At 72.2% G+C, this 55,344-nt stretch carries 51 protein-coding genes (2 of these 51 running past the window's edge); 26 read left to right on the top strand and 25 right to left on the bottom strand.

Features of this window, described 5'->3' with window-relative positions; all coding sequences use genetic code 11:
* Together cofD and ACIRQ7_RS27090 are read left to right on the top strand one after the other, a co-directional pair.
* Nucleotides 1-320, top strand: partial view of a 2-phospho-L-lactate transferase gene (gene cofD, locus ACIRQ7_RS27095; RefSeq protein WP_401473129.1) — the 3' end only. 637 nt of this gene lie to the left of the window's left edge; 320 of the gene's 957 nt are visible here — the last part of the coding sequence; the start codon falls outside the window, past its left edge; the stop codon is at nucleotides 318-320.
* On the top strand, nucleotides 317-1,648 hold the full coding sequence (locus ACIRQ7_RS27090) for a coenzyme F420-0:L-glutamate ligase (protein ID WP_404265270.1): 1,332 nt from the start codon (nucleotides 317-319) through the stop codon (nucleotides 1,646-1,648). The genes cofD and ACIRQ7_RS27090 overlap by 4 nt, the downstream gene beginning before the upstream one ends.
* Before the next feature lie 208 nt (nucleotides 1,649-1,856).
* On the opposite strand, the gene ACIRQ7_RS27085 is transcribed toward ACIRQ7_RS27090, so the two are convergent.
* From ACIRQ7_RS27085 to ACIRQ7_RS27075, 3 genes are all read right to left on the bottom strand, one after another.
* Nucleotides 1,857-2,762, bottom strand: a complete 906-nt coding sequence (locus ACIRQ7_RS27085) for a DNA-3-methyladenine glycosylase family protein (RefSeq protein WP_404265269.1) — start codon at nucleotides 2,760-2,762, stop codon at nucleotides 1,857-1,859.
* A gap of 111 nt (nucleotides 2,763-2,873) precedes the next feature.
* On the bottom strand, nucleotides 2,874-3,956 hold the full coding sequence (locus ACIRQ7_RS27080) for a sugar phosphate nucleotidyltransferase (RefSeq protein ID WP_404265268.1): 1,083 nt from the start codon (nucleotides 3,954-3,956) through the stop codon (nucleotides 2,874-2,876).
* Between the two features lie 396 nt (nucleotides 3,957-4,352).
* Nucleotides 4,353-5,600: a peptidoglycan recognition protein gene (locus tag ACIRQ7_RS27075; protein WP_404265267.1), complete on the bottom strand. Its 1,248-nt coding sequence runs from the start codon at nucleotides 5,598-5,600 to the stop codon at nucleotides 4,353-4,355.
* Between the two features lie 127 nt (nucleotides 5,601-5,727).
* On the opposite strand from ACIRQ7_RS27075, the gene ACIRQ7_RS27070 reads away from it, so the two are divergent.
* The 4 genes from ACIRQ7_RS27070 (at nucleotide 5,728) to ACIRQ7_RS27055 (ending at nucleotide 11,764) form a co-directional block, all read left to right on the top strand.
* Nucleotides 5,728-6,489 (top strand): TIGR03089 family protein, encoded by a 762-nt coding sequence (locus tag ACIRQ7_RS27070; RefSeq protein ID WP_404265266.1) that lies wholly within the window; start codon nucleotides 5,728-5,730, stop codon nucleotides 6,487-6,489.
* 196 nt (nucleotides 6,490-6,685) lie between these two features.
* Entirely contained in the window at nucleotides 6,686-8,014 is a 1,329-nt protein-coding gene (locus ACIRQ7_RS27065) for an LCP family protein (RefSeq protein ID WP_404265265.1), read from the top strand.
* A 225-nt stretch (nucleotides 8,015-8,239) separates the two neighbouring features.
* Complete coding sequence (locus ACIRQ7_RS27060; protein ID WP_404265264.1) at nucleotides 8,240-10,006, top strand: LCP family protein; 1,767 nt, start codon at nucleotides 8,240-8,242, stop codon at nucleotides 10,004-10,006.
* Between the two features lie 69 nt (nucleotides 10,007-10,075).
* The gene (locus ACIRQ7_RS27055; protein ID WP_404265263.1) at nucleotides 10,076-11,764 is read left to right on the top strand and encodes an LCP family protein; all 1,689 of its coding nucleotides are present in this window, start codon (nucleotides 10,076-10,078) and stop codon (nucleotides 11,762-11,764) included.
* A gap of 64 nt (nucleotides 11,765-11,828) precedes the next feature.
* Here the strand turns inward: ACIRQ7_RS27055 and ACIRQ7_RS27050 are convergent, their stop codons facing one another.
* Entirely contained in the window at nucleotides 11,829-12,851 is a 1,023-nt protein-coding gene (locus ACIRQ7_RS27050; protein ID WP_404265262.1) for a glycosyltransferase family 2 protein, read from the bottom strand.
* 280 nt (nucleotides 12,852-13,131) lie between these two features.
* Between ACIRQ7_RS27050 and ACIRQ7_RS27045 the strand changes: the two genes are divergently transcribed.
* From ACIRQ7_RS27045 to ACIRQ7_RS27035, 3 genes are read left to right on the top strand one after another with little or no spacing between them, the layout of a single operon-like run.
* On the top strand, nucleotides 13,132-14,628 hold the full coding sequence (locus ACIRQ7_RS27045) for an LCP family protein (protein ID WP_404265261.1): 1,497 nt from the start codon (nucleotides 13,132-13,134) through the stop codon (nucleotides 14,626-14,628).
* Nucleotides 14,625-15,080, top strand: a complete 456-nt coding sequence (locus tag ACIRQ7_RS27040; RefSeq protein WP_404265260.1) for a hypothetical protein — start codon at nucleotides 14,625-14,627, stop codon at nucleotides 15,078-15,080. Before ACIRQ7_RS27045 ends, ACIRQ7_RS27040 begins: the two co-directional genes overlap by 4 nt.
* A 42-nt stretch (nucleotides 15,081-15,122) precedes the next feature.
* Nucleotides 15,123-15,716 carry a VanZ family protein gene (locus ACIRQ7_RS27035; protein WP_403673006.1) on the top strand — a complete coding sequence of 198 codons (594 nt, stop codon included), beginning with the start codon at nucleotides 15,123-15,125 and terminating at the stop codon, nucleotides 15,714-15,716.
* On the opposite strand, the gene ACIRQ7_RS27030 is transcribed toward ACIRQ7_RS27035, so the two are convergent.
* Nucleotides 15,667-16,221, bottom strand: coding sequence for an acyl-CoA thioesterase (locus tag ACIRQ7_RS27030; RefSeq protein ID WP_401473091.1), 555 nt, complete (start codon nucleotides 16,219-16,221; stop codon nucleotides 15,667-15,669). The genes ACIRQ7_RS27035 and ACIRQ7_RS27030 overlap by 50 nt on opposite strands.
* A gap of 238 nt (nucleotides 16,222-16,459) precedes the next feature.
* Between ACIRQ7_RS27030 and ACIRQ7_RS27025 the strand changes: the two genes are divergently transcribed.
* The gene (locus tag ACIRQ7_RS27025; RefSeq protein ID WP_404265259.1) at nucleotides 16,460-17,779 is read left to right on the top strand and encodes an LCP family protein; all 1,320 of its coding nucleotides are present in this window, start codon (nucleotides 16,460-16,462) and stop codon (nucleotides 17,777-17,779) included.
* A gap of 87 nt (nucleotides 17,780-17,866) precedes the next feature.
* Here ACIRQ7_RS27025 and ACIRQ7_RS27020 read toward each other — a convergent pair whose 3' ends face one another.
* Entirely contained in the window at nucleotides 17,867-19,039 is a 1,173-nt protein-coding gene (locus ACIRQ7_RS27020; RefSeq protein WP_403673009.1) for an acyl-CoA dehydrogenase family protein, read from the bottom strand.
* Between the two features lie 209 nt (nucleotides 19,040-19,248).
* Between ACIRQ7_RS27020 and ACIRQ7_RS27015 the strand changes: the two genes are divergently transcribed.
* Nucleotides 19,249-20,589, top strand: a complete 1,341-nt coding sequence (locus ACIRQ7_RS27015) for a UDP-glucose dehydrogenase family protein (protein ID WP_403673011.1) — start codon at nucleotides 19,249-19,251, stop codon at nucleotides 20,587-20,589.
* Between the two features lie 10 nt (nucleotides 20,590-20,599).
* Here ACIRQ7_RS27015 and ACIRQ7_RS27010 read toward each other — a convergent pair whose 3' ends face one another.
* Nucleotides 20,600-21,166: a CGNR zinc finger domain-containing protein gene (locus ACIRQ7_RS27010; protein ID WP_404265258.1), complete on the bottom strand. Its 567-nt coding sequence runs from the start codon at nucleotides 21,164-21,166 to the stop codon at nucleotides 20,600-20,602.
* A gap of 74 nt (nucleotides 21,167-21,240) precedes the next feature.
* Here ACIRQ7_RS27010 and ACIRQ7_RS27005 point away from each other — a divergent pair, with 74 nt between their 5' ends.
* Entirely contained in the window at nucleotides 21,241-21,612 is a 372-nt protein-coding gene (locus ACIRQ7_RS27005; protein WP_401473076.1) for a VOC family protein, read from the top strand.
* A gap of 79 nt (nucleotides 21,613-21,691) precedes the next feature.
* Here ACIRQ7_RS27005 and ACIRQ7_RS27000 read toward each other — a convergent pair whose 3' ends face one another.
* Genes ACIRQ7_RS27000 through ACIRQ7_RS26990 form a run of 3 tightly spaced genes read right to left on the bottom strand, consistent with a single transcriptional unit; the run spans nucleotide 21,692 to nucleotide 24,554 of the window.
* On the bottom strand, nucleotides 21,692-22,876 hold the full coding sequence (locus tag ACIRQ7_RS27000) for a dipeptidase (protein WP_401473073.1): 1,185 nt from the start codon (nucleotides 22,874-22,876) through the stop codon (nucleotides 21,692-21,694).
* Complete coding sequence (purE, locus tag ACIRQ7_RS26995) at nucleotides 22,876-23,427, bottom strand: 5-(carboxyamino)imidazole ribonucleotide mutase (RefSeq protein ID WP_404265257.1); 552 nt, start codon at nucleotides 23,425-23,427, stop codon at nucleotides 22,876-22,878. The genes ACIRQ7_RS27000 and purE overlap by 1 nt, the downstream gene beginning before the upstream one ends.
* Nucleotides 23,424-24,554, bottom strand: coding sequence for a 5-(carboxyamino)imidazole ribonucleotide synthase (locus ACIRQ7_RS26990; RefSeq protein ID WP_404265305.1), 1,131 nt, complete (start codon nucleotides 24,552-24,554; stop codon nucleotides 23,424-23,426). The genes purE and ACIRQ7_RS26990 overlap by 4 nt, the downstream gene beginning before the upstream one ends.
* Before the next feature lie 196 nt (nucleotides 24,555-24,750).
* Between ACIRQ7_RS26990 and ACIRQ7_RS26985 the strand changes: the two genes are divergently transcribed.
* Nucleotides 24,751-25,179, top strand: a complete 429-nt coding sequence (locus ACIRQ7_RS26985; RefSeq protein WP_401473067.1) for a protease inhibitor I42 family protein — start codon at nucleotides 24,751-24,753, stop codon at nucleotides 25,177-25,179.
* A gap of 124 nt (nucleotides 25,180-25,303) precedes the next feature.
* Nucleotides 25,304-25,816: a GtrA family protein gene (locus ACIRQ7_RS26980; RefSeq protein ID WP_401473064.1), complete on the top strand. Its 513-nt coding sequence runs from the start codon at nucleotides 25,304-25,306 to the stop codon at nucleotides 25,814-25,816.
* 22 nt (nucleotides 25,817-25,838) lie between these two features.
* Here ACIRQ7_RS26980 and ACIRQ7_RS26975 read toward each other — a convergent pair whose 3' ends face one another.
* Both ACIRQ7_RS26975 and ACIRQ7_RS26970 read right to left on the bottom strand, forming a co-directional pair.
* Nucleotides 25,839-27,086, bottom strand: coding sequence for an ATP-binding protein (locus tag ACIRQ7_RS26975; protein ID WP_404265256.1), 1,248 nt, complete (start codon nucleotides 27,084-27,086; stop codon nucleotides 25,839-25,841).
* A gap of 60 nt (nucleotides 27,087-27,146) precedes the next feature.
* Nucleotides 27,147-27,827 carry a response regulator transcription factor gene (locus tag ACIRQ7_RS26970; RefSeq protein ID WP_006605209.1) on the bottom strand — a complete coding sequence of 227 codons (681 nt, stop codon included), beginning with the start codon at nucleotides 27,825-27,827 and terminating at the stop codon, nucleotides 27,147-27,149.
* A 487-nt stretch (nucleotides 27,828-28,314) separates the two neighbouring features.
* On the opposite strand from ACIRQ7_RS26970, the gene ACIRQ7_RS26965 reads away from it, so the two are divergent.
* Nucleotides 28,315-29,844: a peptide MFS transporter gene (locus tag ACIRQ7_RS26965; RefSeq protein ID WP_401473058.1), complete on the top strand. Its 1,530-nt coding sequence runs from the start codon at nucleotides 28,315-28,317 to the stop codon at nucleotides 29,842-29,844.
* Between the two features lie 95 nt (nucleotides 29,845-29,939).
* On the opposite strand, the gene ACIRQ7_RS26960 is transcribed toward ACIRQ7_RS26965, so the two are convergent.
* The 6 genes from ACIRQ7_RS26960 to ACIRQ7_RS26935 form a co-directional block, all read right to left on the bottom strand.
* Nucleotides 29,940-31,307, bottom strand: a complete 1,368-nt coding sequence (locus tag ACIRQ7_RS26960; RefSeq protein WP_401473055.1) for a hypothetical protein — start codon at nucleotides 31,305-31,307, stop codon at nucleotides 29,940-29,942.
* 23 nt (nucleotides 31,308-31,330) lie between these two features.
* Nucleotides 31,331-32,533, bottom strand: coding sequence for a hypothetical protein (locus ACIRQ7_RS26955; RefSeq protein WP_404265255.1), 1,203 nt, complete (start codon nucleotides 32,531-32,533; stop codon nucleotides 31,331-31,333).
* Nucleotides 32,530-33,558, bottom strand: coding sequence for a hypothetical protein (locus ACIRQ7_RS26950; protein WP_404265254.1), 1,029 nt, complete (start codon nucleotides 33,556-33,558; stop codon nucleotides 32,530-32,532). The genes ACIRQ7_RS26955 and ACIRQ7_RS26950 overlap by 4 nt, the downstream gene beginning before the upstream one ends.
* Before the next feature lie 69 nt (nucleotides 33,559-33,627).
* A complete protein-coding gene (locus tag ACIRQ7_RS26945) occupies nucleotides 33,628-34,359 on the bottom strand; it encodes an LPXTG cell wall anchor domain-containing protein (RefSeq protein ID WP_404265253.1) in 732 nt (243 codons plus the stop codon).
* Between the two features lie 200 nt (nucleotides 34,360-34,559).
* Nucleotides 34,560-35,096 (bottom strand): ATP-binding protein, encoded by a 537-nt coding sequence (locus ACIRQ7_RS26940; protein WP_401473044.1) that lies wholly within the window; start codon nucleotides 35,094-35,096, stop codon nucleotides 34,560-34,562.
* Nucleotides 35,097-35,268: 172 nt separating this feature from the next.
* On the bottom strand, nucleotides 35,269-35,637 hold the full coding sequence (locus tag ACIRQ7_RS26935) for an STAS domain-containing protein (RefSeq protein WP_404265252.1): 369 nt from the start codon (nucleotides 35,635-35,637) through the stop codon (nucleotides 35,269-35,271).
* A gap of 248 nt (nucleotides 35,638-35,885) precedes the next feature.
* On the opposite strand from ACIRQ7_RS26935, the gene ACIRQ7_RS26930 reads away from it, so the two are divergent.
* Nucleotides 35,886-36,836: an RNA polymerase sigma factor SigF gene (locus ACIRQ7_RS26930; protein ID WP_404265251.1), complete on the top strand. Its 951-nt coding sequence runs from the start codon at nucleotides 35,886-35,888 to the stop codon at nucleotides 36,834-36,836.
* A gap of 540 nt (nucleotides 36,837-37,376) precedes the next feature.
* On the opposite strand, the gene hutI is transcribed toward ACIRQ7_RS26930, so the two are convergent.
* The 4 genes from hutI to hutU form a co-directional block, all read right to left on the bottom strand.
* Nucleotides 37,377-38,558, bottom strand: coding sequence for an imidazolonepropionase (gene hutI, locus ACIRQ7_RS26925; protein ID WP_404265250.1), 1,182 nt, complete (start codon nucleotides 38,556-38,558; stop codon nucleotides 37,377-37,379).
* 71 nt (nucleotides 38,559-38,629) lie between these two features.
* Nucleotides 38,630-40,012: a formimidoylglutamate deiminase gene (locus ACIRQ7_RS26920; protein ID WP_404265249.1), complete on the bottom strand. Its 1,383-nt coding sequence runs from the start codon at nucleotides 40,010-40,012 to the stop codon at nucleotides 38,630-38,632.
* Nucleotides 40,003-41,241: an allantoate amidohydrolase gene (locus ACIRQ7_RS26915; RefSeq protein ID WP_404265248.1), complete on the bottom strand. Its 1,239-nt coding sequence runs from the start codon at nucleotides 41,239-41,241 to the stop codon at nucleotides 40,003-40,005. The genes ACIRQ7_RS26920 and ACIRQ7_RS26915 overlap by 10 nt, the downstream gene beginning before the upstream one ends.
* Complete coding sequence (gene hutU / locus ACIRQ7_RS26910; protein WP_404265247.1) at nucleotides 41,238-42,935, bottom strand: urocanate hydratase; 1,698 nt, start codon at nucleotides 42,933-42,935, stop codon at nucleotides 41,238-41,240. The genes ACIRQ7_RS26915 and hutU overlap by 4 nt, the downstream gene beginning before the upstream one ends.
* A gap of 310 nt (nucleotides 42,936-43,245) precedes the next feature.
* On the opposite strand from hutU, the gene ACIRQ7_RS26905 reads away from it, so the two are divergent.
* The 5 genes from ACIRQ7_RS26905 (at nucleotide 43,246) to ACIRQ7_RS26885 (ending at nucleotide 47,608) form a co-directional block, all read left to right on the top strand.
* Entirely contained in the window at nucleotides 43,246-43,755 is a 510-nt protein-coding gene (locus tag ACIRQ7_RS26905; RefSeq protein WP_404265246.1) for a hypothetical protein, read from the top strand.
* Entirely contained in the window at nucleotides 43,752-44,162 is a 411-nt protein-coding gene (locus ACIRQ7_RS26900; RefSeq protein WP_404265245.1) for a transcriptional regulator, read from the top strand. Before ACIRQ7_RS26905 ends, ACIRQ7_RS26900 begins: the two co-directional genes overlap by 4 nt.
* 122 nt (nucleotides 44,163-44,284) lie before the next feature.
* A complete protein-coding gene (locus tag ACIRQ7_RS26895) occupies nucleotides 44,285-45,229 on the top strand; it encodes an ABC transporter ATP-binding protein (RefSeq protein ID WP_404265304.1) in 945 nt (314 codons plus the stop codon).
* On the top strand, nucleotides 45,226-46,137 hold the full coding sequence (locus ACIRQ7_RS26890) for an ABC transporter permease (RefSeq protein WP_404265244.1): 912 nt from the start codon (nucleotides 45,226-45,228) through the stop codon (nucleotides 46,135-46,137). The genes ACIRQ7_RS26895 and ACIRQ7_RS26890 overlap by 4 nt, the downstream gene beginning before the upstream one ends.
* Nucleotides 46,138-46,279: 142 nt before the next feature.
* Entirely contained in the window at nucleotides 46,280-47,608 is a 1,329-nt protein-coding gene (locus ACIRQ7_RS26885) for a diaminopimelate decarboxylase (RefSeq protein WP_404265243.1), read from the top strand.
* 437 nt (nucleotides 47,609-48,045) lie between these two features.
* On the opposite strand, the gene ACIRQ7_RS26880 is transcribed toward ACIRQ7_RS26885, so the two are convergent.
* Both ACIRQ7_RS26880 and ACIRQ7_RS26875 read right to left on the bottom strand, forming a co-directional pair.
* Complete coding sequence (locus ACIRQ7_RS26880; protein ID WP_404265242.1) at nucleotides 48,046-48,981, bottom strand: MurR/RpiR family transcriptional regulator; 936 nt, start codon at nucleotides 48,979-48,981, stop codon at nucleotides 48,046-48,048.
* Between the two features lie 110 nt (nucleotides 48,982-49,091).
* Complete coding sequence (locus ACIRQ7_RS26875) at nucleotides 49,092-50,576, bottom strand: aromatic amino acid ammonia-lyase (RefSeq protein WP_404265303.1); 1,485 nt, start codon at nucleotides 50,574-50,576, stop codon at nucleotides 49,092-49,094.
* A gap of 173 nt (nucleotides 50,577-50,749) precedes the next feature.
* Here ACIRQ7_RS26875 and ACIRQ7_RS26870 point away from each other — a divergent pair, with 173 nt between their 5' ends.
* The 4 genes from ACIRQ7_RS26870 to ACIRQ7_RS26855 are packed head-to-tail and all read left to right on the top strand — an operon-like array spanning nucleotide 50,750 to nucleotide 54,279.
* The gene (locus ACIRQ7_RS26870; RefSeq protein WP_404265241.1) at nucleotides 50,750-51,943 is read left to right on the top strand and encodes an ABC transporter ATP-binding protein; all 1,194 of its coding nucleotides are present in this window, start codon (nucleotides 50,750-50,752) and stop codon (nucleotides 51,941-51,943) included.
* Complete coding sequence (locus ACIRQ7_RS26865) at nucleotides 51,940-52,614, top strand: ABC transporter permease (RefSeq protein ID WP_404265240.1); 675 nt, start codon at nucleotides 51,940-51,942, stop codon at nucleotides 52,612-52,614. The genes ACIRQ7_RS26870 and ACIRQ7_RS26865 overlap by 4 nt, the downstream gene beginning before the upstream one ends.
* A 7-nt stretch (nucleotides 52,615-52,621) precedes the next feature.
* Nucleotides 52,622-53,293, top strand: a complete 672-nt coding sequence (locus tag ACIRQ7_RS26860) for an ABC transporter permease (RefSeq protein ID WP_404265239.1) — start codon at nucleotides 52,622-52,624, stop codon at nucleotides 53,291-53,293.
* A 59-nt stretch (nucleotides 53,294-53,352) separates the two neighbouring features.
* The gene (locus ACIRQ7_RS26855; protein ID WP_404265238.1) at nucleotides 53,353-54,279 is read left to right on the top strand and encodes an ABC transporter substrate-binding protein; all 927 of its coding nucleotides are present in this window, start codon (nucleotides 53,353-53,355) and stop codon (nucleotides 54,277-54,279) included.
* Between the two features lie 41 nt (nucleotides 54,280-54,320).
* Here ACIRQ7_RS26855 and ACIRQ7_RS26850 read toward each other — a convergent pair whose 3' ends face one another.
* Complete coding sequence (locus tag ACIRQ7_RS26850) at nucleotides 54,321-54,863, bottom strand: dihydrofolate reductase family protein (RefSeq protein ID WP_404265237.1); 543 nt, start codon at nucleotides 54,861-54,863, stop codon at nucleotides 54,321-54,323.
* Nucleotides 54,864-55,098: 235 nt separating this feature from the next.
* Between ACIRQ7_RS26850 and ACIRQ7_RS26845 the strand changes: the two genes are divergently transcribed.
* On the top strand, nucleotides 55,099-55,344 hold the 5' portion of the coding sequence (locus tag ACIRQ7_RS26845) for an STAS domain-containing protein (RefSeq protein WP_404265236.1). The gene runs 117 nt beyond the window's last position; 246 of the gene's 363 nt are visible here — the first part of the coding sequence; the start codon lies at nucleotides 55,099-55,101; its stop codon lies off the right edge, out of view.

The raw sequence follows: 55,344 nt of genomic DNA, 5'->3' as shown, positions 1-55,344 counted from the left end.
GCATCCGCGAGGCGATCGCGGACGCCGGGGTGCCGGTGGTCGGCCTCTCCCCCATCGTCGGGGACGCCCCGGTGCGCGGGATGGCCGACAAGGTGCTGGCGGCGGTGGGCGTGGAGTCCACCGCGTCCGCCGTGGCCCTGCACTACGGCTCGGGGCTGCTGGACGGCTGGCTGGTCGACTCCGTCGACGCGGCGGCCGTGGACGAGATCGAGGAGGCCGGCATCCGCTGCCGCGCCGTACCGCTGATGATGACGGACGTGGACGCCACGGCCGCGATGGTGCGCGAGGCGCTGGCGCTGGCCGAGGAGGTCCGGGCATGACCGGGGCCGCCGAGGCGCCCGGCTACCGGGTGTGGGCGCTGCCGGGGATGCCCGAGGTGCGGCCGGGCGACGATCTGGTGAAGCTGATCGTCGCGGCGGCGACCGGCGACGGACTGCCCGGACTCGCCGACGGCGATGTCCTGTTGGTGACCTCGAAGATCGTCAGCAAGGCCGAGGGCCGGGTGGTCGAGGCCACGGACCGCGAAGCGGCGATCGACGCGGAGACGGTGCGGGTGGTGGCCCGCCGGGGCGCCCTGCGGATCGTGCAGAACCGGCAGGGCCTGGTGATGGCGGCGGCCGGTGTCGACGCCTCCAACACCCCTGCGGGGACGGTGCTGTTGCTGCCCGAGGACGCGGACGCCTCGGCCCGCGCCATCCGGGCGGGCCTCCGTACGGCGCTCGGTGTCGACGTGGGCGTCGTCATCAGCGACACCTTCGGGCGGCCCTGGCGCACCGGCCTCACCGACGTCGCCATCGGGGCGGCCGGTGTGCGGGTGCTGGACGACCTGCGCGGCGGCACCGACGCGTACGGCAATCCGCTCAGCGCGACGGTGGTCGCCACCGCCGACGAACTGGCCTCGGCCGGCGACCTGGTGAAGGGCAAGGCGGCCGGGCTGCCGGTCGCGGTCGTACGCGGCCTCCGGCACATCGTGGACGGGGCGGGCGACGGCGAGGGGGCGCGCGCGATGGTGCGGGTCGCCGACGACGACATGTTCCGGCTCGGCACCTCGGAGGCCGTACGGGAAGCGGTGACGCTGCGGCGTACGGTGCGGGAGTTCACCGACGAGCCGGTGGACGGCGGCGCGGTGCGCCGGGCGGTCGCCGCGGCACTGACCGCGCCCGCCCCGCACCACACCACGCCCTGGCGGTTCGTGCTGGTGGAGTCGGCGGAGGTCCGGCGGCGGCTGCTCGACGCGATGCGGGACGCCTGGGCGGCCGACCTGCGGGCCGACGGCTTCAGCGAGGAGTCCGTCGCCAAGCGGGTACGGCGCGGCGATGTGCTGCGGAACACGCCGTATCTGGCGGTGCCGTGCCTGGTCATGGACGGTTCGCACACCTACCCGGACGCCCGGCGCAACACCGCGGAGCGCGAGATGTTCCTCGTCGCCAACGGCGCGGGCATCCAGAACTTCCTGATCGCACTGGCCGGCGAGCGGCTCGGCTCGGCCTGGGTGTCGTCGACGATGTTCTGCCGGGACGTCGTACGCGACGTGCTCGAACTGCCCGACAACTGGGAGCCGATGGGCGCGGTGGCCGTGGGGCGCCCGGCCGCGCCGCCGAAGGAGCGGCCGGCCCGGGACGGCGCGGACTTCATCGAAGTGCGCTGAGGCGCCCGTCGAGGTGTGCTGAGGCACTGAAACACTGAGGCGTCCGGGGTGTGTCCGCACGCTCCCTTCGGCCGCGCTGAGCGAGCCGTGAGGGGCCGTTCGCGGACGCGCCCCGGCTGCGTCCCGTGCCGTGCAGCCGGGCGACGTCGCCGACTGCCACGTCCGGGCGATGTCGCCGACCGTTACAGGCGGGCGATGTCGCCGACCGTCACAGGCGGGCGATGTCGCCGACCGGGAAGCGCGGGGCGCGGCGCGGCGGGGTACGGCCCGACAGCAGGATCAGCCGGGCCGCGCGGTGCCGCTGGCCCTCGTAGGGGGCGAGAAGTTCGAGCATCTGCGCGTCGGTGGTGCCCCGGCGGCCGGTGAGCGCATAGCCGATGATCTTCGGCAGATGCAGATCGCCGACCGTGATCGCGTCCGGGGCGCCCAGCGCGCGCTGCAGGGTCTCGGCGGCGGTCCAGGGGCCGATACCGGGCAGCGCCGTCAGCCGGCGGGTGGCGTCCGCGAGATCCATCCGCGCGGCCTCCTCCATCCGTCCCGCGACGCGCACCGCGCGCAGGATCGCGGACGACCGCTTCGCGTCGACGCCCGCGCGATGCCACTCCCAGGACGGGATCAGTGGCCAGCCGCGCGGATCGGGCATCACCCGCATCCGCTCCCACGGCCCCGGTGCCGGCTCGCCGTGCCGCGTCAGCAGCAGCCGCCAGGCGCGGTACGCCTCGTCGGCGGTGACCTTCTGCTCCAGGATCGAGGGGATCAGCGACTCCATGACCAGACCCGTACGCGCCAACCGGACGCCGGGGTGGCGGCGGCGCGCCTCATGGACGATGCGGTGCCGGGCGGTCAGCGCCGCCGGGTCGTCGGACTCCCCCAGCAGGTCGGGCAGCCGCTCCAGCAGCCAGTCGGCACCCGGCCCCCACGCCGTGGCCTCGACGCTGCCGGCGGCGGGACGGGCGCTGACACGCAGCGTGCCGGGGCCCTCGGGGGTGCGGCAGGAGCGCCACACGCCGTCGTCGCGCACCGCGAAGGCGGGGTCACCGGGGCCCCTCCGCAGCACGCCGAGCGTGCGCTGCAGGTCGTAGGGGCCGGGCGTGACCCAGGTACGGGCGGGCATGCCGCCAGGTTAGGCGATGCGGGTGACAAGGGGTCGGGCCCGTTTGGGCGGGCCGAGTCGGGTCGGGCCGAGTCGGGTCGGGCCGAGTCGGGTCGGACCGAGCGCCGCCTGCTACTGGTCGGAGGAGAAGCGCACCGATCCGGCCGGGATGTCGGCGCCGCACCAGATGCGGATGCCGTCCCGCAGCTCGTTGTCGGCGCCGATCCGTGCGCCGTCGCCGATGACCGCGCCGTCCAGGACCGTACGGGCGCCGATGTGTGCCCCGGCGCCGATCAGCGAGTCCTTGATCTGGGCGCCCGGCTCGATCACCGCGCCTTCGAGGACGGCGCTGCCGTCGACCCGTGCGCCCGCGCCGATGACCGCGCCGGGCCCGGCGACGGTGCCGCCGGTGAGCTTCGCGTCCGGCGCGACCTCGGCGCCCTCCATGACGAGCCGGTCGCCGCGGCGGCCGGGCACGGCGGGCGAGGGGGCGCGGCCGAGGACGAGGTCGGCGGATCCGCGGACGAAGGCCTGCGGGGTGCCGAGGTCGAGCCAGTAGGTCGAGTCGACCATGCCCTGGAGGTGCGCGCCGTCGGCGAGCAGCCCGGGGAACGTCTCCCGTTCGACGGAGACCGGGCGGCCGGCCGGGATGGTGTCGATGACGGACCGGTTGAAGACGTAGGCGCCCGCGTTGATCTGGTCGGTGACGATCTCCTCGGGAGTCTGCGGCTTCTCCAGGAAGGCGCTGACCCGGCCGGTGCCGTCGGTGGGCACCAGGCCGAAGGCGCGTGGGTCCTCGACCCGGGTGAGGTGCAGCGAGACGTCGGCGCGGGTGGTGCGGTGGGTGTCGACGAGGGCCGCGATGTCCAGGCCGGTGAGGATGTCGCCGTTGAAGATCAGCACCGGGTCACCGGGCGCGGAGTGCAGCCGGGAGGCGACGTTGCGGATGGCGCCGCCGGTGCCGAGCGGCTCTTCCTCGGTGACGTACTCCAGGTGCAGGCCGAGCTCGGATCCGTCGCCGAAGTACGGCTCGAAGACCTCGGCGAGGTAGGAGGTGGCGAGGACGATGTGTTCGACACCCGCGGCGCGGGCGCGCGCCAGCTGATGGGTGAGGAAGGGCACACCGGCGGCCGGGACCATGGGCTTGGGCGTGTGCACCGTCAGCGGGCGCAGCCTGGTGCCCTTGCCGCCGACCAGGAGGATCGCTTCAGTCACTGTGCCCTCTGTTCGCTTCTCCGCCCGCGCAGCGCAGCGGTGCGGCTCTCGTCGTCGACCGCGGCCCGGCGGCTGCACACGCGACGCTCACGGTGTCCTCTGTTCGCTTCCCCGCCCGCGCAGTGCAACGGTGCGGCGGCCTCATCGCCGACCGCGGCCCGGCGGCTGCACACGCGACGCTCACGGTGTCCTCTGCTTCCTGCTGGGGTCGGCCGATCGGCGGACCAGTGTAGGCAGACGGTTTTCCGCTCGTGCCCGGCGGGACGTTCCCGGTGCCGCCTGGCGCCGGGGGCGACAGGGGGGCCGTAGCGGTTAGGACGTGCCGCGCGGTGGATCGGTTCAGTGGTCAGGGTCACGAACCGCGTCGCACATCCGTCCGATGGTCCGGTCGCCCCGTCAGCGGCCCTGGAGACGGGCCGCCGCGGTGCGGGCGGCGCCGAGTTTGGCGTAGAGGCGGGCGCCCGGGCATTCGGTGCGGAAGCCGTCACGGTGGCCGGAGATGACGTTCAGTTGGACGGTGGCGCCCTTCTTGAAGCGGTTGCCGCCGCCGGACCGCAGCTGCGTCGTGGCGGCCGGGTTGATGCCGTTCAAGCCAAGTTTCCAGGCCGTCAGGCCGGCGACGGCGTCGATGGCGGCTTCGGGCGGTTCGGTGCCGGTGAAGGTGCCGAGCACGGCGATGCCGGTGCTGTCGGTGTTGAAGCCGAGGGTGTGGGCGCCCATGACCGGCTTGTCGACGCCGCCCGCGCGGCCCTCGTAGACGGTTCCGCACTTGTCGACGAGGAAGTTGTAGCCGATGTCCCGCCAGCCGCTGCTCTTGACGTGGTAGCGGTACATGGCGCGGATCACCGAAGGTGCCTGAGCGCACGTGTAGTTGTTGCCGGTGGCGCTGTGGTGGACGAAGGCGGCCCGCACGGTGCCGGTGTAGCCGTATCCCGGCTGGCGGATCTTCTCGTCGGCGCCCCAGCCGGCCCGGGTGACGATCCGCGGGCGCGGCCCGGTGAACGGACCGGCCGGGGTGCGCCCGGCCTGGGCCGCCGGGAGGTCGTGCTGCACGCCGCGCTCGGCCTGCGGTGCGGCGCCGGGATCGACGAGTTCCAGCCGAAGTCCGCCGGGGAGAGTGGCCGGTGCGCGGTCGTCGGCCTGCGGGATGACGCGCATCGCCACGGCGTCGGAGTCACCGACCCACAGGGGCGCGCTGCTGCCGCGCACCCGGCCCTGCCGTTCGGGGGAGTCCAGGTCGGGCTGGTCGTCGTTGTGGGCCTGTACGTCCTGCCAGGTGGACCAGTTGCCGGTGCCGGTGGCGCGGGTGCGGACCTGTACCCGGCCGTGGAGCTCGGTCGCCGCGTCGTCCCAGACGACACCGACGAGCGAGAACGGCCGTACGGCGCGTGCGGGCACACCGCGTACGCCGGGCGCCGGCGGAGCGGCCCGGTCGGCTCCCGGCACGGCGGCCGTGTGCCCCGCCTCCGCGACCGGCAGCGACTGGGTGCTCCCCGGTGTGGCCCGTGGCGGCACGGCGGGTGGGGCGAGGTGGTGTGCGGGCCGGGTGGCGGCCGCACCGGCCGGCGCGTCGGGGGGCAGGGTGAGCGCGGCGGTGCCCGCGGCGCCGAGGGTGATCGCGAGGAGGGCGAGGAAGGGGCGCATGGTCGAAATCCTGGGACGGCGGGGCGGGACGCGCCATCGCTGACCTGACGGGGCATCGGCCGATCCGGTGGCCCGAGCCGTCCTGCCCGACTGACCGTCAGTGCGTGCCGCGCGTAATCTGACCGCGATGAACGCCACCGATCGCACCCCCGCCGACCTGCTGCGTTCCGCGCTCGCCGCGGACCCGGCCCGCCCGCTCGTGACCTTCTACGACGACGCCACCGGCGAGCGCGTGGAACTGTCCGTCGCGACCTTCGCCAATTGGGTGGCGAAGACCGCCAACTATCTCCAGGGCGATCTGGCCGCCGCGCCCGGCGACCGGCTCGCACTGCTGCTGCCTGCCCACTGGCAGACCGCCGTCTGGTTGCTGGCGTGTTCGTCGGTGGGGGTGGTGGCCGAGGTGGACGGCGATCCGTCCGCAGCGGACCTGGTCGTGACCGGCCCCGACCGGCTGGAGGAGGCGCGTGCCTGCTCCGGGGAGCGGGTGGCGCTGGCGCTGCGCCCGCTGGGCGGCCGTTTCCCCGCAGCGCCCGCGGGCTTCGCCGACTACGCGGTGGAGGTGCCGGGGCAGGGCGACCGCTTCGCGCCGTTCGCGCCGGTGGACCCGGGCGAGGCGGCGCTGGTCGTCGGCGGTGCGGAGCTGACGGGCACGGAGACCGTGGCCCGTGCGCTGGACGATGCCGCCGCCGGCGGGCTGCCGGATGCGCCCCGGGTGCTGTCGGGCCTGGCGTACGACAGCTGGCGGGGGCTGTCCCTCGGGTTGTACGCGCCGCTGGCGACGGGTGGCTCGGTGGTGCTGTGCCGGCATCTCGATCAGCTGGGCGCGGACGGTCTGGCCGCACGCGAGTCCGACGAGAGGGTCACCTTCCGGGCGTCGGCCGGTTCCTGAGCGGAGGGGTGGGGGCGGCCCGGAGGGGCCGTTCTCCCCCGTCCGGCGGAGAGGACTCCCCTGGGAGCGGGCCGGTCCGCCCGTTCCGGTCCATGATCTTGGGTACGAACCACCCTGCGCGGGGTTCCTCCGTCCGCTGTCCGCACCGGGCCCCGCGTGCGGGCGCGCATGCCGACTCCGTGAGGGATGGACGCACGTGACCGAGAGCCCGGAACCCCCTTCCGACCGCCAGGGCCCCGCCGAGGGCACCGGGCCGACGCCACCGGCGCGGCGGCCGTCGGGGAGGGGCCCGGAGGCGGGCCGACCGCGTCCGGTGACCGGGTGGGGCCTCTGGGCCGAGCGGCCCACCAAGTGGAACCCCGCGGTGGCGGACGGCCCCGGCCCGCCGCGTACCCCGCGCCGTCCCGTGCGCTGGATGCGCTGGGCCGCGCTCGGCCTCGCGGTCCTCGTGCTGGCCACGGGTGGGCTGGGCTGGCTGGCCTACACCAAACTCAACGGCAACATCCACTTCGACAGCGCCACCCTCAGAGAGCTGCTGAAGTACGAGTCGGAGCGGCCGGCGGCGGGCCCGCCGGACACCGAGAACATCCTGCTGATCGGCTCCGACAATCGCGGCGACGGCAATGGCGAGTACGGCGCGGACAGCGGCACCCAGCGTTCGGACACCACGATCCTGCTGCATCTGGCGGCGGACCGGCAAAGCGCCACCGCGGTGAGCATCCCGCGCGATCTGATGGTGCTGACGCCGCACTGCAGGCGTTCCGACGGCAAGGAGATCGAGTCGCAGACGGTGCAGTTCAACTGGGCGTTCCAGTTCGCCGGCGCCGGCTGCACGATCCGTACGGTCGAGAAGATGACCGGGATCCGCATCACCCACCACATGATCATCGACTTCGTCGGTTTCAAGAAGATGGTGGACGCGGTGGACGGTGTCGAGGTCTGCCTGCCGCGGCCCGTCAATGACCATGCGGCACATCTCGTGCTGCCCAAGGGCCGCCAGACGCTGCTGGGTGAGGAAGCGCTCGGCTATGTCCGGGCGCGCAAGAGCCTCGGCAACGGCAGTGACACCCAGCGTATGGAACGGCAGCAGCAGTTTCTTGGCGCTCTGGTGAAGAAAGTGCAGAGCAATGGTGTGCTGCTCAATCCGACGCGGATGTACCCGCTGTTGGACGCCGCGACGAGTTCGCTGACCACCGACAAGGATCTCGCATCGCTCACCGGGCTGTACGAATTGGTCCGCAGCATGCGCAGCATTCCCACCGACCGCGTGCAGTTCCTGACGGTGCCGCGGCGGAAGTACCGCATGGACCCCAATCGCGATGAGCTGGTGCAACCGGGGGCCGGGCAGCTGTTCGGGAAGCTGCGCAAGGATCTTCCGGTGACCGTCGAGCCCACCGAGCAGGCCGCGGGCGGTCCGGCCCGGACGGGGAAGAGCGACGCCTCCGACGGCGAGCGTCCGGCTCCTCGGGGCTCTTCGGACCCCACGTTTCCCGGAACCACCGCAGAACGCGGGATCTGCGAATAAAGATGCCGCAAAGGTACGCTCAACGACTCGAATGGATTGGGCGGATTGCCCAGTTGTAGGGAAGTGGAATTTGTCACGGGCGTCGCTCGGCGCTGAACTGGGCGGATAGTGTGAGCGATCCGGCCCGCACGACCAGCGGGCCGTTGACCTGTAGAGCACTATCGACCGACCCGAGCGCCTTGAGGGGATGGCGCCGCGTGGCACCGACGGAGGACTCAAGGCACCGTGGACGCGCAAGGCCGTGGGCGGGCGGGCGACAACAACGTCGATCCCGCCGATCAGTGGGTGTTCGATCCGGACACCGGAAACTACGAACTGCGGCTTGACCCTGCCGGTCAAGCCGCGGATCGCCCCTCCCCGCGTAGGGCGCCCGGCTCCAGACGTGCCCGGCGCGACCCGGGCGCGGCGGGCGGCGACACCGACACCCGCCCGCTGCCCACCCAGCGCGACCGGCGCGGCGATGGCGACGCGTCGGACGGGGACGAACGTCCCACCGGTCGCCGGGCGGAGCGGCGCGCGGGCAATCGCGCGGCGGCCGCCGCGGCGGGCCCGGCGAGCCGGCGGAAGCGCAAGCCGAAGAAGTCGGGGAAGAAGAAGGCGCTGTACTGGACGGCCGGAGTGGTGGGGTTCGTCCTCGTCGCCGCCGCCGGGGGCGCGTACTTCATCTACCAGCAGCTGGACGGCAACATCGACAAGGTCGATGTCGGCGTCGAGAACGACGCGGTGTCCGAGGGCCCGGTCAATGTCCTGATCATCGGGACCGACTCCCGTTCCGGCAAGGGGAATGCGGGCTACGGCGACGCCGGCAGTGTCGGGCACGCCGACACCACCGTGCTGATGCATGTCTCCAAGGACCGCACCAACGCCACCGCGCTGAGCATCCCGCGCGACATGATGACCGACATCCCCAACTGCCCTACGAAGCAGAAGGACGGGTCGAGCAAGGTCATCCCCGGCGAGCAGAATGTGCGGTTCAACACGAGCCTGGGCCAGGAGGGGCGGGACCCGGGCTGCACCTGGCGCACCGTCGAGAAGCTGACCGGCCTGAAGATCAATCACTTCATGATGGCCGACTTCAACGCGGTCAAGGAGCTGTCCGAAGCGGTGGACGGTGTCGAGGTGTGCGCGGCCAAGCCCATCAACGACCCCAAGTCGCATCTGAAGCTGGCCGCGGGCCGGCACATCGTGAAGGGCGAGCAGGCGCTGGCGTTCGTGCGGACCCGGCACACCATCGGGACCGGCAGTGACCTGAGCCGGATCGAGCTGCAGCAGCAGTTCCTCAGCTCGATGATCCGCAAGATGAAGTCCAGTGCCTTCAGCAGCCCCTCCAAGCTCCTGGACGTCAGCCAGGCGGCGACCAAGGCGCTGACCGTCGACACCGGCATCGGCAGCGCGGGCAAGCTGCTGGACTTCGGCACCGACCTCAAGAAGGTCGACATCGACAAGATCACCTTCGCGACGGTGCCGGTGCTGGACAACCCCGAGGACCCGGCGACCGTCGTCCTGGACAAGCCCAAGGCCGACCCGCTGTTCCAGATGGTGCGGGCCGACCACACCCTGGCCAAGGGCAAGAAGGGCAAGGGCGCCAAGAAGAGCGCGCCGGTCAAGAAGGCCCCGCCGGAGACCGTACGCGTCGACGTCACCAACGGCGGCGGCCCGATCGGCGCGGCCCAGGAGACCGTGGACTGGCTGCAGAACATGAAGGCCGCCAAGCTCTCGACCAACGCCGGCAACGCCCCGGCGAAGCTGTCCGCCACCCGCCTCGAATACGCCCCGAACCAGGCCGACCAGGCCGCCACCCTGGCCGACTGGATGGGCCTGCCCAAGAGCGCGCTCAAGAAGTCGGCGCAGGACGCCGGCGACCGGGTGCCCATGAAGCTCGTCCTCGGCAAGGACTTCACAGCACCGGGTACACCCGTCGAGGCGCCGACCGAAACCCCGGACGGGGTCCAGAACGTCAATGCGGATGACAAGAACATCTGCGCCAAGTGATCTGAGCGGGACCCGGCCGCCCCGCCAGGGCGCCTGGCGCACCACAACTGACAACGGGGAGATGGCCGCATGCGGCAGAGCAGTGTGCGTGGTGAACGATCACGTCGGCGCCGGACCGGCACACAGGAGTTGAGCCGGGACGGCGGCCCGCAGGAGGAGGCGCCCAGCCTGCCGCCGGACTCACCGGGCTGGACGCCGCCGGACGGCGACGTCCCGGTGGACGGTGACGGCGGGGCGGCCGACGGCGGCGGCCACCGCAGAGGGCGGCCGCGCCGCCGCAAGGGCCGCAAGGCACTGCGCTGGACCGCGATCGGTGTCGCGGTGCTGCTGGTCGGCGGAGCGGGCGCCGGGTATCTCTACTACGAGCATCTGAACTCCAAGCTGCGTAAGGCGCCCCGGTCGTTGGGGGGCTCCGGGCTGCAGAAGCCGGACGCCAACGCCTTCGGGCAGACCCCGCTCAACATCCTGCTGTTGGGGTCGGACGGCCGGAACAGCAAGGCGAACATCAAGCTCGGCGGCGCACGGCAGGACGCGGACCGCAAGCCGCTGGCCGACGTCCAGATGCTGCTGCACGTCTCCGCCGACCGCAGCAACATGTCGGTGATCTCGATCCCGCGCGACACCCGGGTGCCGATACCCAAGTGCACCGACCCGAAGAACCACCAGGTCTATCCGCAGACCGAGGCCGCCATCAACCAGTCGCTGCAGCACGGCGGTCCGGGCTGCACCCTGGCCACCTGGCAGGAGCTGACCGGCATCTACATCGACCACTTCATGATGGTCGACTTCTCCGGTGTGGTGGAGATGGCGGACGCCATCGGCGGTGTCCCGGTGTGCGTGGACAACAACGTCTACTCGCACGACAGCAAGGGCCACGGCAGCGGGCTGAAGCTGACCAAGGGCACCCACTCCGTGAAGGGCATCCAGGCGCTGCAGTGGCTGCGTACGCGCTACGGATTCGAGGACAACACCGACATCGGCCGGGCCAAGGCCCAGCACATGTACATGAACTCGATGGTCCGGCAGCTGAAGGCGGGCACCAAGCTCACCGAGCCGGGCAAGCTGCGCGATCTGGCGGAGGCCGCGACCGGCGCGCTGACCGTCGACGAGGGGCTGGACACCGTCAAGAAGCTGTACGACCTGGGCGGTGACCTGCGGCGGGTGCCGACCAAGCGCATCACGATGGTCACCATGCCCTGGCAGTACAGCCCCGACGAGTCGTATGTCATGCCCAAGCCCGGCGAGGCGGAGCAGACGTTCGCGATGCTGCGCAACGACACGGCGCTGGACGGCAAGGACGCCAAGAAGAAGGCGACACCCGATCCGAAGCCGTCAACTCCCAAGGGAGAGCTGGAGGTTGTCGTGCAGAACGGCACCAACAGCAGCGTCTCGGGCCCGGTCTCCGGCCGGGCGAGCGTGATCCAGCAGCGGCTCAGCGGCCTCGGCTACGCCGCCGCCGGCACCGACCCCTCGCTCAGCACCCAGGCCGACACCACCCTCACCTACCGCGACAAGGGCGAGCGGGGTGACGCCCTCGCGCTGGCCAAGGCGCTGGGTCTGCCCAAGGGGGCGGTCAAGGAGTCCCGTTCGGTGCGGGAGATGCGGCTCGTGGTGGGCAACGACTGGCGCAACGGTGCCGACTATCCGAAGCAGCCGGGCGGCGACAAGGCCGCGGACAAGGCCCCGGAGAGCGCGGACGCGCTCAACGGCGAGGACAAGAAGGCCTGCATGAAGGTGAACCCGCAGTACAGCTTCTGACGGCACGGCATATGGGAGGGGGCGGGCCGCTGCGGCCCGCCCCCTCCCATATGCCGTGCGGCGGCTATTCGGCCGCGGCCAGGACCGCCGGGCGTCGGCTGGCGATGACCTTCTTCGCGAGGGAGCGCGGGCTGGTCAGGAAGCCCACACCCCACGCCATGTGCATGGTCGCCAACGCCACCGGGATCTGGGCGCGCGCCTTCAGCGAGAGTCCCTTGCCGGCCGGGATCGAGCCCGCGGCGATGGCCGCGAGATAACCGGCCGGGACGACGAAGCCCCACGGGGTGACGGCGGCGCCGACCACGACGCCCGCAGCGATGGCGCACACCGCGGTCGGCGGCGCGAGATAGCGCAGGTTGATCGAGCCGGAGTGGTAGCGGGCGACGACATGGCGCCACTTGCCGTAGTCCTTGTACTGCTTGGCCAGCGCCTTGATGCTCGGCCGCGGGCGGTACTGGACCTTCAGCTCGGGCGAGAACCAGACCTTGCCGCCGGCCTCACGGATCCGGAAGTTCAGCTCCCAGTCCTGGGCGCGGATGAACTCCTCGTTGTAGCCGTCCTGTTGCTCCAGCGCCTCGCGCCGGAACACCCCGAGGTAGACGGTGTCGGCCTCGGCGGCCTTGCCGCCGGTGTGGAACGCGGCGTTACCCACGCCGATCCTGGAAGTCATCGCGGCGGCGACCGCGTCCTCCCAGGCGCTCTCGCCCTCGGCGTGCATGATGCCGCCGACGTTCTGCGCGCCGGTCTCCTCCAGGAGGCGTACCGCGGTGGCGATGTAGTTCGGCGAGAGCATGCCGTGGCCGTCGACGCGGACCACGATCGGGTGCCGGGACGCCTTGATCGCGGCGTTCAGCGCGGCGGGGGTGCGGCCGGTCGGGTTGGCGACGGTGTGCACCCGCGGGTCCTCGGCCGCGAGCTCGGCGGCGATCTCCTCCGTACGGTCCGCGGACGGGCCGACGGCGATCACCACCTCCATCTCGCCGGCGTACTCCTGCTCCAGGATGTGCCGGACCGCGTTGCGCAGGTGACGTTCCTCGTTGAGCACCGGCATGATCACGGAGACGGCCGGGGGCTGCTGCTGGGGCATGGTTCCTCGGGGTTCGGCCCGCTGCGAGGCCGTCAGCGACGGCAGCGCTCGCCGGGTGACTGCGTGGGGGACTGCGCTCTACGCAACTCACGTTACCGCGAACGGGGGACACGGACCGACGGCAGCCGGGTGGCCGCCGGGCCTGTGCCCGGCGTGTGACGCTTTGCATCCGATCGTATCGGCCTACGGTGTCCCCGCCGGCTTCGTCCCGTCCTGTCCCCCTCCCCGCCCCGCCCCCGCCGGCTGCCGCTCGCATCCGTCCCGCCGCGGAGGAGTCCCCGTGACCGCGTCGTCCCGCTCCCCCCGTCCCGCGCCTCCCGGCGCCCGCCGCCCCGCACAGCGCGAGGCCGACCGGCCCGGCGAGCGGCGGCCGCCGCGCAAGCGCTGGGGGCTGCGGATCGGCGCCTTCGTCTCACTGCTGTTGATGACCGCGAGCGGCGTCGGGCACGCCATGGTCACCGGGGTGCAGAGCGGGATCGGGCGGGTCGACGCCTTCAAGGGCATGAGTAACCGGCCGGGCGGCGGGGACGGCCTGAACTTCCTGGTCGTCGGCACGGACGGCCGCGACAAGCTGACCAAGGAAGAGAAGCAGAAGTACCACCTGGGCGGTGCGCCCTGTCACTGCACGGACACCCTGATGCTGGTGCACCTCTCCGCCGGGCGGGACCGCGCCAGCGTCGTCAGCCTGCCGCGCGACTCGTACGCCGAGGTGCCCGCCCACACGGACGCGACCACCGGCAGGGCCCGGCCCCGGCACGCCATCAAGCTGAACGCGGCGTACGCGGAGGGCGGCCCCAACCTCACCGTGCGGACCGTCGAGCACATGACCGGGGTGCACATCGACCACTACCTGGAGGTCGATTTCACCAGCTTCATGCGGAGCGTGGACGCGGTCGGCGGGGTGGAGATCTGCACCGTACGGCCGCTGCGGGACAGCCATACGGGGCTGGCGCTGCCGGTCGGGAAATCGCAGCTCAACGGCGGTGCGGCGCTCCAGTATGTGCGGTCGCGGCATATCGACGGCACCGCCGACCTGGGCCGGATGCAGCGCCAGCAGCGGTTCCTGGCCGCCCTCATCCACAAGGTCACCTCCTCCGGGGTGCTGATGAACCCGATCCGCTTCAAGGAGGTCGCCGACACGATGCTCCAGTCGGTGCGGGCGGACTCGGGGTTCGACGCCAACGACATGGTCGACCTCGGGCAGGCGATGCGCGGCTTCACGCCCTCATCGTCGGAGTTCACCTCGGTGCCGCTGCGCAGCGGCACCGGGATCAAGGTGCCGGGCGTCGGTTCGACCCTGAGCTGGGAACCGGTGCAGTCGCAGCGGCTGTTCCAGGCCCTGCGCGATGACAAGCCCCTCGCCGTGCACCCGCCGAAGAACGCGCCGAAGAAGCCGCGCGCCACGGTCGTGGACGTCCCGCCGAACCAGATCCGGGTGCAGGTCTACAACGGCAGCACACGACGCGGCCTGGGCACCGCCGCCTCGAAGGCGCTGCACACCGCGGGCTTCGCCACCACCGGCCTCCCGGGCAACGCCGTCGGCGCCCCGGTGGCCCGCACCTTCATCGCCTACGACCCGCGCTGGGACCGCTCGGCCCGCACCCTGGCCGCGGCGCTGCCCGGTGCGCAGTTGCGGCCGGCGGCGAATCTGGGCCCGGTGCTGAAGGTGACGATCGGCGCCGACTACAAGGCGGTGAACCCGGTCCGGGCGGAGGAGACCCCGCAGCTGCCGGGCGGCTACACGGCGGTCACCGGCGACCAGGCGGTGTGCCCGTGACCGTGCCCGCGCCCCGGCGTACCGGGGACTCCCCGCCCCCGGGGCGGCCGGCCTCGCGGGCGTCCGCGCGGCGGGCAGGGGTCGCGCTGGCCTCGCTGTGCCTGGTCGCGGCCACCGTGGCCGCGACTCCGCCGGCCCCCGCCGCGCCGACCGGCTGCGGCGACCTGGTGGGCGGGCAGCTGTGCCTGCGCGGGCCGGTGGGGGCGACGGGAACGTACACCGCGACATACCGGCGCTCGGGGGCGGCGGGCCGCGGTGAGATCGGCGTACGGCTGGGCTATCAGCGCAAGAACGCGAGGATCACCGCGTTCCCGGGGTGGTTCGGGAGCCGGCGCACGGCGCGCGGCGCGGTGACGCTGGGCGGCCGGGTGGAGATGTTCGCCGGCGAATGCGTGCGGGGTGTCATGGAGCACGCCGGGACGGTCTTCGTCACCCGCTGGAGCTGCGCCTGATACTCGCTTCCCCGTACCGGATCTCTTCGAAGGGGCACCCTCGTGTGGCAGGTCGTCCTGGGCATCACCCCCACCACGGTGGCGCTGTTCCTGGCCGCGGCCCTGGCGTCGGCGCTGGCCCTCGCGCTCTGGGGGCAGCTCGCCCCCCGCAGCCGCGCGCCGCGCCGTACGGCCGCGGCGCTGCTGGCCGGCTGGCTGCTGCTGCTCCTGGTGGCGACGCTCACCCCGAGCCAGCCGGTGGGCTCGGCGGACGCCACGGTGTGGTGGCTGCCCGGCGCGGGGCTGCTAGACCCGGGTGCGCAGCTGCCGCCGGAGGAGCTGTCGATGCTGGTCAGGCAGCAGTTCGCGAATGCGGCGCTGTTCGTGCCGGTGCCGTTGCTGCTGCGCTTCGCGGCGCCCCGGGGATCGGCGGCGGGGGCGTTCCTGACGGGGGTGGGGCTGAGTGTGGCCCTGGAGGCGGCTCAGCTGGTGATGCGGGCCGGGCGGATCGCCGATGCCGGCGATGTGCTGTGCGCGGCGGCCGGCACGGTCATCGGTCTGGGGCTGGCGGCGCCGGCGGGCCCGGCGGTGGCGCTCGTGCGGCGCCTCATGCGTCGTCGAGTCCTTCGGCGGCGCGTCGTTCGCGCAGCTCCATGATCGCGCGGCGTCGGGCGAGGCGGTGGGTGCGCCGGATCTGCGCCTCCTGATAGCGGCGCCTGTCCCGCTCGGTCTCGGGCAGCACGGGCGGCACCCGGCGGGTCTTGCCGTGTTCGTCGACGGCGGCGAACACGAGGTAGGCGGAGCCGACCTGCTGGGCCGGGGTGGATTCGTTCCACCGCTCGGCCAGGACGCGTACGCCGACCTCCATCGAGGACCGGCCGGTCCAGTTCACCTGGGCCTTGACGTGGACCAGGTCGCCGACGCGGACCGGTTCCAGGAAGGCCATCTCGTCCATGGAGGCGGTGACCGCGGGTCCGCCGGAGTGCCGGCCGGCCACCGCGCCCGCCGCGTCGTCGACCAGTTTCATGATCACGCCACCGTGCACGGTCCCGAGAAGATTGGTGTCGCCGGCCGTCATGATGTGCGACAACGTGGTGCGGGAGACGGCGGTGGGCTTGCCCTCGGGTTCGCTCTCCGGGCTGATGGTGACGAGATCGGTCATGGTGCCAGCGTAAGCGGCTCGATTTGAGGGCCGCCCCGCACCGGGCGTGACACGGGTCTCCCCGGGCACCCGCCGACCGTCCGGAATGGCTGATTCCACCTGCGCCGCCTGAATGGTCGGGCGCCTTGCGGTATGCGGCGGTAGTGGGCTGTCGCTTTGCATCAGCTCTGCAACAGCAGTGGCCCGATACCGCACCCGCCCTATGGAGCGCCCCCCTTCGGCGGGCACACTTCACCCTATGAATGAGTGGCAAGGGGGCACCCCCCGCCCGGGCGCCGGCAACGGAAGCGGCCGGCCCGGCAACCAGTACGGACGCGGCAGCGGCAGCGCCGAGCCGGAGGGTGCGCGCGCCATGCCGCAGGTGCGGCGCGATGCCGGCCACGGCTCACCGCGGCACGAGCCGCCGCTGCCGCCGTCGATGTCCCCGCGCCGGGGCACCGTGCCGCCGCAGCAGTCCCAGGGCTACGACGACTACGACAGCGGCTACAACACCGGCCAGGTCTACGGCGACGGCGCCGGCCGCGGCGGTGGCCACGGCGGCGGTTACGACGACCAGGCCGGCCGCGGCGCCCGGCCGCGCCCCAACTGGGGCCGCCGCATCAAGTGGACCGTGCTGACCCTGGTCACGGTGCTGCTCATCACCTCGGTCGCCACCTACTTCTGGGCGGACGGCAAGGTGCGCCGCGAGGTGGACCTGAGCAAGGTCATCGACCGCCCCGAGGCCGGCGACGGCACGAACTACCTGATCGTGGGCTCGGACAGCCGCGAGGGCATGTCCGCCGCGGAGAAGCAGAAGCTGCACACCGGCTCGGCCGAGGGCAAGCGGACCGACTCGATGATGATCCTGCACGACGGCAGCAACGGCCCGACCCTGATCTCGCTGCCGCGCGACTCGGACGTCGTCATACCGTCCTTCGTGGGCTCGGACTCCGGCAAGAAGTACCCGGGCACCGGCCGGCACACCAAGCTCAACGCGGCCTACGCCGAGGACGGCCCCGAGCTCCTCGTCCGCACCGTCGAGTCCAACACCAAGCTGCACATCGACCACTACGTCGAGATCGGCTTCGCGGGCTTCGCGGGCATCGTGGATGCCATCGGCGGCGTCGAGATGAACATCCCCAAGGCGTTCAAGGACAAGAACGCCGGCGCCGACTTCCCGGCCGGCAAGCAGACGCTCAACGGCCAGCAGGCGCTGGCCTTCGTCCGCACCCGGCACGCCTTCGCGGGCAGCGACCTGGACCGCACCAAGAACCAGCAGAAGTTCCTGGCCTCCCTGGCGAGCCAGACCGCGACCCCGGGCACGATCCTGAACCCCTTCAAGCTCTATCCGACGATGAGCGCCGGCCTGGACACGGTCATCACCGACAAGGACATGAGCCTGTTCAACCTGGGCGAGATGTTCTTCGCGATGAAGGGCGTCACGGGCGGCGAGGGCAAGTCGATGAACATGCCGATCGCCGGCAGCTCCGGCGGCAACCTCCTGTGGGACAAGGCCAAGCTCCAGCAGCTCGTGCAGCAGCTGAACAACGACGAGAAGGTCACGGTCAGCAGCGACTGACGCAGCCGACCGGAAACGTCCGCAGTACGACCGAGGCCCCGCCGATTCGGCGGGGCCTCGGTCGTACGGAGGGTGCTGCGGGGGCCGTTACGGCAGGTTGCGCGCCATCACTATGCGCTGGACCTGGTTGGTGCCCTCGTAGATCTGGGTGATCTTGGCGTCGCGCATCATCCGCTCGACGGGGTAGTCGCGGGTGTAGCCGTAGCCGCCGAGCAGCTGGACGGCGTCGGTGGTGATCTCCATGGCGGCGTCGGAGGCGTAGCACTTGGCCGCTGCGCCGAAGAAGGTGAGGTCCTCGGCCTTGCCGCCGCCGGAGATGCGCTCGGATTTGGCGGCCGCGGCGTAGGTGAGCTGGCGGGCGGCCTCCAGCTTCATGGCCATGTCGGCGAGCATGAACTGCACGCCCTGGAAGTCGCCGATCGGCTTGCCGAACTGCTTGCGCTCCTGGACGTATCCCTTGGCGTAGTCCAGGGCGCCCTGGGCGATGCCGAGCGCCTGGGCGGCGATGGTGATGCGGGTGTGGTCCAGGGTCTTCATGGCGGTGGCGAAGCCGGTGCCCTCGGCGCCGATCATGCGGTCCGCGGGGATGCGGACGTTGTCGAGGTAGACCTCACGGGTCGGGGAGCCCTTGATGCCGAGCTTCTTCTCCGGCGCGCCGAAGGAGACGCCTTCGTCGCCCTTCTCCACGACGAACGCGGAGATGCCCTTGGAGCGGGCCGTGGGGTCGGTGACCGCCATGACGGTGTAGTACTCGGAGACGCCGGCGTTGGTGATCCAGCGCTTGACGCCGTTGAGGACCCAGAAGTCGCCGTCGCGTACGGCCTTGGTCTTCATCCCGGCCGCGTCCGAGCCGGCGTCCGGCTCGCTCAGGCAGTAGGAGAACATCCCGTCGCCCTTGGCCAGCGGGCCGAGGTACTTCGCCTTGAGCTCCTCGGAGCCGGAGAGGATCACCGGCAGCGAGCCGAGCTTGTTGACCGCCGGGATGAGGGAGGACGAGGCGCAGACGCGGGCGACCTCCTCGATGACGATGACGGTGGCCAGCGCGTCGGCGCCGGCGCCGCCGTAGGCCTCCGGGACGTGGACGGCGTGCAGGTCGCCCGCGACCAGCGCGTCGTGCGCCTCCTGCGGGAAGCGCGCCTCCTCATCCACCGCGGCGGCGAAGGGCGCGATCTTCGCCTCGGCGAGCGAACGCACCGACTCGCGGAGCATGTCGTGCTCCTCCAACGGCCGGTACAGATCGAAATCAGCGGTTCCCGCCAAGGTTTCTCACTCCCCTGAGAGCTGGCTGCTTGTGCTAACTACCGTTAAGTAACCCGATACCCCAGGAGTCTAGGCGCCTGTCCGGCCGCGGGATACGTGAGGTTGCCGACAGTGACCGGGCACCGGGCCCGCCCAGCGGCCTGTGGAGTCCGCCGGGTGCCCGACTATGCTCGGTCAGCGCCTTTTCCCTGTGAGCACCTGGAGCATCCATGGCCCTCAAGATCACCGTGATCGGCACCGGTTACCTCGGTGCCACCCACGCCGCCGCCATGGCCGAGCTGGGCTTCGAGGTGCTGGGTCTGGACGTGGTGCCCGAGAAGATCGAGATGCTGCAGCGGGGCGAGGTCCCGATGTACGAGCCGGGCCTGGAGGAGCTGCTGCGCCGCCATGTCGCCGGGTTCGAGGGCTCCAGTGGCCGGCTGCGCTTCACCACCTCCTACGAGGAGGCCGGTGCCTTCGGCGATGTGCACTTCGTCTGTGTGAACACCCCGCAGAAGCACGGCGAGTACGCCTGCGACATGTCCTACGTGGAGAGCGCCTTCGAGGCGCTGGCACCGCATCTGACCCGGCCGACGCTGGTCGTCGGCAAGTCGACGGTGCCGGTGGGCAGCGCGGCCCGGCTCGCCGAGCGGCTCGCGGAGCTGGCGCCGGCCGGTGCCGAGGCCGAGCTGGCCTGGAACCCGGAGTTCCTGCGCGAGGGCTTCGCCGTCAAGGACACCCTGCACCCGGACCGGATCGTCGTCGGTGTGGCCAGTGAGCGCGCCGAGGCGCTGCTGCGCGAGGTGTACGCCACACCGGTCGGCGAGGGCTCGCCGTTCATCGTCATGGACTACCCGACGTCCGAGCTGGTCAAGACCTCCGCCAACTCGTTCCTGGCCACAAAGATCTCCTTCATCAACGCGATGGCGGAGGTCTGCGAGGCGGCCGACGGCGATGTGGTGAAGCTGGCCGAGGCCATCGGGCACGACGAGCGGATCGGCAAGAAGTTCCTGCGGGCCGGTATCGGCTTCGGCGGCGGCTGCCTGCCCAAGGACATCCGGGCGTTCATGGCCCGCGCCGGTGAGCTGGGCGCCGACCAGGCGCTGACGTTCCTGCGCGAGGTCGACTCGATCAACATGCGGCGCCGCGGCCACATGGTCGAGCTGGCCCGTACCGCGGTCGGCGGCGGCTTCCTCGGCAAGCGGATCGCCGTGCTGGGTGCGACGTTCAAGCCGGACTCGGACGACGTACGCGACTCCCCCGCGCTCAACGTCGCGGGGCAGATCCACCTCCAGGGCGGCCAGGTGACCGTCTACGACCCCAAGGGCATGGAGAACGCCCGCCGGCTCTTCCCGACCCTCGCCTACGCGGACACCGCCCTGGAGGCGGTGCGCGGCGCTGACGCGGTGCTGCATCTGACGGAGTGGCGCGAGTTCCGCGAGCTGGACCCGGCCGCGCTGGGCGAGGCGGTCTCCGTACGCCGCATCCTGGACGGCCGCAACGCGCTGGACCCGGAGCTGTGGCGCAAGGCCGGCTGGACCTACCGGGCGCTGGGCCGCCCGCAGGCGTAGCCCCCAGCAGCTACTGATCGGACTCCGCGCGTCTGGCGCGGTAGGTCCGCATCTTCGCCCGGCTGCCGCAGACCGCCATGGTGCACCAGCGGCTGCGGCCGGCCGGGCTCTTGTCGTAGAACGCCCAACGGCAGTCGTGGGCCTCGCATGCCTTGAGCCGGGTCCAGGTGCCGTCCGCGGCGGCGGTGGCGATGCCCGCGGCTATCAGGGCCGTCAGCCGGTCGGTGCCGTGGAGTGAGGCTGCCGGGCGGAGGGCGGTGGCGCCGTCGGGGGCGACGGCGAGGACGAGAGGTGCCCGGGACAGCAGCCGGTCCAGCGTCCGGGCGGCGGCTTCCGGCAGCTCGGTGCCCGCGGTGTGCGCGAGGCAGACGGCCCGCAGTGCTTCCCGCAGCTCCGCCAGCCCGCGCACGGCCGCCGGCTCTCCGCGCCGCGGGGCGAGTGCGGACAGGCCGTGGTCGTCGAGGAAGGCACCGAGCCCGCCGTCCGCGGTCAGGGTGTCCGCGCCGGTCTCGATGTCGAGGGTGTTCACCAGGTCCTGCACCAGCAGCAGGGACGTCGGCGCTGTACGGTCCGCCACCCTTGCCACGTTACCGGTGAAGGGCCATCATGCAGTAACACGGTTACCTGTTGACTCCATAAGGAGGTAACGCCATGGCTCTGATCGAGCTCGGCGTCGTCGCACTGGACTGTCCCGACCCGCAGGCGCTCGCCGGCTTCTACGCCGAGGTGCTCGGCTGGCAGGTGGAGGGCGAAGGGGACTGGTTCGAGGTCGCCGGGCCGGAGGGCAGGAGGCTCGCGTTCCAGCAGGTGACGGACTACCGGGCGCCGCAGTGGCCGGGACAGGAGCAGCCGCAGCAGCTCCACCTCGACTTCGACGTGCGGCGTGCGGACCTGCCGGAGGCCGAGGCGAAGGTGCTGGGACTCGGCGCGAAGCTGGTCCAGCACGACGACGACCGGCAGGACTTCCGGGTCTACCTCGACCCCGTCGGGCACCCCTTCTGCCTTTGCCTGCGCGACAACTGACCGGACGCGGAACGCGCACCGGCGGGCCCCCTTCGCCAGGGCCCGCCGGTGCGCGTGTGGGGTGCGGTCAGCCGTACGGTCAGCCGTCCAGCTGCTCGATCGTGGCGTTCGACGGGCCGCGAACGGCCTGCTCGGCGCGTGCCACGTCCTCGGCGGCGCGCAGCGTGCGCACGGCGTTCTGCCAGGTGAGCTTGGCGAGGTCGGCGGTGGACCACTTGCGGTCCAGCAGCTCCCCGATCAGGTTCGGGTAGCTCGCCACGTCCGCCAGGTCGGTCGGCGTGAAGGCGGTGCCGTCGTAGTCGCCGCCGAGGCCGAGGTGGTCGATGCCGGCGACCTCCCGCATGTGGTCGAGGTGGTCGGCGACGGTCGCCGAGGTGGCCTCGGGCATCGGGTGCGCCTCCTGGAAGGCCCGCTGCACCCGCATGCCCGCGGGGGTGGTGTCGAGGTGGTGGAAGCCGTGCGCGCGCATGTTCTCGTCCGCCCGCAGCACCCACGCGCCGACCTCGGGGTGCACGAACTTCGGGACGAAGGTGGCCATCGCGACACCGCCGTTGGCCGGCAGCTGCGCCAGGACGTCGTCGGGGATGTTGCGCGGATGGCCGCAGACCGCACGCGACGACGAATGCGAGAAGATCACCGGCGCCCGGCTGACCCGCAGCGCGTCGCGCATGGTGTCCGCGGCGACATGCGAGAGGTCGACGAGCATGCCGAGGCGGTTCATCTCACGGACGACCTCCTCGCCGAAGGCGCTCAGGCCGCCGGCCCGCGGCTCGTCGGTCGCCGAATCCGCCCACGCCAGCGAGTCGTTGTGGGTGAGCGTCATGTAGCGGACGCCCAGCTGGTGCAGGGCGCGCAGGGTGGCGAGCGAGTTGTCGATGGAGTGGCCGCCCTCGGCGCCCATCAGGGACGCGATGACACCGGCCGCGCGGGCGGCCTCCATGTCGTCGGCGGTGAGCGCGAGCCGCAGCTCGCCGGGGTAACGGGCGATCAGCTGACGTACGACGTCGATCTGTTCCAGGGTGGCGCTGACGGCGTGGTCGCCCTGGTAGTCGGAGCGTACGTAGACCGACCAGAACTGCGCGCCGACGCCGCCGGCCCGCAGCCGGGGCAGGTCGGTGTGCAGATACGCGGACTGGTCGCCGGCGATATCGCGCTGGTCGAGGTCGTAGCGGACCTGTTCGCGCAGCGCCCAGGGCAGGTCGTTGTGACCGTCGACGATGGGGAACTCCGCGAGGAGGTCACTCACCCGCGGGTCCGCCGCCATCACTTGCCCCCGAAGCCGAAGCCGGCCGGGGAGGCGACCTTGTTGCGCAGCCGCTTGCCCTTCTCGGTGGCGGCTTCGTTCAGCTCCTGCTGGAAGTCGCGCATCCGGCCCAGGATGTCGGGGTCGTGGGCGGCGAGGATGCGGGCGGCGAGCAGCCCGGCGTTGCGGGCCCCGGCGACGGAGACCGTCGCGACCGGCACACCGGCCGGCATCTGCACGATGGACAGCAGCGAGTCCATGCCGTCCAGGTACTTCAGCGGGACCGGGACGCCGATGACCGGCAGCGGGGTGACGGAGGCGAGCATGCCGGGCAGGTGGGCGGCGCCGCCGGCGCCGGCGATGATCGCCTTGAGCCCGCGGTCGGCCGCGTCCTCGCCGTAGGCGATCATCTCGCGCGGCATGCGGTGCGCGGAGACGACGTCGACCTCGTAGGGGATCTCGAACTCGTCGAGCGCCTGGGCGGCGGCCTCCATGACGGGCCAGTCGGAGTCGGAGCCCATGACGATGCCGATGAGCGGGGCGGTGGACTTCCCGGAGGGGCTGGAGGTCATTCGGTGATCGTTCCTCGCAGGTATCCGGCGGCGTGCGCGGCGCGCTCACGCACGTCGGCCAGGTCGTCGCCGTAGGTGTTGACGTGTCCGACCTTGCGGCCGGGCTTCACGTCCTTTCCGTACATGTGGATCTTCAACTGCGGGTCGCGTGCCATGCAATGGAGGTACGCGGCATACATGTCGGGGTAGTCGCCGCCGAGGACGTTGGCCATCACGGTCCAGGGGGCGCGCGGGCGCGGATCCCCGAGCGGCAGATCGAGCACGGCACGGACGTGGTTGGCGAACTGCGAGGTGATCGCGCCGTCCTGCGTCCAGTGGCCGGAGTTGTGCGGGCGCATCGCGAGTTCGTTCACGAGGACGGCGGGCTCGCCGTCGGCATCGCGGACCTCGAACAGCTCGACCGCGAGGTGGCCGACGACGTCCAGCTCACGGGCGATGCGCAGGGCGAGTTCCTGGGCCTGGGCGGAGAGCCGCGCGGACAGGTCGGGGGCCGGCGCGATGACCGTGTCGCAGACGCCGTCGACCTGGACCGACTCCACGACGGGGTAGGCGACGGCCTGGCCGTGCGGCGAGCGGACGACGTTGGCGGCCAGCTCGCGGACGAAAGCGACCTTCTCCTCCGCCAGGACAGGCACTCCCGCACGGAACGGTTCAGCCGCGCCCTTGGAGGATCGTACGATCCATACGCCCTTGCCGTCATAGCCCCCGCGGACGGTCTTGAGGACCACCGGGAAGCCTTCACCCTCTTCCGCGAAACGCTCGACGTCCGCGGGGTCGGAGACGATGCGGTGCCGCGGGCAGGGCGCACCGATCGCGTCGAGCTTCGCGCGCATCACCCCCTTGTCCTGGGCGTGCACCAGCGCGTCGGGGCCGGGGCGGACGGGGATGCCGTCCGCCTCCAGCGCCCGCAAATGCTCGGTGGGAACGTGCTCGTGATCGAAAGTGATCACATCGCAGCCACGGGCGAAGGCGCGCAGCGTGTCCAGGTCGCGGTAGTCGCCGATGACGACCTCGCTCACCACCTGGGCCGCCGAGTCCTGCGGGGTGTCGCTGAGGAGCTTGAATCTGATGCCGAGGGGGATGCCCGCCTCGTGGGTCATACGGGCGAGCTGACCGCCACCGACCATGCCGACTACCGGGAATGTCACGCCCTCCAGGGTATCCGCCCGTGCGCGCTGCCCCGACCCGGCCTTGGAGGATCCTCCGAGTGCGGTGTCCGAGGATCTCCGGAAGAAGATCAACAAGGGCTGCCGCTCGCGGCTACGCTCGTGCCGGGGCGGGTGTTCGGGCCCCGGGCCGCGGGCCCGGCGGAGGGGAGACCGGATGGGGAACAGCGGAATATCGAAGAAATCCAGGCTGCTGGTGATCGCCGTCGCGATCGCCGCGCTGGTGATAGCGGCGCACTCCGTGATCAGTCAGCTCTCCGGCCCGCAGGTCTACGGCGCGGACAGCCCCGAGATCTCCGTCTCGGTGGGGGGCAGTTTCTCCGTCAAGGTCCCCGACGACCCCGCCGACGGATACCGCTGGATCATCGCCGAACCCCGCCCCGATCCGGCCGTCCTCAAGACCACCGGCGGGCACGTCGCGACCTCCGACCCGGCACCTCCCGGCGGCGGCTTCCGCTTTCTCGACTTCGAGGCGCTGCGGACCGGCCGTACGGACCTGCGGCTGCTGCGCTGCCGGCAGTGCGGCCCCGGCGCCGCCGACGAGCCCGGCGCCCGCAGCCTCAACTTCCGTATCACCGTCGACTGACCGGTGCCCGGAGCCGAAGACGCCGGGCGGGGCACATGCCCTCCGGCCGCTGGTTAGCATGAAGGAGCGGACCGGCGTTGACGGCCGCGGACATCCGCCCACGACGGGGAGCTGAACGACCACCATGAGTGAACGGAGCGCACTGCGGTCGAGGCTGGAGGCGCTCAGCCGGGAACTGGTGAAGTTCGGCGCCGTCGGCGGCGCGGGGGTCATCGTGAACTTCGCGGTGTTCAACCTCATGCGGCATCTGACCGACGTCCCCGTCGTCCGGGCCAGCATCGTCGCGACGATCGTGGCGACCGGCACCAACTACCTCGGTTACCGCTACTTCACCTACCGCGACCGCGACAAGCAGGGCCGCACCAAGGAGCTGACGCTCTTCCTGCTGTTCAGCGTGATCGGCCTGGTCATCGAGAACGGCGTGCTCTACGCCGCGACGTACGGCTTCGACTGGGACACCCCGCTGCAGAGCAACGTCTTCAAGTTCCTCGGCATCGGCATCGCCACGCTCTTCCGCTTCTGGTCCTACCGCACCTGGGTCTTCCGCACGCTGCCCGCGCGCGAGGCCGTGGAGCGCGCCGAGTCGTTCCTCGCGGACGGCGCGGCGCCGCAGCACAGCGCCGGCTCCCGCAGGTAGCCGCCCGCGGGCGGTGCCCGCCTCACTCCTCGCTCGGCTCGGCCTCCCGGGCCAGGAACAGCGCGAACACCGGCGGATACTGCTGGAGCAGCTCCAGCCGCCCGCCGTCCGCCTCCGCGAGATCCCGAGCCACGGCCAGTCCCAGGCCGGTGGAATTACGGCCGGAAACCGTCCGCTCGAAGACCCGCGAACCGAGGTCCGGCGACACCCCCTGCCCGGCGTCCGTGACCTCGACGACGGCCTGATTGCCGGTGACCCGGGTGCGCAGCGCGACCGTCCCGTCACCGTGCATCAGCGAATTCTCGATCAGGGTGGCCAGCACCTGGGCGACGGCGCCCGGGGTGCCGACGGCCCGCAGCCCCTTCTTGCCGGAGCGGACGATGGCCCGGCCGGCGCTGCGGTAGGCCGGCCGCCACTCCTCCACCTGCTGCTTGACGACCTCGTCCAGGTCGAAGGCGACGGCGGAGCCGCTGCGCGGATCGCGCGAGTTGGTCAGCAGCCGCTGGACGACGTCCGTCAGCCGCTCCACCTGCGCCAGAGCGATGGTGGCCTCTTCCTTCACGGTGTCCGGATCGTCGGTGAGAGTGATCTCCTCCAGCCGCATGGACAGTGCGGTCAGCGGCGTCCGCAGCTGGTGGGAGGCGTCGGCCGCGAGCCGGCGCTCGGCGGTCAGCATCCGGGCGATCCGCTCGGCGCTGGCGTCCAGCACATCGGCGACCCGGTCCAGCTCCTGCACGCCGTAGCGGCGGTGGCGGGGGCGCGGGTCGCCGGAGCCGAGCCGCTCGGCGGTCTCGGCGAGGTCGGTGAGCGGCGCGGTCAGCCGGCGGGCCTGGCGGACGGCGAGGATGACGGCGGCGACGATCGCCAGCAGCGCGACGGCCAGAATGACCAGCAGCGTCCGGCCGATCTCGGCGCTGACCGTGGAGCGGGACTCCTGGACCGTGACGGACTCGCCGCGGTCACCGCTCACCTGCGACTCGATGACGTCGCCCGACGGCCGGGTGCCGATCTCGATGACGTCCTTGCCCGGCACCTTGATCTGCGCGTACCGCTTGACGGTGATCTGCTCCGAGAGGATGTCGGGGGTGATCTTCTCGCCGCTGCCCAGCCGGCTCTCCACTATCCCCACCAGCCGCACCGCCTCGGACGCCACGCTCTCCTGCGCGCCCGACTGGATCGTGCGGGTCTCGACGATGACGAGCGAGACACCGAAGACGGCGATCACGACGAGCACCACGGCGAGCGTGGAGTTGATCAGGCGGCGGCGCACGGTGACCTCCGGGCAGGAATTCGGCGGTTCTGGCTCGGCTCCCCGCCCGGTGGTGCGGGATCAGCTCTTTTCGAAGCGGAAGCCGACACCGCGGACGGTGGCGATGTAGCGGGGGTTGGCGGCGTCGTCACCGAGCTTCTTGCGGAGCCAGGAGATGTGCATGTCGAGCGTCTTCGTCGACGACCACCAGGTGGTGTCCCAGACCTCCCGCATCAGCTGGTCGCGGGTGACGACCCGGCCGGCGTCCCGCACCAGGACCCGCAGCAGGTCGAACTCCTTTGCCGTCAGCTGGAGTTCCTCCTCACCCATCCACGCGCGGTGCGACTCGACGTCGATCCGTACGCCGTGGGTGGCGGGCGGCTGCTGGGGCTCGGCGGTGGAGCCGCGGCGCAGCAGCGCCCGGACGCGGGCGAGGAGTTCGGCGAGCCGGAAGGGCTTGGTGACGTAGTCGTCGGCGCCGGCGTCCAGGCCGACGACGGTGTCCACCTCGTCGGCGCGGGCGGTCAGCACCAGGACGGGGAAGGAGTGGCCTTCGTTGCGCAGTCGGCGGGCGACCTCCAGGCCGTCCATACCGGGCAGGCCCAGGTCGAGCACGACCAGGTCGATGTTCCCCTGGAGACCGGCGTCGAGCGCCGTGGGGCCGTCCTCGCGCACCTCGACTTCGTAACCCTCGCGGCGCAGTGCGCGGGCGAGCGGCTCCGAGATGGACGCGTCATCCTCGGCGAGCAGTACACGGGTCATGGCCCGATGGTAGTCCGATGTATTGGGGCCGAGGGGCGAGCCGACGCGACGGGCCACCGGAGGACCGTTCCTGCCGCGGCAGCGGCCATGACCTGCGGACCCGCTGACGGGCCCCGGCGGGCGGTTCCCTGAGCGAGTGTGAGCGTTGTCTCACCGAGCCCACTGGTGCCGGAACCAGACGTATGGTGTCGGGACGTCCATCGCACGATCGCCGGGACCTATGACTCTTAACTGGCGTCATCGGTCCCTGTTGTGTGCGGGGCTGGAACCACCAGTCTTGATGCACAGTGATTGACCTGTCGACCGGGTCCGCCGCGCTAGCAGCACGGGGGGCGTGGATCCCGGTGTATGACCGTCCTGCCGGTGCCGCCTGGCGTGTACCGAACCCCCCGGACGTGGGGGCGGGCATGTCTACGCCGGTGCCGGTCACCCCCACAAGGGCGCGTAACGGTTCTCGAACGCGTCCCGAGCAGACCAAGGAACCTCCATGGCGTCCAGCCTGACGAAGGACGCCGCCCGGCAGGGGAACCCTGCAGACGGCGGTAAAACCTTCTTCGGCCACCCCCGCGGACTGGCCACTCTCTTCATGACCGAGATGTGGGAGCGATTCAGCTTCTACGGCATGCGGGCCCTCCTCGTGCTCTACCTGATCTCCGGCGGCGCGGATGCCAAGCCCGGGGCCCAGGGCGGCGGTCTGGCCATGACGATGGCCACGGCATCGGCGATCTACGCCGTCTATCTGGCGATGGTCTACCTGCTCGCCATGCCCGGCGGCTGGATCGGTGACCGGATCTGGGGGCCGCGCAAGACGGTCGCCATCGGCGCGGGCATCGTGATGGCCGGTCACCTCACGCTGGCCATCCCCGGGCAGGCGATGTTCTTCGTCGGCCTGGCGCTGGTCGCGCTGGGATCCGGTCTGCTCAAGGCCAACATCTCGACGATGGTCGGTCATCTCTACGACGGGCCGCAGGACCCGCGTCGGGACGGCGGCTTCACCATCTTCTACATCGGCATCAACCTCGGTGCGTTCGCCGCCCCACTGGTCGTCGGCACCATCGGCCAGAGCGTCAACTGGCACCTGGGCTTCGCCGTCGCCGCGCTCGGCATGGGCCTGGGCCTGGTGCAGTTCCTGATCGGCACCCGCCACCTGAGCCCGCAGAGCAGCGCGGTGCCCACCCCGCTGGCGTCCGAGGAGCGGATGGCCTGGCTGCGCAAGGGCCTGATCTGGCTCGTCATCGCCGCGGTCTTCTACGGCATCGTCATCGGCACCGGCACCTTCACCCTGAACTGGGCGCTGGTCCCGATCGCGCTGCTCGGTCTGATCATCCCGATCTCCGTGCTGGTGCGCATCAAGCGCGACAAGGAGCTGTCGGCGGACGAGCAGACCAAGGTCAGCGGCTACGTCTGGTTCTTCGTCGCCGCCGCCGTCTTCTGGATGATCTTCGACCAGGCCGGCTCCACGCTGAGCGGCTTCGCCGAGAAGAACACCGCGGACACCGTCTTCGGCTTCGGCTTCCCCTCCACCTGGTTCCAGTCCGTGAACCCGCTGTGGGTGATGGCCCTGGCCCCGGTCTTCGCCTGGATGTGGCTGGCCCTGGCCAAGCGCATGAAGGAGCCGAGCACCACGATCAAGTTCGCCATGGCGATGGTGCTGATCGGCATCTCGTACTTCGTCTTCATCCTGCCGATGCAGATGTCGGCGGACGGCACGAAGGTCAGCCCGATGTGGCTGATCGTGGTCTACATGATCCAGACCATGGGCGAGCTGTGCCTCTCCCCGGTCGGCCTGTCGGTGACCACGAAGCTGGCGCCGCAGAAGTACGCCAGCCAGATGCTGGGTGTCTGGTTCCTCGCCGTCACCGCCGGCGACTGCGTGATCAGCCTGCTGTCCACGGCCGGCTTCGACCTCAGCGGTGTGGGCGTCCTGGCGGGCGAGGCCGCGCTGGCCGTTCTCGCCGGTATCGCGATCTGGCTCAACCGCAAGAAGATCATCGGCCTGATGGGCGACGTGCGCTGACCTCACGTTCCACGCGGAAGGGCCCGGCACGCGCTTGCGTGCCGGGCCCTTCCGCGTACCCCCGCAGAATCCGGGGCCTCGCGCGTACGCAGGAATCAGCCCCGCAGCCGCCGCCACGGGGTGAAGGTGAAGACCGCGCCGCCGAGCAGGATCACGGTGCCGGCGACGAGCCCGAGGGCGGTCAGCCCGCCGTGGTCGCTCGCGCCGGTCTCGGCGAGGCCGCCGCTGCCGCCGGACGTACCGGCCGCTCCTGCCGCTCCGCCGCCGGAGGCCGCGTCGCCGCCCGCCGCGCCGCCGGACGTACCGCCCGTGGTGCCGCCCTGCTGGGCCGTGGTGTCCAGTGCGAGGGAGACGCCCGGGTCCTTCTCCGGGGTGCAGGTCGTCGTCGTACCGAGCGCATTGACGGTGAGCACGCCAGGCGTGAGCGTCGCCTTGCCGTCGGCACCCGGCTTGTACGTCCCCTTCAGGTCGGGGATGGCGATCGGCTGGCCCGACTTGATGGGCTCGGCGTTGGCCGGACCCGTCACCTTGACGGACCCCTTGTCGGCCCCGCCCACCTTCACGTCCATCGACGGTTTGACCGAGCCCTTGGGGATGTCGGCCGGGCTGTCCATGACGGACTTGCTGAACTTCACCGTGAGGTCGAAGGCGCCGCCCTTCTTCACGCCGTTGATCTGCACCGGCGAGGTCGCCTTCTTGTCCCCGATCGGCGTCTTGCAGGCGTACGGCACCTGCACTTCCTTGCCCTTGTACGCGGTGCCGTCGGGGTCCGTGCCCGTACCGCCGGAGGACCCGGCGCTCGCCCCGCCGTCACTGCTGCCGCCGGAGTCCGCACCACCCGAGTCCGTACCGCCGGAATCCGTACCGGCGGTGGTCCCCCCGTCCGTGGTCCCGCCGGTGGTCGCACCACCGTCCGTCGTGCCGCCGCTCGCGCCCCCGCCGTCGGTCACCTTGATGGTGACGGCGGGCGGCACCTCCGCCTTGGGCGTGCACTTGGTGTCCGTGGAGATCGGCTTGTTGACGTTGATGTTGTAGAAACCGGGCGCCAGGGTGACCTCACCCGGCTTCTCCAACTTGAGCTTGCCCTTCATGTCCGACAGCTTCATCGGGCTGTTCTTGGGGATCGGCGGATTCTCCCGTGGCCCCTCCATCGCCAGCTCCCCCGTCTGCGCACCCGCCACCTTCATCTTGCCGGTGGGCTGGACGGTGTTCGCCGCCAGATCGAGGATGTCGGGGTTCTTCGACGCCCCCTCGACCGTCTTCCACACCACCTCGATCTCGTCCCCGACCTTCGCCGTCGCGGGCGCACTGATGGTCACCTTGGTGGTGCCCTCGATCGGCGGCAGCCCCGAGATCGGCGGCGGCAGACACTCCGTCTCGTACGCCGCGTCCGCGGCCTGGGCCGGTCCGGCACCCGCCATGACGCCCGCACCCGCGAGCATCAGGGCGGCCACCGAGGCCATCCCCGCTCTCCTGCGTTGCCTCATCACATGGACCCCTTCGACGTCGGTCGTTCACTTGATGTGGTGGTGGACGGTGCGGTGTCCGGGGTGAACCACGGCAGCGCGCCGGAGTCGCCCGGCGTACCGGGCCCCTCCGCCGGGCCGCCGCGTGCGGTTCCGTTTCTGGCACGCCTGCCGCCGCCGCTGCGGCGGCTGCGGGCGTCTCGGGGGCGGCGGGTGCGGGCAGGGCTGCCGCGGGTGGGGCGGGCGGGCGGCCGTACGCGGTCCACGACCGCCATCCCGGCCCGGAACACCGCCGTCGGGACCACCAGGCACAGCAACACCCAGAAGAGCGTCACGCCCCACGGCCTGCCGACCCCCCAGGGCTGCTCGACCAGCACCTTGCCGCCGTATTTGAGGGAGATTTGGTAGTCCCCGTGTGCGCCGGCCGCCAGCTCGACGGGCAGCTTGACCTCGGCCTTCTTCCCGGCGGGTACGGTCCCCCGCCACTGCTGCTCCTCCCACTGGGGCGCGAAGACGCCGTGCGAGGTGCCGACCTCGAACACCGGGTCCTTGGCCGGAGCGGAGCCGAGATTGCCGACCGTCACCGTCAACTCGCGCTGCGGCGGGGCCCCGAACCAGTTCAGCAGGCCGCTGCTGCCCGCCAGCCGCGGCTGGTCGAGGACCGCCAGCCGTCCGCCGCTGCTCTCCTTCGGCAGCGGCGCCACCGGGTGGCCCGCCACCTTGAAGGCGGCGTCGGCCGCATCGGCGGCGCCGGTCACCGTCGCCACATGCACCACGCAGGGGCAGGGCTTGGGAGGTTCGGCGACCGGGAGGCTCTTGCGGAACGTGCCGTCCGCGCCCGTGGTGACGGCCCGTCCGTCGCCGTTGGCGCAGGCGTTGGTCCCGCCGATCATGTTCTGCCCGCAGATCAGCAGCGTGAGCAGCGCCTTGGGCCGCCAGCCGCGCCCCTTCACGGTGATGCTGCCGCCCTTGCCCGCCTCCTTCTCGGACAGCTGGACGGAGGGCTTGCCGGGGACCGCGTCGGCCCGGACGGCGGACTCCGCGGCGGAGCCGGCGGCGAGGGCGGGGGCGGCGGGCAGGGCGAAGGCGAGGGCCGACGCCGCGCACAGGGCGAGCGCCGCCAGGGCCCGCCGTGCGGCACGGTGCGGGCCGGCGGACGCCGTTCGGTGTGCCGCGGCCGCGGCCGCGGTGGTGGCCGTGGACATACCCGTCTCGCCCTTCACGCTCGCGCTCCTGACCCGGTGCTCGCCAATTCCCGTTCGTCCTCGGCCACTTCGGCGCCCCCTTCGTCCTGTGACCGGACCGCCGGCGTCGCCGTACGCCGCCGTAGCCACAGCCACCCGCCACCGCCACCGGCCGTCAGGACCAGGGCCCCGGCGACGAACAGGCCCCATGGGACCGCGGTGTACGGGGCACTGCCCGAGCTGGTTGCCGCGCCCGCCGCCGACACGTCGAGCCGTACGTCGACCGCGTCCAGGCCGGGTGGGTCGGGCCATGTCTCGGTGCGTTGCACGCGCCGTCCGGGCAGCAGCTCGACCGGCAGGGCGCGGGCCGCGCGGCGCAGCACCGGCCCGAAGACCCCGTCGGCGCGCACCGCCAGCCGCGGGGCGAGCACCGTGTTGCCGCGGTTGACCAGCGTGTACCGGATGACCGCCGCACTCCCCCTGCGCCCGACCGACACGTTCTCGACGGTCACCGCGGACAACGTCGGCCCGGACACCCGCAGATGCATCCGTACGCGCCGCTCCCCGCCTCCCGGCCCCGTGCGGGTCGCGACGAGCGCGCCGGGGTGGTCGCCGGGGACCGCGTCGCGCGGCACGGTCACCGTGAACGGGACGCCCGCGCGGGTGCGCGGCGGGATCCGCACCTCCTTCGCGGCGAAAGCGACCCAGGCACCGGAGCCCGAGCCGCGCCCGGCGGCGTCCCCGCCGCCGGTGCCGCTGCCGACGTCCGCGCCGCGCAGGTGGACGGTGACGGCCCGGTCGGTGGGGTTGCCGAGCGAGATCCGGTCGTTCATGACGGCGCCGGGGCCGCCCTCCAGGTAGAAGTACGGGCGGTCCCGCCCGCTCGGCCGGGCCCCGCCACCGGGCGCCGGGGCCGCGGTCCAGTCGGGCGCGGACCGTTCGGCGGCGGCCCGCGGTGCGGCCGGTGCGGCACCCGGCCGGGCCGCAGCCGCGGCAGGGCACAGCAGCACGGTGACGGTCGCGAGGACCGCGCCCGTGACCGCTGCGCGAGTACGGAACGGCATCGGCGGCTCCTGCTGCTCGTACGCGTACGGGGGGGCGGGGTTCGCGGGGGTGCGGCCCGCGCCCCCGGGTCAGGCCCGCTGGTGGCGGCGGGTCAGCCAGAGCCCACCGGCCGCGCCGGCGAGCAGCACCGTGCCGCCGAGGGTGCCCAGCGCGATCGCGGAGTCCGCGGGTCCGGTCTGCGGCAGTTCACCGCCGGAGGAGCCGCCGGTGGCCGCGCCGCCGGAGGAGCCCGAACCGCCGCCGGTGCTGCCGCCGGAGCCGCCGGACCCCTTGACGTCCAGGGAGAGCGAGGGCTTGGGGCTGTTGCTCGGCGTGCACGTGGTGGTCGTCCCCAGGGCCTTGATGGTGAGCGTGGAGGCCGTGAAGGTGACCTTCCCGCTGCTCTTGGGCGTGTACGTACCGCTCAAGTCACTGATCTTGATAGGGGTGTTGGCCGGTATCGCCTTGTCGTTGGGGGGACCGGAGACCGGCACCGTGCCGCTCTCCGCGCCGCCCAGCTTGATCAGCGCGCTCGGCTTCATCGCGCCCTTGCCCAGTTCGACGGGGCTGGAGGAGACGCCCTTCTGGAAGGACATGACGAGCTTGTACGCACCGCCGCTGGGCGTGCTCTTGATGTCGATGGGCGACACCGCGCCCTTGTTCCCGATCGGCGTCTTGCACTGGTAGTTGACGTCGACGACGTCGGCGTGTGCGGCCGGTGCGGTGAGCATCACCGCGGACCCCGCCGTCATCGCCACCGCCGCGGCCAGGCCGGCCGTCCGGCGCGGGCGCCTGCCGTGCTGTTCGTAGAAGCGGGCCACCTCAAGTTCCCCTTCTCCCGGTGGAGCACCGCCGGATATTACTGACGGCACATCAGATTTGGCGCCCAAAGTACGCCGGGGACCTTGTCGAGGGAAGGCACAGTGCAGCGCGGATCGCGGCGGCGGGCGACATTCACGCCGCGCATGACAAAGCGCGGGCCCGTAGGCCCGCGCTCACCTCTTCGCTCCTGCTCCGCCGCTCAGGACGGAGCGGCGAGTTCCGCCCAGACGGTCTTGCCGGTGCCGTCCGGATTGCGTACGACACCCCAGTCCAGGCACAGCCGCTGCACGATGAACATGCCGTGTCCACCGGGGCGGCCCGGACGGTGCGGGCTGCGCGGGGCCGGTGAGCCCGCGCCGAGGTCGCTGACCTCCAGCCGCAGCACCTTGGCAGCGCAGCGCAGCCGCAGCTCCTCCGGCCCTTCGGCGTGCAGGCAGGCGTTGGTGACGAGCTCGGAGACGACGAGGAGCGCATCCTCCGCCGCGGCGCGCTGGTCGGCGTTCGCAGCCGGCAGCCAGCCCCAGTCGTGCAGGGACTGGCGGGCAAAGTCGCGGGCGCGTGCCACGGACCCTCGGGTGTCCGCCAACCGAAGCCGGCGGACCTGGCCTGCCGGTGCGGTGGCGGCCGGGACGGCGGCGGGAGCACTGGCGGTGGGGGCACCTCCCATGCCGTTCAGGCTGTGGGGGGCCGACTCAGGGCCGAGATCGCCCGGCGGGAACGGCCGGGTGGTGCTCATCAGCGCTTCACCTCACCGATTCGCCTTTTCACGGACAACAGATACCTGACTGATTCAACGGATTCAGATGTCTCCTGCCCGACCGGACCGTGAGAACACCCACTTCTTGGGTACGGAAGTTGTGACACGGACTACGTACCCGGAATGCAACCTTCCGGACACCCGCGTCACGTCAGTCGGACAAAGCCGCGTCGAGAGAGTCGTGCACCGTGAAGACCGCGTCCGCACCGGTGATCTCGAAGACCCGGGCCACCACCGGCTGCATCCCCGCCAGATGAACTCCGCCCCCCGCGGCCTCCGCCTTCAAGCGGGCGCCGAGCAACACATTGAGTCCGGTGGAGTCCATGAACTCAAGGGGTGAGCAATCCATCACGAGGCGTGCGTAGCCGTCGTCCACGCAGCCTTCCAGTGACTCGCGCAACAAGTCCGCCGTATGGTGATCGAGCTCACCCGCAGCGGTCACGACCGCGCTCGCACCGTGATGCCGGATCTCGACATGAAGCCGGCCCCGGCTTGCACTGCCGACCGTCCCACGGTCCATGCGTGCGCACCCCTCTGCTGTCTCGACGACTGATGTGCTTACGACTGCGCTCGTCGAACAATACGCCTTCGACAGGCGCACGGGTAGCCGAACAATCGCCATATATCCCGAAATACGGACAACCCACACTTGCCATCTTCAGGCAAAGCCAGGTAGGCGTAGAGCTGACACATTCGAAACGGCGGGCTTTGGAGGCGCCGCACACCGCAGCTTCATGTAGAGGCATCGGCAGCCATATGCCGAGAACGATGGAGGACACCATGTCACCCCGGCTCGACGAACTGCGCACCGAAGACACCCGGCAGCACGTGTCGTCGACACCCCCGTCCGACCCGACCGGGCTCATCCCTTCCCAGTCGATCCCTGCCGAATCAGACGCGGCAGGAATCCCTGAGATCGATGATCTGCCCGAGATCCCGCCGTTCGACGAGGTGGGTCCGGTTGACGCGCGGGCGCTGTCCAAGACCCTCTTCGAGCGGCTCGAAACGCTCGAAGAAGGCACTCACGAATACGCGTACGTCCGCAACACCCTGGTCGAGCTCAACCTCGCCCTGGTGAAGTTCGCGGCCTCCCGGTTCCGCTCCCGCAGCGAACCCATGGAGGACATCGTCCAGGTCGGCACCATCGGCCTGATCAAGGCGATCGACCGCTTCGAACTGAGCCGTGGCGTCGAGTTCCCGACGTTCGCGATGCCGACCATCGTCGGCGAGATCAAGCGCTTCTTCCGTGACACCAGCTGGTCGGTGCGCGTACCGAGGCGTCTGCAGGAACTCCGCCTGGACCTCGCCAAGGCGGGCGACGAACTGGCGCAGAAGCTTGACCGCGCACCCACGGTCAAGGAGCTGGCCGAGCGCCTCGGCATCACCAATGACGAGGTCGTCGAGGGGATGGCCGCGAGCAACGCGTACACCGCGAGCTCGCTGGACGCCCAGCCCGAGGAGGACGACAGCGAAGGCGCGCTGGCGGACCGCATCGGCTATGAAGATCACGGCCTCGAAGGCATCGAGTACGTCGAGTCGCTCAAGCCGCTGATCGCCGAACTCCCGCCGCGTGATCGCAAGATCCTCTCGCTGCGGTTCGTCGCCAACATGACGCAGTCCGAGATCGGCGAGGAGCTGAACATCTCGCAGATGCACGTCTCCCGGCTGCTCTCGCGCACGCTGGTGCGGCTCCGCAAGGGGCTGATGATCGACGAGTGACCGGTCGCGGTCACTGGCAGTCCACGGACCGTCAGCCGCCCGCGCAGAGGAGGGCCTGCCCCGGATATACGTCGGGACGGGCCCTCCTCTGCTGGGGTGGCAGGGGCGGTGGGCCTGCAAGGGCGCCGGCTCCTGGAAGCCGCCCTGCCCTCTCGTCACCCGACTCCGCGCTGATCGCTAGGAGATCACTGCACGTCACGCTGCTGTTCGGGCGTGAGGTGCCGGCTTCGGGAGTGCGGATGCGGCTCGCCGTGATGCGATGCGTGGCCCCGGGGGCGGCGGGGAGGGCCGGCCTCGGCTGTCGGCCCGATGCGGGCCCCGTGCGCCCACCGGCCGTCCCGCCGCCGCCCGCTACCGCCCACCGGAGGGCGTGACCGGCTCGGCGGCCGGGAGCGGGCATGTGTGCGTGCCGGATCCGTCCGGCACGCCGTCCGGTCACGGCGCCGCCGAGAACGGCCCTGACTCATCGTGCCGGACGGCTCCGACAGGGCGTCGCGGCCAAGGTGCCGGGACGCCCTGTCGGTCGCCCCGGCCGGTCGGTCAGACGCGAACTCCCTTGTGCCACACGTCCGATACGAGCGGGACGCCCGGACGGTAGGCGAGGTGGACGTGTGAGGGCGCGTCCAGGAGGGCGAGGTCGGCGCGGGCGCCGGGGGTGATGCGGCCGACGTCGGTGCGGCGCAGGGCGCGGGCGCCGCCCTCGGTGGCCGACCAGAGGGCCTCGTCGGGAGTCATCCCCATGTCGCGGACGGCCAGCGCGATGCAGAACGGCATGGAACTGGTGAAGGACGAGCCGGGGTTGCAGTCGGTGGACAGTGCGACGGTGGCGCCGGCGTCGAGCAGCAGCCGGGCGTCGGGCCACTGGGCGCGGGTGGAGAACTCGGCGCCGGGCAGCAGGGTCGCGACGGTGTCGGAGTGCGCCAGCGCGTCGATGTCCGCGGGGGTGAGGTGGGTGCAGTGGTCGGCGGACGCCGCGTCGAGTTCGACGGCGAGCTGGACGCCGGGGCCGTGGCCGAGCTGGTTGGCGTGCACCCGCGGGTGCAGACCCTTGGCCTTGCCCGCGGTGAGGATGGCGCGCGCCTGGTCGCCGTCGAAGGCGCCCTTCTCGCAGAACACATCGACCCAACGGGCGTGCGGGGCGCAGGCGTCCAGCATCGGGCCGGTGACGAGGTCGACGTAGCCGGCCGGGTCGTCGGCGTAGTCGGGCGAGACGATGTGGGCGCCGAGGTAGGTGACCTCGTCGGTGTGCGCGGCGGCGATGCGCAGCGCGCGGGCCTCGTGCTCGACGGTCAGGCCGTAGCCGGACTTGGTCTCCTGGGTGGTGGTGCCCTGCCGGAGTGCCTCGGCGAGGTAGCGGGCGACGTTGGCGTGCAGGGCGTCGTCGGTGGCCTCGCGGGTGGCGGCGACGGTGGTGCGGATGCCGCCCGCGGAGTAGGAGCGGCCGGACATCCGGGCGTTGAACTCCGCGGTGCGGTCGCCGCCGAAGACCAGGTGGGAGTGCGAGTCGACGAAACCGGGGATGCCGGCGCGGCCCTCGGCGTCGACGGCGTTGTCAGTGGCGGGTGCTTTGCTGGATTCACCGACCCAGGCGATGCGGTCGCCGTCGATGACGACCGCCGCGTCCTGGATCAGACCGAGGGGGCCTTCACCGAGGGAGGGGTCGTTGGTGACCAGTTGGGAGATGTGGGTGATGGCGGTGGTCGGCGCGGGGGTCGTCGTCATCGCGGGGGTGTTCTCCTTGAGCGGCTTCGGGCGGGGCGTGCGCGGGGCGGGCGGCGGGCGGGCGTATCGCGTCAGGCGCGTACGGCGGCGATGGATGCGGCGAGTGCGGTGGGGACGTCGGGGACCAGCGTGTGGACCCCGTCCCGGACGATCTGCCGGCCGCCGACCACCGTGTGCCGCACATCCGCTGCGGAGGCGGCGAATACGGCCGTCTCGGCGCCGAGCCGGGGCAGCGGCCCGGCGGTGCGTACGGAGTCCAGCGCGATCGTGGTGAGGTCGGCGAGCGCGCCGCTCTCGATGGTGCCCGCGTCGTCCCAGCCCAGGGCGGCATGGCCGTCGGCGGTGGCGGCGCGCAGCAGGGCGGCGGCCGTCCAGTGTCCGCGGGTGCGGGTGCGCAGTCGCTCGTCGAGCTCCATGGCGCGGGCCTCTTCGAGCAGGTCGATGACGGCGTGGCTGTCGCTGCCGAGCGACAGCGGGCTGCCGTGGGACTGGAGCAGGGCGGCCGGGCCGATGCCGTCGGCGAGGTCGCGTTCGGTGGTCGGGCACATGCAGACCCCGGTCCCGGCGCCCCCGAGCAGCCCGATGTCCTCGGGCGTGAGGTGGGTGGCGTGCACGGCGGTGGTGCGGCGGTCCAGCGCGCCGTGGTCGGCCAGCAGCCGGGTCGGGGTGCAGCCGTGGGCGTCGCGGCAGGCGTCGTTCTCGGCGGTCTGCTCGGAGAGGTGGACGTGCAGCGGGGCCTGCCGGGCGCGGGTCCAGTCGGCGACGGTGCTCAGCTGGTCCGCGGGGACGGCTCGTACGGAGTGGATGGCGGCGCCGATGCGGGCGTGCTCACCGGCGGCCTTGAGGGCGTCGGCGCGCTGGGCCCATTCCTCGGCGGTGCCGTCGGAGAAGCGCAGTTGGTGGTGGTTGGGCGGCGTCCCGAAGCCGGCGGAGAGGTAGGCGGTGTCGAGGAGGGTGATGCGGATTCCGGCGTCGGCGGCCGCCGCGATGAGGGCTTCGCCCATCGCGTTGGGGTTGTCGTAGCGGGTGCCGCCGGGCGCGTGGTGGAGGTAGTGGAATTCCCCGACGCAGGTGATGCCGGCCAGCGCCATCTCGGCGTAGACGGCGCGGGCGAGGGCGTAGTAGCTGTCCGGCGTCAGCTGGTCGGCGACGTTGTACATGACCTCGCGCCAGGTCCAGAAGGTGCCGGAGCCGACCTGGACGGTGCCGCGCAGCGCCCGGTGGAAGGCGTGGCTGTGGGCGTTGGCGAGGCCGGGGAGGGTCAGGCCGCGCAGCGCGACGGCGCCGGGCGGCGGGGCCTCGGTCCCGGTGCGGACGGCCGTGATCCGGCCATCCGCGACGTCGACGGTGACGCCCGGTTCGACGTGGGTGCCGAGCCAGGCGTGTTCGAGCCAGTAGGTGGCCGATGCCGTCCGCCGGTGCGTCGTCGCTGCTTCCTGCGGGCTCAGGTGCACGCCAGCCCCTCCAGTACGTCGGCGAGTGCGGTCACCCCGGCGACGCAGTCGTCCTCGTCCGCCGCTTCCGCGGGCGAGTGCGAGACGCCGGTGGGGTTGCGCACGAACAGCATGGCGGTGGGGACGGTTCCGGACAAAATACCGGCGTCGTGTCCGGCGCCGGTGCCGAGGACGGGCAGCGCGCGCTCCGCGCCCTTGCCGAGGATGGCGCCCAGTTCGTCCCGCAGGGCGTGCTGGAAGTCCACGACGGGGGTGAAGGATTCCCGTACGACGCTCAGGTCCACCCCGTCGCGGGCGGCGCGTTCGGCGGCCGCCCGCTCGATCCCGGTGATCACGGTGTCCAGGGTGTCCTGGTCGGCGGCGCGGGAGTCCAGCCAGCCGCGCACCAGCGAGGGGATCGCGTTGACGCCGTTCGGCTCGACGCTGATCTTCCCGAAGGTGGCCAGGGCGCCTGCCAGGCGGGCCTGTTCGCGGGCGGCGAGGACCGTCGCGGCGTAGGTGAGCATCGGGTCACGGCGGTCTTCGAGCCGGGTGGTGCCGGCGTGGTTGGCCTCGCCGTGGAAGTCGAACCGCCAGCGGCCGTGCGGCCAGATGGCGGAGGCGATGCCGAGGGGGTCGCCGGAGAGGTCGAGGGCGCGGCCCTGCTCGACGTGCAGTTCGACGAACGCGCCGATCTTCGCGAGCCGTCCGGGGTCCGGGCCGATGCCCTCGGGGTCGTATCCGGCGTTATCCATCGCCTGCGGGAGGGTGATGCCGTCACCGTCGCGCAGCAGGCGTGCCGCGTCGCCGGTGAGCGCCCCGGCGGCGAGCCGGGAGCCGACGCAGGCCAGGCCGAAGCGGGCGCCTTCCTCGTCGCCGAAGTTGACGATCGCCAGCGGCTTGCCGAACTCCGCGCCTCTGCTGCGGAGTTCGTCCAGGGCGGCGAAGGAGGAGACCACGCCCAGCGGCCCGTCGAAGGCGCCGCCGTCCGGCACGGAGTCCAGGTGGGAGCCGGTGACCACGGCGTCGCCGTCGGCCACGTCCTCGTAGGTCGTGGCCCCGAGCCAGGCCCACTGGTTGCCGTTGCGGTCCAGCTCGTAGGAGAGCCCACGGGCCTCGGCCTGGGCCCGGAACCACGCCCGGCAGTCGGTGTCGGCGGCGGTCCAGGCGAAGCGCCGGTAGCCCCCGGAGGAGGAGTCGCGGCCGATCGGCCGCAGCTGCTGCCACATCTCGTGGAACGAGGAGGTCACGCGCCCTCGCTCTCGCCGCGGCCGGCCTCGCCGGCGGTCCCGCCCTCACGCATCGGGATGCGGACGCCGCGCTCGTCGGCGACCTCGTCGGCGCGCTCGTAGCCGGCGTCGACGTGGCGGATGACGCCCATCCCCGGGTCGTTGGTGAGCACCCGGCGGATCTTCTCGCCGGCCAGCGGGGTGCCGTCGGCGACGGTGACCTGCCCGGCGTGGATCGAGCGGCCCATGCCGACGCCGCCGCCGTGGTGGATCGAGACCCAGGAGGCGCCGGAGGCGACGTTGACCATGGCGTTGAGCAGCGGCCAGTCGGCGATCGCGTCCGAGCCGTCCTTCATCGCCTCGGTCTCGCGGTAGGGCGAGGCCACGGAGCCGCAGTCGAGGTGGTCGCGGCCGATGGCGAGCGGGGCGCGCAGGGTGCCGTCGGCGACCATCTCGTTGAACCGCTCGCCGGCCTTGTCGCGCTCGCCATAGCCGAGCCAGCAGATACGGGCGGGCAGGCCCTGGAAGTGGACCCGCTCACCGGCGAGTTTGATCCAGCGGGCCAGCGACTCGTTCTGCGGGAAGAGGTCCAGCATCGCCTTGTCGGTGGCCGCGATGTCCCGGGCGTCGCCGGACAGCGCCGCCCAGCGGAACGGGCCCTTCCCCTCGGCGAAGAGTGGCCGGATGTAGGCGGGCACGAAGCCGGGGAAGGCGAAGGCACGCGCGTATCCGGCGAGCTGGGCCTCGCCGCGGATGGAGTTGCCGTAGTCGAAGACCTCGGCACCGGCGTCCATGAAGCCGACCATGGCCTCGACGTGCGCGGCCATCGACTCGCGCGCCCGCTGGGTGAAGTCGGCGGGCTTCTCGGCGGCGTAGGCGGCCATGTCGTCGAAGTCGATGCCGGCGGGCAGGTAGGCCAGCGGGTCGTGGGCGCTGGTCTGGTCGGTGACGATGTCGATCGGCGCGCCCTCGGCGAGCATCCGCGGGAGCAGTTCGGCGGCATTGCCGAGCAATCCGATGGAGAGCGGTTTGCGCTGGTCGCGGGCTTCCGTGGCGAGCTGGAGGGCGTGCTGGAGGCTGTCCGCCCGCACGTCCAGATAGCGGTGCTCGATCCGCCGCTCGATGGCCCGCGGGTCGACGTCGATACAGATCGCGACGCCGTCGTTCATGGTGACGGCGAGCGGCTGGGCGCCGCCCATGCCGCCGAGCCCCGCGGTGAGCGTGATCGTCCCGGCGAGCGTGCCGCCGAACTTCTTCGCCGCGACGGCCGCGAACGTCTCGTACGTGCCCTGCAGGATCCCCTGCGTCCCGATGTAGATCCACGATCCGGCCGTCATCTGGCCGTACATGGTCAGCCCGAGGGCCTCCAGGCGCCGGAACTCCTCCCAGTTGGCCCAGTCGCCGACGAGGTTGGAGTTGGCGATCAGCACCCGCGGCGCCCACTCGTGGGTCTGCATCACGCCGACCGGCCTGCCGGACTGGACGAGCATCGTCTCGTCCTGCTTGAGCGTGGTCAGGGTGCGCACCATCGCGTCGAACGAACGCCAGTCACGGGCGGCTTTGCCGGTGCCGCCGTAGACGACGAGCTTGTCCGGGTGCTCGGCCACCTCGGGGTCGAGGTTGTTCTGCAGCATCCGCAGCGCGGCTTCCTGCTGCCAGCCCCGAGCACTGAGTTCCGTACCGCGCGGTGCCCGCACGGGTCGCGGTCCCGACATGGGCCCTGCCTCCCTGACGTCGAATGGATTCGAACCGGACGGATCGAGTCGCATGGATCGAGCTATTCACATAGTTACTTTGCTGAATATGGCTAGTCAACAGGGGGAGCCGCCCGGCCTGGGCGCACGGCACATATCGGCCATCCCCACGGCGCTCCGCAGGGCGACCACTTCGCTCCGCACGGCCGCCACGCAGCAGCCGCACAGCAGCCGCGCCCAACTCCCCCGCCCCCAGACTTGCCCACTGGGAAAGTTGGCGGTAACTTTCCCAGTAGGCAAGTAAACGGACCGTCCTGGGGAGGCGATGGGCATGAGCACACCGGTGGATGCCGAACAGGCCTGGAGGGATCTGCAGCGCATCCGGGTGCCGCAGGAGCGGGTGTACGACGAGATCGAGCGCTGCGCGTCCGGCAGCCCCGGCGCGACGTACGCCACCGCGTCCCTGATGTGGCTCTACATCGCCAGCTGGGGCCTGCGACTCCCCGACTGGGCCTCCTGGTTGACGCTCGGGGTGTATATCGCGGTGCTCGGCTCGCTGGCCGTGGTCCACAACCGCCGCAGCCGCATCCGGCTGCACCGCTCGCGCCACACCTGGCGGTCGTTCGTCACGTTCGTCGCAGGAATGGTGGTGACCTGCGCGGTCATCCTGCTGTCCGGGTGGCTGGTCAGGTCCCTGGACATGCCGTACGGCAGCCTGATCCAGGCGACCGTCTCGGCGGGCTCCTTCATCCTCCTCGTCGGCCCCGCCAACCGCTGGGCGATCGGCTCGCTGCGCGGTCGCGGCGCCGATGCGGCGTCCGAGGGGGCGGACCGCCGATGAGCACCCCGACCGGCTTCGACGAACTCATCCACCCCTCCACCAGGCTGTCGGTGGTGGCGCTGCTCGCCGCCGCCGAATGGGCGGACTTCCCGTTCATCCGCGACAGCCTCTCGCTCAGCGACTCCGCGCTCTCCAAGCAGCTGCACACCCTGGAGGAGGCCGGATATCTGGAGATCCGCAAGGAGGGCGGCGGCCGCAAGCGCCGTACGAAGGTCCGGCTGACGGACCGCGGCCGGACCGCCTTCGAGGGCCATGTGGCCGCCCTCCGGGCCATCGTCGAGGGCGCGGGCCCGGCCGCGCGGCCCGGGACCGACCCGGCGTCGGAGTCCGGGAGCCGGTCAACCGCGCGGTCCGGGAGCGGACCGGCCGGGGATCGCCGGCTGCCCCGCGCGGAGGCGGGCCGATGACGTCCGGCGACCCGACCACCACGCCACCCACCGTGCCGACCGCGCCCACCGCCCCGCCGACCGTCCCTGTGACCGCCACGGCCCCAGCGCCGGCGGCCTCGGCAGACCCGGCGGCCTCGGCCATGGCCACGGCGCTCCCGCCCACCGCGGCGCGCACCCCCACCGCGGCGCACCCGCCACCCGCCTCGCCCGCCGGCCCGCCGGTCGTCGTCCGGGCCGGCGGCCTGCGCATGACGTACGGCAGCGTCGACGTCCTGCACGGCATCGATCTCGACATCCGCCGCGGCGAGGTCTTCGCGCTGCTCGGGCCCAACGGCGCCGGGAAGACCACCACCGTCGAGATCCTGGAGGGCTTCCGGCAGCGCTCCGCCGGGGACGTCCGGGTGCTCGGCGCAGACCCGGCGCACGCCGACGACGCCTGGCGCGGCCGGATCGGCCTGGTCCTGCAGTCCTGGCGCGACCACCGCCGCTGGCGGGTCGCCGAGCTGCTGACGCACTTCGCCACCTACTACCCCGACCCGCGCGATCCGGCCGAGCTGCTGGCCCTGGTCGGCCTCACCGACCAGGCCGGCCGGCGGGTCGACCAACTGTCCGGCGGACAGCGCCGCCGCCTGGACGTCGCGCTCGGCATCGTCGGCCGCCCCGAGCTCCTCTTCCTGGACGAGCCGACCACGGGTTTCGACCCGGAGGCGCGGCACGACTTCCACGTCCTGGTCGAACGCCTCGCCCGCGACGACGGCGTCACCGTCCTGCTCACCACCCATGACCTGATCGAGGCCGAGCGGCTCGCGGACCGGATAGCGATGCTGGTCAACGGCCGGATCCGGGCCTGCGGCACGCCCGCCGAACTCGCCCGCCGGGCCGCCGCGCAGGCCGAGGTCCGCTGGACGGCGACCGATGGCACGGCCCGGCGCGAGCGCACCGAGCACCCCTCCCAGCTGGTCTGGGACCTCCACCGCGACGCCCAGGGGCCGATCGCCGACCTGGAGGTCCGGCGCCCGACGCTGGAGGACACCTATCTGCACATGGTGCACAGCGAGGACGACGGCGAGGAGCGCTCCGCATGACGACCACTCAGGCACACCCCGTCCGGCCCGCCCGTCCCGTCCGCCCGGCCCGCCCCGTCCGCCGCTACTGGCGCGCCGGTCTGCTGCGTGGCCGTATCGAGCTGAGCCATCTCGTCCGCAATCCCAAGGAACTCAGCGGCCACCTCGTCAATGTCGTCGTGGCGCTCCTGGTGGCCGGATACGTCACCAAGGACGTGCCCGGCACCCACATCCCGATGGCCCATCTGACGCTGGCCGGTTTCGCCGCGTATCTGCTGTTCCAGATCGGCCTCGTCAACCTCCCGCAGATCCTGGTGACCGAACGGGAAGAGGGCGCCCTGCTGCGGCTGCGTGCCACGCCCGGCGGCATACCGGCCTATCTCGTCGCCAAGTCGGTGCTGGTGGTCGTGCTGGCGGCAGCCACCCTCGCCGTCCTGCTGGGGGCCGCCGCGCTGCTGGTGGACGGGCCGCTGCCGCACGGGCCCGGCGGCTGGCTGACGCTGCTGTGGGTCACCGCGCTCGGGCTGCTGGCCGTCGTCCCGCTGGGCGCGGCCCTCGGTGCCGTACTCCCCAACCCCCGCGAGGCGCTGGCACTGATCATGCTGCCGACGATGGGGCTGCTGGTGACCTCCGGGGCGGTGTTCCCGATCACCGCGCTGCCCGTCGTGGTCCAGAAGGTGGCCGCGGTCTTCCCGCTCAAGTGGATGGCGCAGGGGCTGCGCTCGGCGCTCCTGCCGGACGCCGCACGCGCCGCGGAACCGGCCGGGTCCTGGGAGCTGCCGGTGGTCGCGCTGGTGCTGACCGCCTGGGCGGTGCTCGGTTTCCTCCTCGCCGTCCCTCTGCTCCGCCGCGCCGCCCGTCGCGAGTCCGGCTCCCGCCTCACCGAACGCCACCGCAAGGCCGCACAGAGCGGGGCCCGGATGAGCTGAATGGGCCCGGGTGGGCCGAGAGGGCCCGGAGGGGTTGGGAGGGGCCCGGAGGTGGTGGGAGGGGAGGCCGGACGGCGGGAGCCCCGGCGCACCGACCGGCATCCGATGGCGCCGCGCCCCCGTCGGGTGATGAAGTTGGCCCATGACCCTCACGGACCGAGACCACGCCGTACAGGCAGCCGTAGCGCAGGGCCTGATCAGCCCCGCCGAGCCCGTTGCGGGGCTGCTCGACATCGCCGGCATCCGGCGTTCGGCGGCCGGGCTGCATGCCGCCTTCGAGGAGTTCGCCGCCCCCGGCACCCCGGTCCTGCACGCCTTCGCCGTGAAGGCCGCCTCGCTCGTGCCGGTGCTGCGGCTGCTCAGTCAAGTGGGCCTCGGCTGCGAGGTGGCCAGCCCCGGCGAGCTGGCGCTGGCGCGCGCCGCCGGGGTGCCGATCGCCCGTACCGTCCTGGACTCCCCCGCCAAGACGCACGCCGAGCTGCGCGAGGCGCTGGCCCTCGGTATCGCGGTGAACGCCGACAATCCCGAGGAGCTGGCCCGTATCGACGGGCTGATCGCCTCGGCGCCGACCACCGCGCCCATCGGCCTGCGGGTCAATCCGCAGATCGGCGGCGGCACCATCGGGGCGATGAGCACCGCCACCGACACCTCGAAGTTCGGTGTGGCGCTGCGCGACGAGGGTGCCCGTGAGTGGGTCGTCCAGTCCTACCTCGCCCGCCCCTGGCTGACCCGGCTGCACGCCCACGTCGGGTCGCAGGGCATGCCGCTGGAGCTGATGGCCGAGGGCGTACGGGCGCTGTTCACGCTCGCCGAGGAGATCAACGAGAAGGCCGGCCGGGACCAGATCACCACCCTCGACATCGGCGGCGGACTGCCCGTCAACTTCTCCTCGGACGACACCACCCCCACCTACCGCGCCTACGCCGAGCTCCTCAGCGAGACGGTCCCCGGGCTGTTCTCCGGGCGGTACGGCCTGGTCACCGAGTTCGGCCGCTCGCTGCTGGCCAAGCACGGTGCGATCGTCGCCCGCGTCGAATACGCGAAGTCGGCCGGCGGCCGGCCCATCGCGGTCACCCACGCGGGCGCCCAGGTCGCCACCCGTACGGTCTTCGTCCCCGACGCCTGGCCGATCCGGGTCGCCGCCTACGACGCCGAGGGCCGGCCCAAGAGCGGCGCCCCGGTCGCCCAGGACATCGCGGGCCCGTGCTGCTTCGCAGGTGACCTGGTCGCCGAGAACCGTCCGCTTCCCCTCCTGGAAGCCGGCGACCACACGGCTCTGCTGGACACCGGCGCCTACTACTTCTCCACCCATTTCGCCTACAACTCCCTCCCCCGGCCCGGCATTTACGGCTACCGGACCGACCCCGACGGCACCGTCCGCTTCGCCACCATCCGCACCCCGCAGACACTTGAGGAGCTCACGGAGGAAAGCGGCGCGGCCCATACCGCCGCGCTGGACGCCCTGGGGTAGCGGCCGGGGGGCGTGCGCCGTTGCGGCCGTTCGCCGTTCAGGGCCGTTCAGGCCGTCCAGAGCCGTTCAGAGCCGTCCAGGGGAGCAGCGCTTCGTGACGTGATGCGCTCCGGGCGGACGGCTGCGTGCCGACGAGGAGGTGCCGGCCACGGAGCGGTGCCGGCCACGGAGAAGTACCGACGGGTGAGAAGTACCGGCGGCGAGGTACCGGCCGCAGTGGGCGACGGCGGTCGAGGGTGGCGACCTCGCTCAGCCCGAGCCGCACCGCCGGGCGACGGCAACGGCAACGGCAACGGCAACGGCAACCGCAACGGGCGATCGACGGCGCAAGCCACGGGAAACCGCTGAGAGGGGTGGCCACCGGGAAGTCAGCTCAGGGACACGGGAGTTCACCGGCCACCGAGCGCCGGCACACCGAGGACGCCCCAGCCCTCCCCTCACTCCACGAACAACCCCCGCGCCGACGCCCGTGTGTCGAATTCCTCCAGGCGGGCCTGGGCGTCCGGGAGGGCGTCGCACATCGCCTCCAGGAGGACGCGGCCCAGCAGCATGGGGGCGCAGGCGGTGTCGAAGGCCAGGCCGGTGCCTACGGGGGCGGGGAGGAGCAGATCGGTGTGGTGGGCGACCGGTGCGAAGGCGCTGTCGGCGACGGTGACGACGGTGAGGCCGGCGGCGCGGGCGTACTCCAGGGCGTCCAGGACCTCGCGTGGGTGGCGGGGCAGGGCGAAGCAGAGGAGCGTGGTGGCGCCGGCGCGTACGCAGGCGTCGATGCGGTCGGTGAGCATGGTGCCGCCCTCGTCGAGGAGGCGGACGTCGGGGTGGACCTTGCGGGCGAAGTAGACGAAGCCGGCGGCCTGGGCGGTCGCGGCGCGCAGGCCGAGGACCGGGAGCGGGCGGGAGCCGGCGAAGAGACGCCCGGCCCGGACCACGGGGGCCGGGTCGGCGAGGGCGGCGGCGAGGTGGCGAAGGTTGTCGATCTCCGCATGGACGGCCTGCTGGTACTCGTTGTACGTGCCGGTGTCGCCCGGTGTCTCGGCGGGCGCGACCTCGCGCAGGTGGCGGCGGAGCGCCGGGTAGCCGTCGAAGCCGAGGGCGACCGCGAAGCGGGTGACGGACGGCTGGCTGACGCCGGCGAGTTCGGCCAGCTCGACGCTGGAGAGGAAGGGCGCGTCGGCGGCCCGCCGCACCATGCAGTGGGCGATGCGGCGCTGAGTGGGTGTCAGCCGGTGCCCCTCGAAGAGGGCCTGGAGGCGGGTGGCGGGCCCGGTGGAGGCGCCTGGGGAGACGTCCGCGGGTGGTGCCGCCTCGCCCCGCGCCGTCCGTGCCGGTACCTGATCGGCCGCGCCGCCGCCGTTGTCCCCGTCCCCGCTCATCGCCTCTTCTTCCCGGCCCCGCGCGGGGCCCCTCTCGTGCGCCGGCCGACCCGACCGGCTGACCGACTCTACGGAACGATCCCCGCCCGGACGGACCACCGGCCCCGGGCTCACAGCTCCGCCAGCCGGTCCAGCAGCCCCGCCGCGACCGCCACGTCGTCCGTCAGCGGGCGGTCCTCCATGCGCGGGTCGAGGGCGGCGGCGGCGAGGTCGTAGGCGGCGGCCACCGGGAGGCCCGGCTCGGGTTCGAGGGAGCGCATCCGCAACGCCCTGACGGCGGCGACGAGTTCGCAGGCCAGGACGTGGCGGTAGTGGGTGCAGGCGCGCAGCGTCTGGCGGGCGCCGAGGGAGGCGAAGCTGGCCTGTTCCTCGACGCCGCGGGAGAGCACGGCGTGGCCGAGCGAGGACGGATGGGAGACCTCGCGCATCTCGCCGAGGGCGGCGCCGGCCGCGTATTCGAGGATCATCACGCCGGAGCTGGCCGGGGCCGCGTCGCCGAGGAAGGGCCGCAGCCGGGTGAAGTCGGGTTCGGAGAGGGCGGCGAGGCGGGCGGTGGAGAGCCGGGCGGTCTGCATGACGGCGAGCCGGAAGCTGTCCAGGGCGAGCACGGTGTGTGCGGCGTAGAAGTTGCCGTGGTGGTAGGCGGCTTGGTGCTCGACGCTGATGAGGGGGTTCTCGGCGGCGGCGTTCAGCTCCACCGTCAGTACGTCGTCCAGGGTGTCGGCGGCGTCCAGTGCGGGGCCGTGGATCTGCGGGATGCAGCGGAAGCCGTACGGGTCCTGGATGCGGCCGAGCGGTGGCGCGGGCAGCGGCGGGACGCCGCACAGGGCGCGCATGCGCCGGGCGGCGGCCGCCGATCCGGGGTGCGGGCGGGCGCGCATGACGGGCTCGGCGAAGGGTTCGTACGAGCCGCCGACGGCGAGGAGGGAGAGCGCGGCGACGGGCAGCGAAGCGGCGAGCAGCCGGCGCAGTTCGTCGAGGGCGAGCGCGGACTGGCCGAGGGTGAGGGCGTTGCTGCTGATCAGCGCGAGGGCGTCGTTGCTGTCGAGGGCGATGGGGGCGGGGGCGTGGCCGCCGGGGGCGAGCTGCCAGGGGTGTTCGCCGGCCAGCGCCAGGCCGGTCTGTGCGAGGGCGGCGAGGTCGCCGGTGCCGACCGCGCCGAATTCGTTGACGACGGGGCGTGCGCCCGAGTCCAGGGCGGCGAGGAGGGAGGTGATGACGGCGGGGTGGAGGCCGGCGCCGCCCGCCAGCAGCTGGTTGGCGCGGACGACGAGCATGGCGCGGACCTCGCGGGCCGGCAGCGGGTCGCCGATCGCGCCGGCGTGGCTGCGCAGCAGGCGCAGTCCGTGTTCGGCGTCGCCGAGCCCGACGTCCTCGGTGCGGTTGGCGCCGACGCCGGTGCTCCGCCCGTAGACCCGGCCGGTGGCGGCGAGGCGGCGGGCGGTGTTCCAGGAGTCCTCGGCGAGGGCGAGGGCCTTGGGTTCGGGGGCCGCGGGACGTGCGGTGCGTTCGGCGAGGGCGGTGACGTCCGCCGTGCGCAGGCCGGTGCCGTCGAGTGCGATGCGCCGGCCGGTCCGCTGACCGGCGTCCAGCATGTGGGATCCCAAGGGGCTCAACTCCCTCTTATAACGCGCTTTGTGGATGGAAGTCCGACACCTGGTTCCGTACCGTGAGCCGAAGTAACAGGCGTTTTACACCGGCCTATTGACTTCTATTCACCCACCTAACACTCTGCATGACCATATGCAGGCCGGGCAAGGGGCAGCAGATGATCAAGTTCGACGCAGTCACCAAGCGGTACCCGAACGGCACCACCGCTGTGGACGATCTTTCGCTGGATCTCCCCGAGGGCGGCGTCACCGTCCTCGTCGGATCCTCCGGATGCGGTAAGACGACCACCCTGCGGATGGTCAACCGGATGGTCGACCCGACCTCCGGGACGATCAGCGTGGCCGGCCGCGACATCCTGGAGGCGGACGCCGCCGAGCTGCGCCGCGGCATCGGCTACGTCATCCAGCAGTCGGGGCTCTTCCCGCACCGCACCATCCTCGACAACATCGCGACGGTGCCGCTGCTGCTGGGCTGGGGCCGCCGCAAGGCCCGCGCCCGCGCCGCCGAGCTCCTGGAGCTGGTCGGGCTGCCCTCGGACTCCGGCAAGCGCTACCCGCACCAGCTGTCCGGCGGTCAGCAGCAGCGCGTGGGCGTCGCCCGCGCGCTCGCCGCCGACCCGCCGGTGCTGCTGATGGACGAGCCGTTCGGCGCCGTCGACCCGGTCGTCCGCACCCAACTGCAGAACGAGCTGCTGCGCCTCCAGGAGGAGCTGCGCAAGACCGTCGTCTTCGTCACCCACGACATCGACGAGGCGGTCCGTCTCGGTGACCGGATCGCGGTCTTCCGCACCGGCGGCCACCTCGTCCAGTGCGCCGAGCCCGCCGAGCTGCTGGCCCGCCCCGCCGACGATTTCGTCGCCGACTTCCTGGGCGCCGAGCGCGGCCTCAAGCTGCTCTCGCTGACCACCCTCGCCGATGTGCCCTACGCACCGGGCGCCGCGATACGCGCGGACGAACCGGTCGGCGCGATATCCCCGGGCGGCAGCCGCTGGCGCCTGGTGACCTCCCCGCGCGGCGAACCGCAGGGCTGGCTGGACACCGACGCGCTGCCGTCCGGTGGCACCGCCGGCGAGGCTGCCCTGGAGGCCGTACGCCCGCTGCGCGACGGCGACTCGCTGCTCTCGGCGCTCAACGAAGCGGTCTCCTCACCGGCCGGCGCGGTCGCCCGGGTCGACGCCGACGGCGTCCTGACCGGTGTCACCTCGCGCGACGCCGTCCACGACCGGGCGGGCCGCAGCCACGCCGAAGCCGGACGCAGGGCCGCACCGGAGAGCCCCGGCGGCGACCCGGCCGAGGCCCCCTCCCCCGCCTCGCTCCAGAAGACCGCCGCCCCGGCGGAGCGCCCCGTATGACGATCGAATGGGGCTGGTTCCCCGACCACACCGGCGAGATGGCACGGCTCACCGCCGACCACCTCGCGACCGCCGTGCCCGCCGTCCTCCTGGGCCTGCTGATCGCGCTGCCGCTCGCGGTCCTCGCGCATCGCGTCCGGCCGCTGCGCGGCTTCGTCCTCGGCGCGTCCAACATCCTCTACACCATCCCCTCCCTCGCCTTCTTCGTCCTGCTGCTGCCGCTCACCGGACTGACCCGCACCACCGCGATCGTCGGCCTGACCGCGTACACCCTGGTCGTGCTCGTACGGAACACCGTCGAGGGGCTGGACGCGGTGCCCGCCAAGGCGCGCGAGGCCTCGGCGGCCATGGGGACGCGCCCGCTGCGCACCCTGCTCACCGTCGAGCTGCCGCTCGCCCTCCCGGTGATCATGGCGGGCGTCCGGGTCGCCACCGTCATGTCCATCTCCCTCGTCAGCGTGGCGAGTTACATCGGCTACGGCGGCCTCGGCCAGCTCTTCACCGACGGCTTCCAGCGCAACTACCCCACCCCGGTGATCGCCGGAGTGGCCCTGACCCTGCTGCTCGCCCTGGTCGCCGACGCCCTGCTGGTCACCGTCCAGTGGCTGTGCACCCCCTGGCGGCGGGGCGGTCCCCGGCAGCGCACCTTCAAGTGGCGGAAGGCAGCGTGACGCGCCGATGCTCGAACTCCTGAAGAACCTCGCCTCCTGGCTGACCAGCCCGGCCCAGTGGTCCGGACCCGAGGGCATCGCCGCCCGCGTGCTGGAACACCTGGAGTACTCGGTGCTCGCCACCGTCGCCGCAGCCCTGATCGCGCTGCCCATCGGCCTGCTCATCGGGCACACCGGGCGCGGCGCCTTCCTCGCCGTCAACCTCTCGTCCTTCGGCCGGGCGCTGCCCACCGTCGGCCTGGTCACCCTGGTCTTCCTCGCGGGCGGCCTGAGCGTCTGGCCGGTGTACGTCTCGCTGGTCGCGCTCGCCGTGCCCGTGATCATCACCAATACGTACGCGGGCATGGCCGCCGTCGACCCCGAGGTCAAGGACGCCGCCAAGGGCGTCGGACTGCGCGGCCACCAGGTCCTGTGGCAGGTCGAACTCCCGCTCGCGCTCCCGCTGATCATGACCGGTGTGCGGCTCGCGACCGTCCAGGTCGTCGCCACCGCCACCATCGCCGCCTACGTCAGCTTCGGCGGTCTGGGCCGCTATGTCTTCGACGGCCTGGCGCAGCGCGACCTGGTGCAGGTGCTGGGCGGCGCGGCCCTCGTGGCCGTGCTCGCCGTCGCCGCCGACCTCGCGCTGGGCGGCCTGACGCGGCTGCTCTTCCGCGGCCGCCCGGCCACCGCCCGCTGAGCCCCCGCAGAGCCCGCCGGACCTCTACCTTGCCCCGTACGCGCCAAGGAGCCCGACCCATGAACCGTCGCACCGTCCTGACCGCCCTGCTCGCCGGCGCCTCGGCCCCGGTGCTGGCCGCCTGTTCCTCCGGCATCACCTCCCTCAAGGGGGACGGCGCCGGCGGTGACAGCGGTAGCAGCGGCGGCGGGCTGACCATCGGCACCGCCAACTTCACCGAGAACCAGATCCTCGGCTACCTCTACGCGGGCGTCCTGAACGCCGCCGGCATCAAGACCACCGTCAAGCCCAACCTCGGCTCCCGCGAGATCGTCGTTCCCGCCCTGCGCTCCGGCGACATCGACCTGCTCCCCGAATACCAGGGCAGCCTGCTGCTCTACCTCGACAAGAAGGCCACCGAGACCGAGGCGGGCGCGATGCAGAACGCGCTGGCCGCCGTGCTGCCCGACGGCCTCGAAGTCCTCCCGTACGCGGCGGCCGAGGACCGCGACTCGTTCGCCGTCACCCGCGAGACCGCCGACCACTACGGCCTGAAGTCACTCGCCGACCTGCGGAAGGTCAACGGCAAGCTGGTGTTCGGCGCGGCGGCCGAGATGAAGAAGCGGGTCGTCGGGGTCGTCGGCCTCAAGGACCAGTACGGCGTGGAATTCAAGGAGTTCAAGGCGCTTGACTCGTCGGGTCCGCTGGTCAAGGGCGCGCTCAAGAAGGGCGACATCGACATCGCCAATGTCTTCACGACCGACGTCGACACGGCCGAGAACGGCTGGGTGCAGCTCGCCGACCCCAAGCACCTCATCCCCGCCCAGCACATCGTTCCGCTGATCGCCTCCCGCAAGGCCGACTCCAAGGTCCGCAAGGCACTCGCCCGTCTGGGCAACGCCCTCACCACGTCCCAGCTCACCGAGCTCAACCGGCTGGTCGACAAGGACAAGCAGGACCCGGACCGGGTCGCCGACGCCTGGCTGAAGAAGCACAAGCTGGGGTGAGGCGGGCGCGGACCCACCGGGCCGCCCTCGCCTGCCGCCGCTCAGGCACCGTCGGGTGTGTAGACGAGCGAGAGCACTCCGGTGCTCAGCGTCGTCGACCCGGCGAGCCGCAGCGGGATCCGCCCGTCCCCGGCGAACAGCCGCTTACCGCTGCCGACGATGACCGGGTGCACCAGCAGATGCAGCTCGTCCAGCAGACCGGCCCGCAGCAGTGACCGGACCAGGGTGAGACTTCCGGTGACCGCCAGGTTCTTGCCCGGCTTCTCCTTCAGGCGGGCGAGTTCGGCCAGCGGGTCGTCCCCGCCGATCACCGTGGAGTTCTGCCATTCCGCCCGCTCCAGGGTCGTGGACACCACCAGCTTGGGCGTGCTGTTCATGTGCCCGGCGAACGCGTCCTCGCTCTGCGGCCAGTAGGCGGCGAACGCCTCGTACGTGTGCCGGCCCAGCAGCATGGTGTCCGAGGCGGCCATCTGCGCCTGGACGACGGCCCCCATCTCGTCGTTGAAGTAAGGGAAATGCCAGGTCTCCGGGGCCCCGGCAATGCCGTCCAGCGACAGGAACGTCCCCGCGGTGATCTTCCTCATGACTCCGGTCCTTCCCTGGCGGCCACCGGCTCGGCAGCCCTTCACCCTTTGGACGGCGCCGCCACCCGGAACCCATCGGTCCCCGGCCCTCTCCCCGCGACGCTCCCGTTCGCCGAGGTCAGAGCGGTGAGCACGGACAGCGGCCGGCACCGCGATGACTTTCCCCGCCCGGGAGGGTCTCCCCCTCAGGGAGCCGTGCGCGTCCGGCGCCGACGCCCACCCCAGGAGGCCGACCGTGCCCACTCCGTACGAGCCACCAAAGCCGGCCGCGGTCCCCCCGCCGCCGGCCGGCCCCCGCACGGCCGTCTGGCACCTGCCGCCCCCGCTCTCCCCGGCCGAGATCCCCGCGCTGTGCGCACGGCTGCGCCGCCTCCTGCGCGAGCATCCGTACGTGACGACGGTGCTGTGCGACGTCACAGCCCTGGACGCCCCGGGCGCCACCGCCGTCGAGGCCCTGCTGCGGCTGCAGCTCACCGCCCAC

This window comes from Streptomyces sp. NPDC101393 (genome assembly GCF_044767385.1).
In the GTDB taxonomy this organism is placed as follows: Bacteria; Actinomycetota; Actinomycetes; order Streptomycetales; family Streptomycetaceae; genus Streptomyces.
The sequence above is the reverse complement of the archived record's forward strand: the minus strand, read 5'-3'. Positions and strand labels throughout refer to the sequence as shown.

Excerpts from the sequence above, each read along its gene's own strand:
- ACIRQ7_RS27050 (WP_404265262.1), bottom strand. The coding sequence starts at position 12,851 with ATGCCCCAGCAGCAGCCCCCGGCCGTCTCCGTGATCATGCCGGTGCTC.
- ACIRQ7_RS26940 (WP_401473044.1), bottom strand. The coding sequence starts at position 35,096 with ATGAGCACCACCCGGCCGTTCCCGCCGGGCGATCTCGGCCCTGAGTCG.
- ACIRQ7_RS26895 (WP_404265304.1), top strand. The coding sequence starts at position 44,285 with ATGGCCACGGCGCTCCCGCCCACCGCGGCGCGCACCCCCACCGCGGCG.
- ACIRQ7_RS26855 (WP_404265238.1), top strand. The coding sequence starts at position 53,353 with ATGAACCGTCGCACCGTCCTGACCGCCCTGCTCGCCGGCGCCTCGGCC.
- ACIRQ7_RS27055 (WP_404265263.1), top strand. The coding sequence starts at position 10,076 with ATGCGGCAGAGCAGTGTGCGTGGTGAACGATCACGTCGGCGCCGGACC.
- ACIRQ7_RS26960 (WP_401473055.1), bottom strand. The coding sequence starts at position 31,307 with ATGGCCTCGGTGGCCGCCCTGATGCTCGCGGGTGCGGGCGTCATGGCG.
- ACIRQ7_RS27000 (WP_401473073.1), bottom strand. The coding sequence starts at position 22,876 with ATGGCGGCGGACCCGCGGGTGAGTGACCTCCTCGCGGAGTTCCCCATC.
- ACIRQ7_RS26970 (WP_006605209.1), bottom strand. The coding sequence starts at position 27,827 with ATGACCCGTGTACTGCTCGCCGAGGATGACGCGTCCATCTCGGAGCCG.
- ACIRQ7_RS26875 (WP_404265303.1), bottom strand. The coding sequence starts at position 50,576 with ATGCTGGACGCCGGTCAGCGGACCGGCCGGCGCATCGCACTCGACGGC.
- ACIRQ7_RS27030 (WP_401473091.1), bottom strand. The coding sequence starts at position 16,221 with ATGACCGATCTCGTCACCATCAGCCCGGAGAGCGAACCCGAGGGCAAG.
- ACIRQ7_RS26850 (WP_404265237.1), bottom strand. The coding sequence starts at position 54,863 with ATGAGGAAGATCACCGCGGGGACGTTCCTGTCGCTGGACGGCATTGCC.
- ACIRQ7_RS26985 (WP_401473067.1), top strand. The coding sequence starts at position 24,751 with ATGGGGAACAGCGGAATATCGAAGAAATCCAGGCTGCTGGTGATCGCC.
- ACIRQ7_RS27025 (WP_404265259.1), top strand. The coding sequence starts at position 16,460 with ATGAATGAGTGGCAAGGGGGCACCCCCCGCCCGGGCGCCGGCAACGGA.
- hutU (WP_404265247.1), bottom strand. The coding sequence starts at position 42,935 with ATGTCGGGACCGCGACCCGTGCGGGCACCGCGCGGTACGGAACTCAGT.
- hutI (WP_404265250.1), bottom strand. The coding sequence starts at position 38,558 with ATGACGACGACCCCCGCGCCGACCACCGCCATCACCCACATCTCCCAA.
- ACIRQ7_RS26905 (WP_404265246.1), top strand. The coding sequence starts at position 43,246 with ATGAGCACACCGGTGGATGCCGAACAGGCCTGGAGGGATCTGCAGCGC.
- ACIRQ7_RS27070 (WP_404265266.1), top strand. The coding sequence starts at position 5,728 with ATGAACGCCACCGATCGCACCCCCGCCGACCTGCTGCGTTCCGCGCTC.
- ACIRQ7_RS26990 (WP_404265305.1), bottom strand. The coding sequence starts at position 24,554 with ATGGTCGGTGGCGGTCAGCTCGCCCGTATGACCCACGAGGCGGGCATC.
- ACIRQ7_RS26870 (WP_404265241.1), top strand. The coding sequence starts at position 50,750 with ATGATCAAGTTCGACGCAGTCACCAAGCGGTACCCGAACGGCACCACC.
- ACIRQ7_RS26900 (WP_404265245.1), top strand. The coding sequence starts at position 43,752 with ATGAGCACCCCGACCGGCTTCGACGAACTCATCCACCCCTCCACCAGG.
- purE (WP_404265257.1), bottom strand. The coding sequence starts at position 23,427 with ATGACCTCCAGCCCCTCCGGGAAGTCCACCGCCCCGCTCATCGGCATC.
- ACIRQ7_RS26965 (WP_401473058.1), top strand. The coding sequence starts at position 28,315 with ATGGCGTCCAGCCTGACGAAGGACGCCGCCCGGCAGGGGAACCCTGCA.
- ACIRQ7_RS26935 (WP_404265252.1), bottom strand. The coding sequence starts at position 35,637 with ATGGACCGTGGGACGGTCGGCAGTGCAAGCCGGGGCCGGCTTCATGTC.
- ACIRQ7_RS27015 (WP_403673011.1), top strand. The coding sequence starts at position 19,249 with ATGGCCCTCAAGATCACCGTGATCGGCACCGGTTACCTCGGTGCCACC.
- ACIRQ7_RS27005 (WP_401473076.1), top strand. The coding sequence starts at position 21,241 with ATGGCTCTGATCGAGCTCGGCGTCGTCGCACTGGACTGTCCCGACCCG.
- ACIRQ7_RS26980 (WP_401473064.1), top strand. The coding sequence starts at position 25,304 with ATGAGTGAACGGAGCGCACTGCGGTCGAGGCTGGAGGCGCTCAGCCGG.
- ACIRQ7_RS27085 (WP_404265269.1), bottom strand. The coding sequence starts at position 2,762 with ATGCCCGCCCGTACCTGGGTCACGCCCGGCCCCTACGACCTGCAGCGC.
- ACIRQ7_RS26885 (WP_404265243.1), top strand. The coding sequence starts at position 46,280 with ATGACCCTCACGGACCGAGACCACGCCGTACAGGCAGCCGTAGCGCAG.
- ACIRQ7_RS26950 (WP_404265254.1), bottom strand. The coding sequence starts at position 33,558 with ATGCCGTTCCGTACTCGCGCAGCGGTCACGGGCGCGGTCCTCGCGACC.
- ACIRQ7_RS26865 (WP_404265240.1), top strand. The coding sequence starts at position 51,940 with ATGACGATCGAATGGGGCTGGTTCCCCGACCACACCGGCGAGATGGCA.
- ACIRQ7_RS26860 (WP_404265239.1), top strand. The coding sequence starts at position 52,622 with ATGCTCGAACTCCTGAAGAACCTCGCCTCCTGGCTGACCAGCCCGGCC.
- ACIRQ7_RS26930 (WP_404265251.1), top strand. The coding sequence starts at position 35,886 with ATGGAGGACACCATGTCACCCCGGCTCGACGAACTGCGCACCGAAGAC.
- ACIRQ7_RS26880 (WP_404265242.1), bottom strand. The coding sequence starts at position 48,981 with ATGAGCGGGGACGGGGACAACGGCGGCGGCGCGGCCGATCAGGTACCG.
- ACIRQ7_RS27090 (WP_404265270.1), top strand. The coding sequence starts at position 317 with ATGACCGGGGCCGCCGAGGCGCCCGGCTACCGGGTGTGGGCGCTGCCG.
- ACIRQ7_RS26890 (WP_404265244.1), top strand. The coding sequence starts at position 45,226 with ATGACGACCACTCAGGCACACCCCGTCCGGCCCGCCCGTCCCGTCCGC.
- ACIRQ7_RS27075 (WP_404265267.1), bottom strand. The coding sequence starts at position 5,600 with ATGCGCCCCTTCCTCGCCCTCCTCGCGATCACCCTCGGCGCCGCGGGC.